The 56,005-nt window shown below is 73.5% G+C and carries 60 protein-coding genes (1 of these 60 cut by a window edge); 41 read left to right on the forward strand and 19 right to left on the reverse strand.

All coding sequences use genetic code 11. The features are described 5' to 3' along the window. From ABTW87_RS18480 to ABTW87_RS18555, 16 genes are all read left to right on the forward strand, one after another. Nucleotides 1-296 (forward strand): IS30 family transposase (locus ABTW87_RS18480; protein ID WP_350652047.1); only part of this gene is annotated, 296 nt, incomplete at its 5' end. A 172-nt stretch (nt 297-468) separates the two neighbouring features. Beyond that, complete coding sequence (locus tag ABTW87_RS18485; RefSeq protein ID WP_350652048.1) at nt 469-1,233, forward strand: ABC transporter ATP-binding protein; 765 nt, start codon at nt 469-471, stop codon at nt 1,231-1,233. Beyond that, nucleotides 1,218-2,906 carry an ABC transporter permease gene (locus tag ABTW87_RS18490; RefSeq protein ID WP_350652049.1) on the forward strand — a complete coding sequence of 563 codons (1,689 nt, stop codon included), beginning with the start codon at nt 1,218-1,220 and terminating at the stop codon, nt 2,904-2,906. The genes ABTW87_RS18485 and ABTW87_RS18490 overlap by 16 nt, the downstream gene beginning before the upstream one ends. Nucleotides 2,907-2,943: 37 nt before the next feature. Then, a complete protein-coding gene (locus ABTW87_RS18495; protein ID WP_350652050.1) occupies nt 2,944-3,435 on the forward strand; it encodes an SRPBCC family protein in 492 nt (163 codons plus the stop codon). 95 nt (nt 3,436-3,530) lie between these two features. Then, the gene (locus ABTW87_RS18500) at nt 3,531-4,112 is read left to right on the forward strand and encodes a flavin reductase family protein (protein ID WP_350652145.1); all 582 of its coding nucleotides are present in this window, start codon (nt 3,531-3,533) and stop codon (nt 4,110-4,112) included. Nucleotides 4,113-4,331: 219 nt separating this feature from the next. Continuing rightward, complete coding sequence (locus tag ABTW87_RS18505) at nt 4,332-4,700, forward strand: DUF485 domain-containing protein (protein ID WP_350652051.1); 369 nt, start codon at nt 4,332-4,334, stop codon at nt 4,698-4,700. Continuing rightward, entirely contained in the window at nt 4,678-6,351 is a 1,674-nt protein-coding gene (locus ABTW87_RS18510; protein WP_350652052.1) for a monocarboxylic acid transporter, read from the forward strand. The genes ABTW87_RS18505 and ABTW87_RS18510 overlap by 23 nt, the downstream gene beginning before the upstream one ends. A 138-nt stretch (nt 6,352-6,489) precedes the next feature. After that, nucleotides 6,490-7,464, forward strand: a complete 975-nt coding sequence (locus ABTW87_RS18515; RefSeq protein WP_350652053.1) for a UDP-glucuronic acid decarboxylase family protein — start codon at nt 6,490-6,492, stop codon at nt 7,462-7,464. Between the two features lie 76 nt (nt 7,465-7,540). Then, nucleotides 7,541-8,767 (forward strand): LCP family protein, encoded by a 1,227-nt coding sequence (locus ABTW87_RS18520; protein WP_350652054.1) that lies wholly within the window; start codon nt 7,541-7,543, stop codon nt 8,765-8,767. A 200-nt stretch (nt 8,768-8,967) separates the two neighbouring features. Beyond that, nucleotides 8,968-10,182 carry an LCP family protein gene (locus ABTW87_RS18525; RefSeq protein WP_350652055.1) on the forward strand — a complete coding sequence of 405 codons (1,215 nt, stop codon included), beginning with the start codon at nt 8,968-8,970 and terminating at the stop codon, nt 10,180-10,182. A gap of 192 nt (nt 10,183-10,374) precedes the next feature. Further along, entirely contained in the window at nt 10,375-11,313 is a 939-nt protein-coding gene (locus ABTW87_RS18530; RefSeq protein WP_350652056.1) for an LCP family protein, read from the forward strand. Nucleotides 11,314-11,389: 76 nt separating this feature from the next. Next, a complete protein-coding gene (locus ABTW87_RS18535; protein WP_350652057.1) occupies nt 11,390-11,725 on the forward strand; it encodes a rhodanese-like domain-containing protein in 336 nt (111 codons plus the stop codon). A 13-nt stretch (nt 11,726-11,738) separates the two neighbouring features. Next, nucleotides 11,739-12,530 carry a glycerophosphodiester phosphodiesterase gene (locus ABTW87_RS18540; protein ID WP_350652058.1) on the forward strand — a complete coding sequence of 264 codons (792 nt, stop codon included), beginning with the start codon at nt 11,739-11,741 and terminating at the stop codon, nt 12,528-12,530. 122 nt (nt 12,531-12,652) lie between these two features. After that, entirely contained in the window at nt 12,653-14,110 is a 1,458-nt protein-coding gene (locus ABTW87_RS18545; protein WP_350652059.1) for a sensor histidine kinase, read from the forward strand. Between the two features lie 63 nt (nt 14,111-14,173). Beyond that, complete coding sequence (locus tag ABTW87_RS18550) at nt 14,174-14,587, forward strand: ATP-binding protein (RefSeq protein WP_350652146.1); 414 nt, start codon at nt 14,174-14,176, stop codon at nt 14,585-14,587. 91 nt (nt 14,588-14,678) lie between these two features. Next, nucleotides 14,679-15,563, forward strand: a complete 885-nt coding sequence (locus ABTW87_RS18555) for a DUF5926 family protein (RefSeq protein ID WP_350652060.1) — start codon at nt 14,679-14,681, stop codon at nt 15,561-15,563. Nucleotides 15,564-15,604: 41 nt separating this feature from the next. Here the strand turns inward: ABTW87_RS18555 and ABTW87_RS18560 are convergent, their stop codons facing one another. Next, nucleotides 15,605-16,783, reverse strand: coding sequence for an arginine deiminase (locus ABTW87_RS18560; RefSeq protein ID WP_350652147.1), 1,179 nt, complete (start codon nt 16,781-16,783; stop codon nt 15,605-15,607). 208 nt (nt 16,784-16,991) lie between these two features. Between ABTW87_RS18560 and ABTW87_RS18565 the strand changes: the two genes are divergently transcribed. The 5 genes from ABTW87_RS18565 (at nt 16,992) to pheA (ending at nt 20,437) form a co-directional block, all read left to right on the forward strand. Continuing rightward, complete coding sequence (locus tag ABTW87_RS18565; protein ID WP_350652061.1) at nt 16,992-17,732, forward strand: hypothetical protein; 741 nt, start codon at nt 16,992-16,994, stop codon at nt 17,730-17,732. 176 nt (nt 17,733-17,908) lie between these two features. Next, entirely contained in the window at nt 17,909-18,367 is a 459-nt protein-coding gene (locus ABTW87_RS18570) for a hypothetical protein (protein WP_350652062.1), read from the forward strand. A 74-nt stretch (nt 18,368-18,441) separates the two neighbouring features. Beyond that, a complete protein-coding gene (locus tag ABTW87_RS18575; RefSeq protein WP_350652063.1) occupies nt 18,442-18,825 on the forward strand; it encodes an ACT domain-containing protein in 384 nt (127 codons plus the stop codon). A gap of 88 nt (nt 18,826-18,913) precedes the next feature. Continuing rightward, entirely contained in the window at nt 18,914-19,471 is a 558-nt protein-coding gene (locus ABTW87_RS18580; RefSeq protein WP_350652064.1) for a hypothetical protein, read from the forward strand. A 9-nt stretch (nt 19,472-19,480) separates the two neighbouring features. Continuing rightward, nucleotides 19,481-20,437: a prephenate dehydratase gene (gene pheA, locus ABTW87_RS18585; protein WP_350652065.1), complete on the forward strand. Its 957-nt coding sequence runs from the start codon at nt 19,481-19,483 to the stop codon at nt 20,435-20,437. 36 nt (nt 20,438-20,473) lie between these two features. On the opposite strand, the gene ABTW87_RS18590 is transcribed toward pheA, so the two are convergent. The 3 genes from ABTW87_RS18590 to ABTW87_RS18600 all read right to left on the reverse strand — a co-directional run bounded on the left by ABTW87_RS18590 (nt 20,474) and on the right by ABTW87_RS18600 (nt 22,161). Then, nucleotides 20,474-21,196 (reverse strand): AIM24 family protein, encoded by a 723-nt coding sequence (locus ABTW87_RS18590; RefSeq protein ID WP_350652066.1) that lies wholly within the window; start codon nt 21,194-21,196, stop codon nt 20,474-20,476. An 88-nt stretch (nt 21,197-21,284) separates the two neighbouring features. After that, entirely contained in the window at nt 21,285-21,629 is a 345-nt protein-coding gene (locus ABTW87_RS18595) for a metallopeptidase family protein (RefSeq protein WP_350652148.1), read from the reverse strand. 100 nt (nt 21,630-21,729) lie between these two features. Then, nucleotides 21,730-22,161, reverse strand: coding sequence for an OsmC family protein (locus ABTW87_RS18600; protein ID WP_350652067.1), 432 nt, complete (start codon nt 22,159-22,161; stop codon nt 21,730-21,732). 132 nt (nt 22,162-22,293) lie between these two features. On the opposite strand from ABTW87_RS18600, the gene ABTW87_RS18605 reads away from it, so the two are divergent. The 3 genes from ABTW87_RS18605 (at nt 22,294) to ABTW87_RS18615 (ending at nt 24,831) form a co-directional block, all read left to right on the forward strand. Beyond that, a complete protein-coding gene (locus ABTW87_RS18605) occupies nt 22,294-23,013 on the forward strand; it encodes a hypothetical protein (protein ID WP_350652068.1) in 720 nt (239 codons plus the stop codon). 184 nt (nt 23,014-23,197) lie between these two features. Beyond that, on the forward strand, nt 23,198-24,019 hold the full coding sequence (locus ABTW87_RS18610) for an HAD family hydrolase (protein ID WP_350652069.1): 822 nt from the start codon (nt 23,198-23,200) through the stop codon (nt 24,017-24,019). Then, on the forward strand, nt 24,019-24,831 hold the full coding sequence (locus ABTW87_RS18615; protein ID WP_350652070.1) for an HAD family hydrolase: 813 nt from the start codon (nt 24,019-24,021) through the stop codon (nt 24,829-24,831). The genes ABTW87_RS18610 and ABTW87_RS18615 overlap by 1 nt, the downstream gene beginning before the upstream one ends. Nucleotides 24,832-24,890: 59 nt before the next feature. Here ABTW87_RS18615 and ABTW87_RS18620 read toward each other — a convergent pair whose 3' ends face one another. Then, entirely contained in the window at nt 24,891-25,493 is a 603-nt protein-coding gene (locus ABTW87_RS18620; protein ID WP_350652071.1) for a bacterial proteasome activator family protein, read from the reverse strand. 100 nt (nt 25,494-25,593) lie between these two features. Here ABTW87_RS18620 and ABTW87_RS18625 point away from each other — a divergent pair, with 100 nt between their 5' ends. Together ABTW87_RS18625 and ABTW87_RS18630 are read left to right on the forward strand one after the other, a co-directional pair. Further along, complete coding sequence (locus ABTW87_RS18625; RefSeq protein ID WP_350652072.1) at nt 25,594-26,382, forward strand: alpha/beta hydrolase family protein; 789 nt, start codon at nt 25,594-25,596, stop codon at nt 26,380-26,382. Nucleotides 26,383-26,469: 87 nt separating this feature from the next. After that, nucleotides 26,470-27,675, forward strand: coding sequence for an ABC transporter substrate-binding protein (locus tag ABTW87_RS18630; protein WP_350652073.1), 1,206 nt, complete (start codon nt 26,470-26,472; stop codon nt 27,673-27,675). Between the two features lie 82 nt (nt 27,676-27,757). On the opposite strand, the gene ddaH is transcribed toward ABTW87_RS18630, so the two are convergent. Then, entirely contained in the window at nt 27,758-28,591 is an 834-nt protein-coding gene (ddaH, locus tag ABTW87_RS18635; RefSeq protein ID WP_350652074.1) for a dimethylargininase, read from the reverse strand. A gap of 59 nt (nt 28,592-28,650) precedes the next feature. Between ddaH and ABTW87_RS18640 the strand changes: the two genes are divergently transcribed. Then, nucleotides 28,651-29,109 carry an Lrp/AsnC family transcriptional regulator gene (locus ABTW87_RS18640; RefSeq protein ID WP_350652075.1) on the forward strand — a complete coding sequence of 153 codons (459 nt, stop codon included), beginning with the start codon at nt 28,651-28,653 and terminating at the stop codon, nt 29,107-29,109. Between the two features lie 107 nt (nt 29,110-29,216). Next, complete coding sequence (locus tag ABTW87_RS18645) at nt 29,217-31,112, forward strand: beta-propeller domain-containing protein (RefSeq protein ID WP_350652076.1); 1,896 nt, start codon at nt 29,217-29,219, stop codon at nt 31,110-31,112. A gap of 66 nt (nt 31,113-31,178) precedes the next feature. Here the strand turns inward: ABTW87_RS18645 and ABTW87_RS18650 are convergent, their stop codons facing one another. Continuing rightward, a complete protein-coding gene (locus tag ABTW87_RS18650) occupies nt 31,179-32,264 on the reverse strand; it encodes a T3SS (YopN, CesT) and YbjN peptide-binding chaperone 1 (protein ID WP_350652077.1) in 1,086 nt (361 codons plus the stop codon). A gap of 150 nt (nt 32,265-32,414) precedes the next feature. Here ABTW87_RS18650 and ABTW87_RS18655 point away from each other — a divergent pair, with 150 nt between their 5' ends. Beyond that, complete coding sequence (locus ABTW87_RS18655; RefSeq protein WP_350652078.1) at nt 32,415-32,762, forward strand: DoxX family protein; 348 nt, start codon at nt 32,415-32,417, stop codon at nt 32,760-32,762. A 32-nt stretch (nt 32,763-32,794) separates the two neighbouring features. Further along, on the forward strand, nt 32,795-33,670 hold the full coding sequence (gene sigJ / locus ABTW87_RS18660; RefSeq protein ID WP_350652079.1) for an RNA polymerase sigma factor SigJ: 876 nt from the start codon (nt 32,795-32,797) through the stop codon (nt 33,668-33,670). 57 nt (nt 33,671-33,727) lie between these two features. On the opposite strand, the gene ABTW87_RS18665 is transcribed toward sigJ, so the two are convergent. Both ABTW87_RS18665 and mobA read right to left on the reverse strand, forming a co-directional pair. Continuing rightward, entirely contained in the window at nt 33,728-33,985 is a 258-nt protein-coding gene (locus tag ABTW87_RS18665) for a DUF6457 domain-containing protein (RefSeq protein ID WP_350652149.1), read from the reverse strand. Nucleotides 33,986-33,990: 5 nt separating this feature from the next. After that, on the reverse strand, nt 33,991-34,653 hold the full coding sequence (gene mobA / locus ABTW87_RS18670) for a molybdenum cofactor guanylyltransferase (protein WP_502891610.1): 663 nt from the start codon (nt 34,651-34,653) through the stop codon (nt 33,991-33,993). Nucleotides 34,654-34,741: 88 nt separating this feature from the next. Between mobA and fdhD the strand changes: the two genes are divergently transcribed. Continuing rightward, nucleotides 34,742-35,590 carry a formate dehydrogenase accessory sulfurtransferase FdhD gene (gene fdhD, locus ABTW87_RS18675; protein ID WP_350652081.1) on the forward strand — a complete coding sequence of 283 codons (849 nt, stop codon included), beginning with the start codon at nt 34,742-34,744 and terminating at the stop codon, nt 35,588-35,590. 117 nt (nt 35,591-35,707) lie between these two features. On the opposite strand, the gene ABTW87_RS18680 is transcribed toward fdhD, so the two are convergent. The 3 genes from ABTW87_RS18680 to ABTW87_RS18690 form a co-directional block, all read right to left on the reverse strand. After that, nucleotides 35,708-37,015 carry an MFS transporter gene (locus tag ABTW87_RS18680; RefSeq protein ID WP_350652082.1) on the reverse strand — a complete coding sequence of 436 codons (1,308 nt, stop codon included), beginning with the start codon at nt 37,013-37,015 and terminating at the stop codon, nt 35,708-35,710. Next, nucleotides 37,003-37,575, reverse strand: coding sequence for a helix-turn-helix domain-containing protein (locus ABTW87_RS18685; protein ID WP_350652083.1), 573 nt, complete (start codon nt 37,573-37,575; stop codon nt 37,003-37,005). Before ABTW87_RS18685 ends, ABTW87_RS18680 begins: the two co-directional genes overlap by 13 nt. Before the next feature lie 64 nt (nt 37,576-37,639). Next, complete coding sequence (locus ABTW87_RS18690; protein WP_350652084.1) at nt 37,640-38,722, reverse strand: DUF4192 domain-containing protein; 1,083 nt, start codon at nt 38,720-38,722, stop codon at nt 37,640-37,642. 160 nt (nt 38,723-38,882) lie between these two features. Here ABTW87_RS18690 and ABTW87_RS18695 point away from each other — a divergent pair, with 160 nt between their 5' ends. From ABTW87_RS18695 to ABTW87_RS18715, 5 genes are all read left to right on the forward strand, one after another. Further along, nucleotides 38,883-39,797 (forward strand): fructosamine kinase family protein, encoded by a 915-nt coding sequence (locus ABTW87_RS18695; RefSeq protein ID WP_350652085.1) that lies wholly within the window; start codon nt 38,883-38,885, stop codon nt 39,795-39,797. Beyond that, on the forward strand, nt 39,794-40,807 hold the full coding sequence (moaA, locus tag ABTW87_RS18700) for a GTP 3',8-cyclase MoaA (protein WP_350652086.1): 1,014 nt from the start codon (nt 39,794-39,796) through the stop codon (nt 40,805-40,807). Before ABTW87_RS18695 ends, moaA begins: the two co-directional genes overlap by 4 nt. 2 nt (nt 40,808-40,809) lie before the next feature. Beyond that, nucleotides 40,810-41,058: a MoaD/ThiS family protein gene (locus tag ABTW87_RS18705; RefSeq protein WP_350652087.1), complete on the forward strand. Its 249-nt coding sequence runs from the start codon at nt 40,810-40,812 to the stop codon at nt 41,056-41,058. A 13-nt stretch (nt 41,059-41,071) separates the two neighbouring features. After that, complete coding sequence (locus ABTW87_RS18710; RefSeq protein WP_350652088.1) at nt 41,072-42,319, forward strand: metallophosphoesterase; 1,248 nt, start codon at nt 41,072-41,074, stop codon at nt 42,317-42,319. A gap of 61 nt (nt 42,320-42,380) precedes the next feature. Next, complete coding sequence (locus ABTW87_RS18715; RefSeq protein WP_350652089.1) at nt 42,381-45,566, forward strand: UvrD-helicase domain-containing protein; 3,186 nt, start codon at nt 42,381-42,383, stop codon at nt 45,564-45,566. A 3-nt stretch (nt 45,567-45,569) separates the two neighbouring features. On the opposite strand, the gene ABTW87_RS18720 is transcribed toward ABTW87_RS18715, so the two are convergent. Next, nucleotides 45,570-46,517, reverse strand: a complete 948-nt coding sequence (locus ABTW87_RS18720; protein ID WP_350652090.1) for an EamA family transporter — start codon at nt 46,515-46,517, stop codon at nt 45,570-45,572. Nucleotides 46,518-46,970: 453 nt separating this feature from the next. Here ABTW87_RS18720 and ABTW87_RS18725 point away from each other — a divergent pair, with 453 nt between their 5' ends. The 3 genes from ABTW87_RS18725 (at nt 46,971) to ABTW87_RS18735 (ending at nt 49,972) form a co-directional block, all read left to right on the forward strand. Next, a complete protein-coding gene (locus ABTW87_RS18725; protein ID WP_502891611.1) occupies nt 46,971-47,399 on the forward strand; it encodes an LppU/SCO3897 family protein in 429 nt (142 codons plus the stop codon). Between the two features lie 782 nt (nt 47,400-48,181). Next, nucleotides 48,182-48,589: an LppU/SCO3897 family protein gene (locus ABTW87_RS18730; protein ID WP_350652150.1), complete on the forward strand. Its 408-nt coding sequence runs from the start codon at nt 48,182-48,184 to the stop codon at nt 48,587-48,589. 141 nt (nt 48,590-48,730) lie between these two features. After that, nucleotides 48,731-49,972 carry a DUF8462 domain-containing protein gene (locus tag ABTW87_RS18735; RefSeq protein WP_350652091.1) on the forward strand — a complete coding sequence of 414 codons (1,242 nt, stop codon included), beginning with the start codon at nt 48,731-48,733 and terminating at the stop codon, nt 49,970-49,972. A gap of 10 nt (nt 49,973-49,982) precedes the next feature. On the opposite strand, the gene ABTW87_RS18740 is transcribed toward ABTW87_RS18735, so the two are convergent. After that, nucleotides 49,983-50,528: a GNAT family N-acetyltransferase gene (locus tag ABTW87_RS18740; protein ID WP_350652092.1), complete on the reverse strand. Its 546-nt coding sequence runs from the start codon at nt 50,526-50,528 to the stop codon at nt 49,983-49,985. Between the two features lie 133 nt (nt 50,529-50,661). Between ABTW87_RS18740 and ABTW87_RS18745 the strand changes: the two genes are divergently transcribed. Next, nucleotides 50,662-51,207, forward strand: a complete 546-nt coding sequence (locus ABTW87_RS18745; RefSeq protein ID WP_350652093.1) for a DoxX family protein — start codon at nt 50,662-50,664, stop codon at nt 51,205-51,207. 216 nt (nt 51,208-51,423) lie between these two features. After that, nucleotides 51,424-52,857: a glycosyltransferase 87 family protein gene (locus ABTW87_RS18750; protein ID WP_350652094.1), complete on the forward strand. Its 1,434-nt coding sequence runs from the start codon at nt 51,424-51,426 to the stop codon at nt 52,855-52,857. Nucleotides 52,858-52,902: 45 nt separating this feature from the next. On the opposite strand, the gene ABTW87_RS18755 is transcribed toward ABTW87_RS18750, so the two are convergent. The 5 genes from ABTW87_RS18755 to ABTW87_RS18775 form a co-directional block, all read right to left on the reverse strand. Beyond that, nucleotides 52,903-53,331 (reverse strand): molybdenum cofactor biosynthesis protein MoaE, encoded by a 429-nt coding sequence (locus ABTW87_RS18755; protein ID WP_350652095.1) that lies wholly within the window; start codon nt 53,329-53,331, stop codon nt 52,903-52,905. Then, nucleotides 53,328-54,575, reverse strand: coding sequence for a molybdopterin molybdotransferase MoeA (locus tag ABTW87_RS18760; protein ID WP_350652096.1), 1,248 nt, complete (start codon nt 54,573-54,575; stop codon nt 53,328-53,330). The genes ABTW87_RS18755 and ABTW87_RS18760 overlap by 4 nt, the downstream gene beginning before the upstream one ends. Before the next feature lie 37 nt (nt 54,576-54,612). Further along, complete coding sequence (locus tag ABTW87_RS18765) at nt 54,613-55,086, reverse strand: MogA/MoaB family molybdenum cofactor biosynthesis protein (RefSeq protein WP_350652097.1); 474 nt, start codon at nt 55,084-55,086, stop codon at nt 54,613-54,615. Then, nucleotides 55,083-55,574 (reverse strand): cyclic pyranopterin monophosphate synthase MoaC, encoded by a 492-nt coding sequence (gene moaC / locus ABTW87_RS18770; RefSeq protein ID WP_350652098.1) that lies wholly within the window; start codon nt 55,572-55,574, stop codon nt 55,083-55,085. The genes ABTW87_RS18765 and moaC overlap by 4 nt, the downstream gene beginning before the upstream one ends. 273 nt (nt 55,575-55,847) lie before the next feature. Further along, nucleotides 55,848-56,005, reverse strand: the final stretch of a protein-coding gene (locus tag ABTW87_RS18775; protein ID WP_350652099.1) for an AfsR/SARP family transcriptional regulator. 2,902 nt of this gene lie beyond the right edge of the window; 158 of the gene's 3,060 nt are visible here — the last part of the coding sequence; the start codon falls outside the window, past its right edge; the stop codon is at nt 55,848-55,850.

The following is a 56,005-nucleotide window of genomic DNA, read 5'->3' on the forward strand; positions in this document are numbered from 1 at the left end:
CCCACCTGGTGCGCTCGCTGACCTGGGACCAGGGAGCCGAGATGGCCGCCCACGGCTCCTTCACCATCGCCACCGACGTCCCCGTCTACTTCTGCGACCCGGCCAGCCCCTGGCAGCGCGGCTCCAACGAGAACACCAACGGCCTGCTACGGCAGTACTTCCCCAAAGGCACCAACCTCGCAATCCACACCCGCGAACACCTCAACACCGTCGCGGCCGAACTCAACGGCCGCCCACGCAAAACGCTCGGCTGGGAAACCCCAGCCGAGCGCCTGCATAAACTGCTCACCGCCTGATCAACACAAACCACGTGTTGCAACGACCCCTAGAAACCGCCCGGTAGTAGAAGGGCCCCTTCTTAACACCGCTGAGGGTGGCGCCCGCGAGGACAGGTAAGCCTCCGGTATGACCGCGGCTCATCCTCGCGCGGGAGCGGTCCGCTGGTCGCCGGCGGATACGGTCGTAACCATGACTGCTGAGCAACCCGCCCTCGCGCTGCGCGGTCTGGCCAAGCGCTTCGACAGCAAGATCGCCGTGGCCGGCGTCGACCTCGACGTGCCGGCCGGCTCCTTCTACGGCCTGCTCGGCCCGAACGGCGCCGGCAAGACGACCACGCTGTCGATGGCGGTGGGCCTGCTCCGGCCGGACGCCGGGGGCGCCTGGGTGCTCGGGCACGACGTGTGGGCCGACCCGGTCCGCGCGAAGCAGCTGCTCGGCGTCATGCCCGACGGCGTACGCCTCTTCGACCGGCTCAGCGGGGCGGAGCTGCTCGCGTACCACGGTCTGCTGCGCGGCATGGACCCGGCGGTGGTCGACCAGCGCGCGGCGGAACTGCTGGACGTGCTCGCGCTCGGCGACGCCGGGCGGACGCTGGTGGTGGACTACTCGGCCGGCATGAAGAAGAAGATCGGCCTGGCCTGCGCGCTGCTGCACGGGCCCCGGCTGCTCGTGCTGGACGAGCCGTTCGAGGCGGTCGACCCGGTGTCGGCGGCGCTGATCCGGGACATCCTGAAGCGGTACGTGGCCGGCGGCGGCACGGTCGTCTTCTCCAGCCACGTGATGGAGGTCGTGGAGCGGCTGTGCTCGCACGTCGCGATCCTCGCCGACGGCACCATCAAACGGGTCGGCACGCTCGACGAGGTACGCGGCGACCGCTCCCTGGAGCAGGTCTTCGTGGAGGTCGTCGGCGGGCGCACGGCGACCGGCGAGGAGCTGGCGTGGCTGTCGCAGTGACCGAGCCGGCGGCGCCGGCCCGGGTCGTGTCCGCCCGGCACTTCGTCCGGCTGAAGCTGCGGGTGATGGGCAACAACTTCCGCGGCCAGGGCTGGCGGATCGCCCTCTTCGTGGTGGGCGTGCTCGGCGGCCTCTGGTTCGCCGCCACCGGCTTCTTCCTCTTCGCGGCCCCCGGGCTCGCCGACGGCGACCGGTACGCGCTGCTGGTCGCGGCGTTCGGCGGCGGGCTGACGGTGCTGGGCTGGCTGCTCCTGCCGCTGGTCTTCTTCGGCGTCGACGAGACGCTCGACCCGGCCCGGTTCGCGCTGCTTCCGCTGTCCCGCCGGACGCTGGTCACCGGCCTGTTCGCCGCGGCGCTGGTGAGTGTTCCGGCGGTCGCCGTACTGCTGGCGCTCTCCGGCCTGGTCGTCACCGCGGGCGCGCTCGGCGGCTGGTCCGCCGCTCTGGTCCAGGCGGTCGGAGTGGTCGGCGGCCTGCTGCTCTGCGTCGCCGCCGCGCGGGCGGTCACCAGTGCCTTCGCGACCATGCTGCGCTCCCGCCGGGTCCGCGACCTGGCCGCCGTCCTGCTCGCGGTGGTCGCCGCGCTGATCGCCCCCCTGCAGATCGCCGCCACCGCCGCGCTGCGGAACGCGGACTGGAACCGGTTCACCTCGGTCGCGACGGTGGTCGGCTGGACGCCGTTCGGCGCGCCGTGGACCGTCGGCATCGACGTGGCGCAGGGCCGGGCGTGGGCCGCGCCGGCCAAGCTGCTGATCACCGCCCTCGCTGTGCTCGCGCTGCTGGCCTGGTGGTCCCGGTCGCTGGAGTCGGCGATGGTCGGCGCGGCGAGCAGCGGCAGGGCCCCGGCCCGGGCGGAGACGACCGGCACCGCCGTGACCGGATTCTTCCCCCGCGCGCTCGGCTGGCTGCCCCGGGACCGGTTCGGGGCGCTTGTGGTACGGGAGGCGCGGTACTGGTGGCGGGACGCCCGGCGGCGGGCGAACCTGATCACGCTGGCGGTGATCGGTCTGTTCGTGCCGGCCATGGTCAACCTGGGCGGCTCCGGCGTGCTCGAGGGCGAGGGCGGCTTCGGCGCACCGGACACGTCATCGCCGTTGCTGGTCAGCCTGTCCATGCTGTTCGTCGGCGTCCTCGCCGCGGTCACCCTGGCCAACCAGTTCGGCTTCGACGGCAGCGCGTACGCGGCCCACGTGGTCGCGGCCGTGCCGGGGAAGGTGGAGCTGCGGGCCCGGATGGCGGCCTTCTCGCTGTACGTGCTGCCGCTGGTCGTGGTCGTCTCCGTGGTGCTCGCGCTGATCCTGGGCCGGCCGGGCTGGATCGGGTTGACGGCGGGCAGCCTGCTCGCCACCTACGGCGCCGGGCTCGCCGTCAACACCTTCCTTTCCGTGCTCGGGGCGTACTCGCTGCCGGAGACGAGCAACCCGTTCGCGCTGAACAGCGGCGCCGGGGTGGCCCGCAGCTTCCTGGCCCTACTGTCGATGGTCGCCTCGGCCGCCCTGGCGGTCCCGATGGTGGTGGCCGCCGCGCTGCTCGGCGACGCATGGCTGTGGCTGGCGCTGCCGGTCGGCGCGGCGTACGGGCTGGGGGCGGCGCTGCTCGGCGCGTACCTGGCCGGTGACGTGCTGGACCGCCGGCAGCCGGAACTCCTGGCGACCGTCACGCCCCGGCGCTGAGGATGTACGGGTTGCCCGGCGGCGGCACAATGCGATGATGCCTGTCGTCGAGGCGGTGGCGACCGTGCCGGTCCCGCCGGAACTGGCCTTCGCGGTGTCGCAGACCACCGCCCCCGTGCGCTACCGGTGGGACCCGTTCGTCCGCGAGCAGCACTTCGTCGACGGCGCCACCCGGCCCGGCAAGGGGGTGCGGACCTTCACCCGCTCGCGACACGGCCTGGTCATGGTGAGCGAGTACGTCTCGTTCGCGCCGCCGACGAACGTCGGCATGAAGATGGTGCGTGGCCCGTGGTTCTTCGAGCTGTTCGCCGGCGGGTGGCGATTCGCCCCGGCGGCCGAACCGGGCCACACCGTCGCCACCTGGCGGTACAGCTTCCGATGCCGGCCGGCGTTCCTGCGCCCGATCGCCGACCGGGTCGGCGTCTGGCTGCTCGAGCGGGACATCCGCCGCCGGATCGCCGGGTACGCCGCCGGCTGCGCGGACGCCGAGGTGCTCGAAGCGGCCCGCCGCTCACTCACGACCGGCTGAACCGCCCCGCCTCGCGCTCGCAGCCGGCGGCCGGCCCATGATCGGATGATGCTCTGCTGGGGTAGACGCCGGGGTTCGGCCCAGCAGGACATCATCTGATCATCGTGGCACCTAACTGGCGCTGGGCGCGGGGTCGGGACGGCAGAATGTTCCACGTGAATCATGAGCCGGGTGCCGAGATCCACCACACCGACCCGTTCGCCGTCCCCGCCGGGCTGCGGTCCCCCGTACGCCGGTTGCGGGGTCGCCTGGCGGCGCCGGTGACGCTCTGGACGGCGCCCGGCCCGGCGGGCCTGACGGTCTCCTCGACGCTGGTCGCGGAGGGTGAGCCGGACCGGCTGCTCGGCCTGATCGACCCGGAGGCCGACCTGTGGGCGGCCGCCGAGACGGCCGGCCGCTTCGCGGTGGCGACACTCGGCCCCGCGCACCGGCAGCTCGCCGACCGGTTCGCGGGACTCTTCCCGGCCCCGGGCGGCCTCTTCGCCACCGGCGCGTGGACGGAGACGCCCTACGGCCCGGTCCCCTCGGACGCCGGCGGCTGGGCGGGGTGTCGGCTCGACACCGCGCGGGAGTACGGCTGGGGGCTGCTGGTCGAGGCCACGATCGAGACCGTCGACCTGGCCGAGGAGACGGACCCGCTGCTGCACTACCGGGGCCGGTACCGCGAGCTGACCTGAGCCGCCAGGACGGGCGAGGCCGCCCGCCGGACCGGAGTGGCGCGGCGGCCGGGGCCCTGGCCGTCGACCGGTCACCGGAGTGACCGGCGTCACTCGGCGCAGCCACAGTGCCGTTCGGCGCAGCCGACGACCGATGCCGATCTCACGCTTCCCGGGTCGGGAGTGCGCTCCTTACGGTGCGCGAAACTCCCCGATGCCTGTGAAGGTGGTGATCCACAGATGTCCACGGACACACCCGCGTCCGCCCCGGCCGAATCGGCGGCGGAACGCTATCTGGCCGTACAGCGGTCGGACGAGTTCGCCGGGTTACGGCGCGCGCTGCGCGGCTTCGTCTTCCCGATGACCGTCGCGTTCTTCCTGTGGTACGCGCTCTACGTGATCCTCTCCGCGTACGCGCGGGACTTCATGGGCACGAAGCTCGTCGGCAACATCAACGTCGCGCTGGTGTTCGGACTGCTCCAGTTCGTCTCCACCTTCCTCATCGCCTGGCTCTACTCCCGGTACGCCGACCGGAAGATCGACCCGATCGCCGACCGGATCCGCGCCGAGATCGGGGAGGTGACCCATGAGCATGGTCCTCGCGGCTGAGGCGGGCGACACCACCGCCCGGAACCTGACCATCACGCTGTTCCTGGTCTTCGTGGCGGTGACGCTCGCGATCACGGTGTGGGCCAGCCGGCAGACCAAGACCGCCACCGACTTCTACGCGGGCGGCCGGTCCTTCTCCGGCTTCCAGAACGGCATGGCGATCGGCGGCGACTACATGTCGGCGGCCTCGTTCCTGGGCATCGCCGGCATCATCGCCCTGTACGGCTACGACGGGTTCCTCTACTCGATCGGCTTCCTGGTCGCGTGGCTGGTGGCCCTGCTGCTGGTGGCGGAGCTGCTGCGGAACTCCGGCCGCTACACGATGGCGGACGTGCTGGCCTTCCGGATGCGGCAGCGCCCGGTCCGGACCGCCGCGGCGGCCTCCACGATCACGGTGTCGATCTTCTACCTGCTCGCCCAGATGGTCGGCGCCGGCGCCCTGGTCGCCCTGCTGCTCGGCATCCAGCCGGGCACCACCTTCCTCGGCATGGACGCCGACGCCGCGAAGGTCGCGACGATCATCATGGTCGGCGCCCTGATGATCATCTACGTGACGGTGGGTGGCATGAAGGGCACCACCTACGTGCAGATCGTGAAGGCGTTCCTGTTGATGGGCGGCGCCATCCTGATGACGGTGCTGGTGCTGGCGAAGTACAAGTTCAACCTCTCCGGGCTGCTCGGCGACGCGGCGGAGGCCTCCGGCAAGGGAGCGGCCTTCCTCGAACCCGGGCTCCGCTACGGCGTCGAGACAGAGGGCGACGCCCTGAAGACCTTCTACAGCAAGATGGACCTGCTCTCGCTCGGCATCGCGCTGGTGCTCGGCACGGCCGGTCTGCCGCACATCCTGATCCGCTTCTACACCGTGCCGACGGCGAAGGCCGCCCGGAAGAGCGTCCTCTGGGCGATCGGCATCATCGGCACCTTCTACCTGCTCACCCTCGCCCTCGGCTTCGGTGCCGCGGCGCTGGTGGGTGGCGAGGCGATCACCGCGCAGGACCGGGCGGGCAACACTGCGGCACCGCAGCTCGCCGAGGCGCTGGGCATCGACTTCTTCGGCGGCGACCTGGGCGGAGCGGCCATGTTGGCGATCATCGCGGCGGTCGCCTTCGCGACCATCCTGGCGGTGGTCGCCGGTCTGACCCTCGCCTCCTCGTCCAGCCTGGCGCACGACTTCTACGCCAACGTCATCAAGGACGGGAAGGCGTCGGAGCGGCAGGAGGTGGCGGTGGCGCGGATCTCCGCCCTGGTGATCGGCGCGATCTCGATCGTACTGTCGATCTTCGCCCAGAACCTGAACGTCGCCTTCCTGGTGGCGCTCGCCTTCGCGGTGGCCGCCTCCGGCAACCTGCCGGCGATCCTCTACAGCCTGTTCTGGAAGCGGTTCAACACCTCCGGCGCGGTCTGGGCGATCTACGGCGGCCTGTTCGCCGCGGTGTTCCTGGTGTTCTTCTCCCCGGTCGTCTCCGGGGCGCCGACCTCGATGTTCCCCGAGCAGGACTGGCAGTGGTTCCCGCTGTCCAACCCGGGCATCCTCTCCATCCCGTTCGGCTTCCTCTGCGGGTGGATCGGCACGTTGGTCTCGAAGGAGCGTGACGAGGACAAGTACGCCGAACTCGAGGTGCGGTCGCTCACCGGGGCGGGCGCGCACTGAGCACCCCGGGTGGGCCGTGCGGCGTGCGCCGGCCCGCCCGGCGGTTCTGTTAAGAGGGGCCCCCTGTACAACGCGAGGCGTTAACAGGGGGCCCTTCCTTTCGCGCCCGGCGGCGGGGGGCTCGGTAGGCTGACCGCCATGAACGTTGTGCAGCGCTTCGGGCCCGGTCACCGCATCCTCGTCACCGGCGGCGCGGGCTTCGTGCCGTCGCATCTGGTGGATGCCCTGATCGGCCGTGGCTGCACCGTCGTGGCGGTGGACAACTTCGTCACCGGCTCGAAGGAGAACGTCGCCCACCTGGCGGACACGCCGACCTTCACGCTCGTCGAGGCCGACGTCTCCGACGGGCTGCCGCCCCATCCTGCGCTCACCGAGCGGTTCGACGCCATCCTGCACATGGCGTCGCCGGCCAGCCCGACCGACTTCGAGAAGCTGCCGGTGGAGATCCTCCGGATCGGCTCGGTCGGCACCCTGCACCTGCTCGACCGCGCGGCCGCCGACGGGGCCCGGTTCCTGATGGCCTCCACGTCCGAGGCGTACGGGGACCCGAAGGAGCACCCGCAGCGCGAGACGTACTGGGGCAACGTCAACCCGGTCGGCGTCCGCAGCGTGTACGACGAGGCGAAGCGGTTCGCCGAGGCCGCCACGATGGGGTACCACCGCAGCCGGGGTGTGGACGTCGCCATCGTCCGCATCTTCAACACGTACGGTCCGCGGATGCGGCCGGACGACGGGCGGGCCATTCCGACCTTCATCTCGCAGGCCCTGCGCGGCGAGCCGATCACCGTGCACGGCACCGGCAACCAGACCCGCTCCATCTGCTACGTCGACGACCTGGTGCGGGGCATCCTGCTGCTGCTCGACTCGACCGAGACCGGCCCGATCAACTGCGGGACGGAGCACGAGATGAGCATGCGGCAGCTGGCCGAGACGATCGTGGAACTGTGCGGCAGCCGCTCCGAGGTGACCTACATCACCCGGTCCGCCGACGACCCGGAGATGCGCCGGCCGGATCTCACCCGCGCCCGGGAACTCCTCGGGTACGAACCCCGGGTGGCGCCCGAGGAAGGCCTGCGACGCACGATCGAGTACTTCCGCGAGCGCCTAGGGTAGCCGGTCCGCGACGAGCGGTGGCGACGCCCGCGTCGGTTCAGGGCGGTGGTGGCCGGACGTACGTACCCTGAGTTACATGTCAGCGACCACGCCCGCCGGTTACCCGCTCCCGCACCTGCACCGCAGCGCCGGGCGCGCCCCGGTGCCGGGCTCCGGCGCCGCCGGCCGCGCCCGGGCCGAGACCCGCTGGTACCCGTCACAGGCCGACGAACCGGTCCCGGGTGGCCCTGGCGGCCCCACCGGCCCGGGTGGCCCCGGCGGTTTCGGGGGCGGCGGCCACGGCCGGCCGGAGCGGCGCGGGCCGCGGCCACGCTGGGGCCGGATCGGCCTGGTGGCGGGTGTCGCCGTGCTGGTGCTGGCGCTGCTCGGCGCCACCGGTGCCTGGTTCTACGCCCGCGGCCTGAACGAGGACCTGGCGCGCACCGACCCGTTCTCCCAGATCACCGGCGGCCGGCCGGCCAAGTCGGTCGACGGCGCGCTGAACATCCTGCTTGTGGGTAGCGACTCGCGGGACCCGGACGCCCCGGTGAACGAGGCCGGCAAGTGGCGCGCGGACACGATCATCGTGATGCACATCCCGAGCAACCACCAGGAGGCCTACCTGGTGTCGATCCCGCGCGACCTGTACGTGCCGATCCCGGAGAGCGCCGGCGCGGACTGCGGCTCCGGTCAGCGGGCGAAGATCAATGCGGCCTTCGCCTTCGGCGGACTGCCCCTGGCGGTCCGCACCGTGGAGTGCTTCACCGACGTCCACCTCGACCACGTCATGGCGATCGACTTCGCCGGGTTCAAGGAGGTCACCGACGCGCTGGGTGGGGTCGACCTCACGGTGGAGAAGACGATCACCTCGATCCACAAGCCGTACCGGACCTTCACCAAGGGCGTCAACCACATGAACGGCGAGGAGGCGCTCGACTGGATCCGGCAGCGCAAGCAGTTCCCGCGCGGCGACTTCGACCGGATGCGGCACCAGCAGGAGTTCCTCCGCGCGTTGATGGACAAGGCGGCAAGCACCGGTACGCTCACCAACCCCGTCAAGCTGAACAACTTCCTGAAGGCGGTGACCGCCGCGGTCACCGTCGACGAGGGTTTCTCCCTGGTCGACATGGCGGTGCAGTTCCGCAGCCTGCGCGGGGAGAATCTGACCTTCGTGACCAGCCCGCACAACGGCAGCCAGACCATCAACGGCGAGTCCGTCGTGGTCTCCGACCGGGAGAACGCGCTCGCCATGTACAAGGCGATGTCCGCGGACACCATGACGGACTGGGTCAAGGCGAACCAGAAATCCGTCGACGGCAACTGATCACCTCGGCGCCGGCGGACGGCTGGCCTCCCGACAGACCTGGGCGGCCAGCCATCGACCGGTCGGACTCACCCATCCGTTCGGATGATTTTCGGACCGGACAGCCGGGATGACGGCATTTTGACCCCTGGATGAACTCGCCAGGACGGGAAAGCGTCCGTACAGTGATCCCGCCCCCCGATCATCCAGCTGGAGCATGCATGCCGGTTCATACCAGCGGCCGCCCACCGGCACTGGAGACACCCCGCACCTCGGCCCGGATCTCCGCCACAATCCCCGCGCAGCCCGGCGGTCGCCCGCCCGCCGCACCCCCGGCCCGCAAGCGCCCCCGGCGCAAGGAACCGCTCTGGGCGCGGCTCACGTTGATCTTCGGCGCGGTCCTGATGCTGACCAGCGGTGTCGCGCTGGTGGGCGGCAAGGTGATGATCGACCAGGCGACCGGCAACATCGACCAGCGCAACCTGCTCGGCGACGCCGGCAAGTCGGACGCGGAGGGCGGTGCCGACCTCAAGGGCCCGATCGACATGCTGTTGCTCGGGGTGGACGCGCGCGAGTCGTGGGCCCCGGACGACGTACGGGCGGACAGCATCATCGTGCTGCACATCCCGGCGACCCATGACCAGGCGTACCTGATCTCGATCCCCCGGGACACCGAGGCCCGCATCCCGGCGTTCAAGAAGAGCGGCTACCCGGGCGGAGTCGACAAGATCAACGCAGCGTTCCAGGCCGGCGCCCGCAACGGCGGCGGCTGGGAGGGTGGCGCCCAGCTCACCGCGGCGACCATCAAGCAGATGACCGGGGTCGGCTTCGACGGCGCGGCGATCATCAACTTCGGCGGCTTCAAGCGCATCATCGACACCCTCGGGACCGTCCGCATCTGCGTGAGCCAGGAGGTCAAGTCCCACCACATGTCGTTCGTCGACGGCGAGCCGATGTGGAACGCGGAGGCGAAGAAGACCGGCAAGCCGCGGACGCCGGTGGTGCACAAGAAGGGCTGCCGGGAGATGGAGGGCTGGGCGGCGCTTGACTACTCCCGCCAGCGCTACGGCCTCAAGAACGCCGACTACGACCGCCAGCAGAACCAGCAGCAGCTGATCAAGGCGATGGCGAAGAAGGCGACGCAGAACGGCACGCTGCGGAGCCCCACGAAGATCAACGAACTCATCAAGGCCGCGGGCGACGCGTTCGTCCTGGACACCGGCGGCGTGCCGGTCGCCGACTTCATCTTCACCATGCGCGGGGTCGGCGGCAGCGACCTCACGATGCTGCGCACGAACGGCGGCACCTTCAACGGCAACGGCAACAACCGCGAGGCGCTCAGCGAGCAGACGTTGGAGATGTTCCGCGCCGTCCAGGAGGACCGGCTTGCCGAGTTCGTGGTCGCCAACCCGGAGGTTCTCTCCACCCGGAAGTGAACCGGGGGGATCGGCCGAAACCGCCCCGGCCGGGGGCGCACCGACCGTAGCCTTACGTGAACAGGTTTCACGTACGGGTGGCGGGGAGGAACCACGTCCAGGTCGGGGGACGGACGGAAGCGGGCCGGCTCGGGCGTCCGGCCCGTACGGCCCCGCTGGAGCCGCGTCCTGCTCGGCCTCGGCCTCGCCCTGGTGCTGCTGGCCGGGCTCGCCGTGGCCGGTCTCCGGGTGCTCACCGATCGGTACGACCGGGCGGTGGTCAAGGAGCAGTTGCTCGACGCCAGTGCCCGCCAGGACCGCACCGACCTGGACGGGCCCCTCAACTACCTGCTGGTCGGCACCGACCGCTGGCGGAGCAGCGACGACGCCGACCGCCGGTCGGACACCATCCTCATCGTGCACGTACCCGCCGGCGGGCGGGAGGCCTTCCTCGTCTCCGTACCCCGGGACCTGCTGGTCGCCATCCCGGCGGCGGCCGGGTACGGCGGCGGACAGGACAAGATCAACGCGGCGTACGAGCACGGCGGCGGCGGGCTGTCCGGCACCCGGCTGCTCTCGGCCACCCTGGCCCGGCTGACCGGGCTCCGCTTCGACGGCGCCGCCCTGATCGACTTCTCCGGATTCCGCGAGATCATCGACCTCCTGGGCGGCGTACGCATGTGCGTCGACACCGAGGTCCGCTCGATCCACACCGGGCGCGTCTTCACACCCGGATGCCAGCAGATGGACGGCGGGACCGCCCTGGACTTCGTCCGGCAGCGCTACGACCTGCCGGGCGGCGACTACGACCGGCAGACGCACCAGCAGCAACTGCTGCGGGCGGTGCTGGAACGCACCTCCGAGACGTCGCTGCGGACCAACCCGGTGAAGCTGGACCAGCTGATCCGCGCGGTGGGTGGGTCGCTGACCGTGGACACCAACGGCGTACCCCTGGAGGACCTGGTGATGGCGCTGCGCAACCTGCCGACGGACGCCCTGCGCGGGGTGCAGGTGCCGTCCCGCCCGCAGACCATCGGCCAGGTCTCGTACGTGGTGCTGGACAACGGCGGCGCGGGGCTCTTCGAGGCCGTCCGGGGTCGGCGGGTCCCGGAGTGGGCGCGGGCCAACCCACGCTGGGTCACCCGGCTGTGAACACCCGCCCCACCTGGGCGGGTGTCGGAGTCCCGACGCGCGCCCCGGCGGGAGCGAGGCCCTAGGCTTGGTAATCGTGTTCGGACCCCGCGTACCCACCGTGACCGTTCCCGAGATCACCGACGACACGTACCTGCTCGACGTCCGCGAGGACGACGAGTGGGCCGCCGGCCACGCCCCCGGCGCCCACCACCTGCCGATGATGGAACTGCCGTCCCGGCTGGCCGAGGTGCCCACCGACCGCGACGTGGCGGTCATCTGCCGATCCGGCGGGCGCTCCGCCCAGGTCGTCGCGTACCTCATGCGCAACGGCTGGGAGCAGGTGCGCAACGTCGACGGCGGGATGGGCGAATGGGCCACCGCCGGCCGCCCGGTGGTCGGCGAGGACGGGCAGCCCGGCCGGGTCCTCTGACCGGGGCACGCGCATGGGCCGCCCCCTGGTCTTCGCGCACCGCGGCTCGTCGTACGACCTACCGGAGCACACCCTCGCCGCGTACCTGCGCGCGCTCGACGAGGGCGCCGACGGGCTGGAGTGCGACGTCCGGCTGACCCGCGACGGGCATCTCGTCTGCGTGCACGACCGCCGCCTCGACCGCACCAGCAACGGCCGCGGGCTGGTCAGCGCCCGGACCCTCGCCGAACTGGAGGCGCTCGACTTCGGGTCCTGGCACCCGGGATGCGCACCGGCCGACGGTGACGAGGTGCTGGACGAGTCGCACACCCGGCTGCTCACCCTGGAGCGGCTGCTGGACGCTGTCCGGACCGCCCGGCGACCGGTCCGCCTGCTCATCGAGACGAAACACCCGTCCCGGTACGGCCGGGACGTCGAACGACGGCTCGTCGCGCTGCTCGACCGGTACGGGCTGACCGAGCCACGGCCCGAACATCCGGTCCAGGTCACCGTGATGTCCTTCTCCCTGCTGGCGGTACGCCGCATCCGCGAACTGGCCCCGGCGCTGCCCACCGTCCTGCTGCTGGAGGTGCTGCCGCGCCGGCTGCGGGTGGGCCGCCTGCCCTTCGGGGCGCGGATCGCCGGTCCCGGCATCGCGCTGGTGCGGGCCCGCCCGGATCTGGTCCCCGCACTGCGCGCCGCCGGCAACCAGGTGTACGTCTGGACCGTCAACGACCCCGCCGACCTGGACCTGGTGCTGGCCGCCGGGGTGGACGGCATCATCACCGACCGGCCGGCACAGGCCCTCTCCCGCATCGAGGGGTAAGGAAGGGCCCCCTGTTAACGCCTACGGTGGTGGAAGGGTCCCTTGTTAACACCTCACCCTCACCCTCACCCGGCCGGAACGGGGATGTCCAGGAATCCGATCGACGGGGCACACTCGGGGGCATGCCGGAGCGCACGGATTTTCCCGCTCTCATCGCCGGCCACACCGTGGTCATCGAGATGATCAACTCTGGGGAGGCCGGACTGCCGGTGCTCAGCCAGCTGCTGCGGGTCGCGCAGACCGCGCTGGGCGCGTCCGGTATGGCGTTCGTCGAGTTCGCGCCCACCGGCGGCCGCGTGATCGCCGCCACCGGAGCCGCCGAATGGACGATCGGCCGCCCCCTGCCGGCCGACGACCCGGACACCGCCTGCCTGCTCTCCGGGCCGCGGGTACGCCAGGTCCACACGGACCGCCTCACCGGCAAGCTCAGCGACGAACTCGCCGACCGGGGACTGTGCCGGATGGTGGCGGCCCGGGCGGAGATCGGCGGCCTCACGGTCGGCAGCCTGCACGCCCTGTACCCGGCCGACGGCGACGGCCCGGGCCCGGAACAGCACGGCGTGGCCGGCTACATCGCCTCCTGCATCGCCCACATGTACGGCGACCAGAGCGGCCTTCCCGTACACGGCGACGGGCCGGTCGTGGCCGCGATGGCGGACGGGCTCGCCGTGGTCGACCGGGACGGCCACGTTCGCCTCTGGAACCCGGCCGCCGCCCAGGTCACCGGCCGTCCCACCGGCGACGCCCTCAACCAGCCGCTGCCGTTCCCGCTGCCCCCGCCCGGTCAGGTCCTCGACCACCGGCTGCCGGACGGCCGCTGGCTGCGGATCACGTCGGGGGAGCTGCCGGGCCCGGGGACGCTGCGGGTGGTCACCTTCCGCGACATCACCGACCAGCAGCGCCGCGACAACGACCGGGACCTGTTCGTCGCGGTGACAAGCCACGAGCTGCGCACGCCGGTCACCGTCATCAAGGGGTACGCGGACACCCTCACCGACCACTGGGAGTCACTGACCGACGCCGACCGGCGGATGGCCGCCCGCGTGATCGGCCAGCGAGCCAACGAACTGGCCCGCCTGGTCGACCGCCTGCTCTCCTCAGCGACCGAGGGGGGACCCGGCGAGGAGCCACCGGCCCCGTACGACCTGGGCGACGCCCTGCGGACGGCGGTGGCCGACCTCCCCGCCGAGCTGCGGCACCGCATCACGCTCGACCTGCCGGCCGACCTGCCGAAGGCGCTCGGCCACCGGGCCAGCCTGGCGACGGTGCTCACCGAGCTGTGCACGAACGCCGGCAAGTACTCACCCCCGGGCAGCCCGATCACGATCACCGGGGGCGGCGACGGGCAGACCGTCTCCTTACGGGTCGCGGACCAGGGCATCGGCATCCGGCCGGAGCACGTGGAGCGCGCGTTCGACCGGTTCTGGCAGGGCGAGTCCGGCGACCGCCGGCGCTTCCCGGGTGCCGGGCTCGGTCTCTATCTCGTCCGCCGGATCGTTGAACAGCAGAATGGATGGGTATCCCTCCGACCGAAGACCGGTGGCGGTACGGTCGCAGAGGTGCGGCTGCCCCGCGGGTGACCGGCGGTGGCGGGGTGTGGAGGGGCGACGGTGTCGACGGAAGGTCCCGAGCGGGCGTGGTGCGTGGTGGTGCCCCACCACGCGACGGGGGCACGGCAGGCGCGGCACCGGCTCGCGGACGAGCTGGCCGACATCGTGCCGCCGACCCTGCTGGCGGACCTGGTGGCGGTCCTCGCCGAGCTGGTGGGCAACGCCGTACGGCACGCCGATCCGCTTCCCGGCGGGGTGATCCGGGTGGCCTGGCGGCTCCGCACCACACCGGCCGGTTTCCGCGTCCAGCTCCGGGTGACCGACGGCGGCGCCCCGGCCGGTCCCCGGATCCGCACGGCCGACCCCGACGCGATGGACGGTCGTGGCCTGCACATCGTGTCCGGCCTGTCGCACCGGTGGGGTGTCGACCGGGACGGCCTCGGCCAGAGCGTCTGGGCCGACTTCGAGCCGGCCGGTACCGCCCGGCCCGATCTGGTGGTCGCCTGAGGCCACCGTCCGGGGTCGGGGCGGCGTTCCGCGGTGCTGAGATGCGGGTCCGCCCCACGCCGGCCCGCGCCGGCCTCTAGGCTGTCCGACCGTGAGCAAGCGTCGAAAGAGCCAGCGGGCCGCGGACACGACCGGGAAGCGCGAGAAGGTACGGGACGTCTTCGTGCCCCGGCCCTTCGAGGGGCTGACCGACGAGCCGGAGTGGATCGCCCTGCGCGAGCTGGTGCCGGCCGCCTCCGCGCCGCTGCGTCTCGCCCCTGACCTGGTGGCGGAGTTCGGCGAGCGGGAGGTCCTGCTGGCCACCGTCCTGCCGATGGCGGCTCCGGCGATGACCAAGCCGGACGGGCGGGTCTTCATCGGCCTGCAGCGGCACCAGCAGTCCGGCGACGTCTCGCGGGACCTCGCGGAGGCGCTGCTCTGCGCCCTGCGTACCGAGCCGGGCCGGCAGGTCGCCGTGCCGCCGCTGCCCGGTCCCGGTCCCCGGCTTCAGGATGTGCTGGTGGACGGGCCGCTGGAGATCACCTTGCACGAGGGTTTCGACTTCTGGCTCGACCCCGGCGCGGCGGACGATCCGACCGTGCAGGCGTCCCTGGAGCGGGCCAACGCGGCCATCTACCCGACGGTGCGGCTGTCCGCGGCGCGCGCCGCGTACTGGTGCCAGGTGCCGGAGAAGGCGCATGTGCGCTGGGTGCTCCCCGACGACGAGGACGCCGCCCTGGACGCGCTGGCGCGGCTCGGCGCGGCCGGCACGCTGACGCTGGGGGAGCAGACGAAGTTCGCCGGGATGTTCCGCGCGCACGGCCGCCTCGTGCCGGTCTGGGACCTTCCCGAGGACACCCCGGCTGCGGAGTGGGAGCAGCCGGTGGCGGAATTCGCCAAGCGCTACGCCGAGGCGCTGGCGGAGCCGGCTCCGCTGGACGCGGCCGCCCGCCGGGCCCGGCACGGCCTCCTCGGCCGCCAGCTCACCCTGCGCTAGGGGCACAGCGTTAAGAAGGGGCCCCTCCGCTACCGGAGACGTTAAGAAGGGGCCCCTCCTTTCAGTGGGTCGCGGACCAGGGGGCAGGACATGCACCGTGGGCCGCCGCGACCGGAGCCCAGCTCGGAGCCGGCGATCGGGATGATCTCGATGCCGGCCCGCTCGAGCTGCGCGTTGGTCTCCGTGTTGCGCTCGTAGCCGACGCAGAGCCGGGGGGCGAGGGCGAGCGTGTTGTTGCCGTCGTCCCACTGCTCCCGCTCGGCGGTCACCGGGTCCAGGCCGGTGTCGATCACCCGGAGCTGGTCCAGGTCCATCGCGTCGGCGGCGGCCCGCAGGAACGGCGCCGGCCCGTCCACCCGCGGGTCCTCGCCGTCGGCGCCGGCGATGACGGTGTACGCGGACAGCGTGCTGGCGATGTTCGGGTACATCAGCACCGCGTCGACGTCGACCATCGTGCAGACGGTGTCGAGGTGCATGGTGGCGCGCTCCTGGGCGATCGGCACGACCAGGATGGTGTGCGCCAGCCGCGAGGCGAAGACCTGGCGGGCGAGGCGCTCGGCGCCCGCCGGCGTGGTCCGCTCGCCCACCCCGACCGCCAGCACGCCGGGGGCGAGCAGCAGCACGTCACCGCCCTCCAGGTGCTCCAGCCAGGGGTGGTAGACGAACTCGGTGCCGGCGAACCGCGGGTGGTGACGGTAGATGGCCTCGGTGAGGGTGGTCTCCCGGCTCCGGGCCGGCATGGCCAGGCTGGTGACCGCGACACGGTCGCCGATCCAGACCGACGAGTCCCGGGTGAAGAGCAGGTTGGGCAGCGGGTCGATGACGAAATCGTGCCGGTCCATCAACGTGTAGACCAGGCCACCCGGACGGTCCCGACCGAGCCGCAGTTCCTCGTGGGCCAGCCCGGCGACGAGCACGTCGGCCAGTGCCGCCGGGTCGAGGTACGCGAGGTGGTCGGCGACCCGGGCGCGCAGCTGGTCGCCGAGCCGGGGCGAGCGCAGCACCTGCTCGGTGAGTTCGGCGCGGGCGTCGGCGACGGCGAGTGTCTCGGCGAGCAGCTCCACCAGATAGAGCACCTCGACGCCCCGGTCGCGCAGGGCGGCGGCGAACGCGTCGTGCTCCTCCTGGGCGCGGCCGACCCACGGGATGGCGTCGAAGAGCAGCGAATCGTTGTTCCGGGGGGTGAGCCGGGCCAGTTCGGGCCCCGGGCGGTGCAGCATGACCGTGCCGAGCCGACCGACCTCACTGTCCACGTAGTGCGTCACTCTGGCAGCGTAGGGCAGGGTTTCTCGGCATCCGGCAAAACGACTGTGGGTGAATATGGCATTCATCCACAGTCATTCCGGCGCTCCGACTTGCCGGCCCCCCGGACCGGCAACGTAGGGTAGTGGGGACATAACTTCGAGGGACCTTTTGCCGGAGGTCGCGATGACTGTCTTCCCCGCTCGTCGAGCCGTACCGTCCGCCCGGGCACTGCCGCCCGTGGCGGTGCCGCACCCCCGGGCGGAGGCCCCGGGGGTTCTCACACCGGCCCGTCCGTCCCCGTTGGAGTGGGCCCGCCGACTGCGGGCCGAGCGGGGGGCGCGGCGGCTGGAGGCGGCCGGCGCGCGGGCGCTGGGCCGCCTCGACCATCTCGGTCCGGCGTGGCACGTCATCGAGTGGCCCCGCACCGACGCCATCGACCTGCTGCGCGAGCACGGCGGGGACGACCGCGCCGGCTTCCTCGCCATCGGCCCGAGCGGGCTCTACGCGGTCACCATCGCCGACCACGGCCGGGCCCGGGTCCTGGTGGCCGGTGACGTCGTGCAGATCAACGGCAAGCGCCCGCCGTACGTGGCGGAGGCCCGGCGCGACGCCAAGCGGGCGAGCAAGGCCCTGAGCGACGCGGTGGGGCTGCCGGTTCCGGTGACGCCGGTGCTGACCTTCGTCGGGTCCGGCGTCATCAGCGTCTACGGCCTCCCGAAGGACTGCCTCATGGCCACCCACCGCGAGTTGGACCGGCTGCTCGTCGCCGCCGGCAACCGGATCAGCCCGGCCACCGCGGAGAAGCTCTCCCAGGTCGCGCAGCACCCGGCCACGTGGCTGAACGGGAGCTACCGGCCGGCGGCCGACTACCGTTGGTACGAGGAGGGCCGAACGGCCGCTGACAAGCCGGTCGGCCGGCGGTAACGTCAGCCGCGACGCCACGCGCCCCGGGTCCGGCCGGCACCCGCCGGTCGCGCCGTCGCCGACCGCCCGGTCCGGGCCTGGAACACCCACCGGCGGCCTGGTCGCCTCGGCGCGGTCAGCGCCCGGCCACGGGACGAGCTAGCGTGGACAGACCGTCGGTGTACATAGGAGGCTCGGTGGCCCACGTCGAACTCTCGCTCTCGGAAGTGTTCGCGCCGACGGCACGGACACCGACAGAGCAGGGGTCCGACAACGTCGGTCGGTGGTCCGCGACCGTCTCCCGGGCGGACGAGCCCTGCCTGTTGATCGACGCCGAGACCCGGGTGGTCGCCGTCTCCGCGTCCGGGTGCGAGCTGCTCTGCCTGGGCGCCCCGCAGGACGTGATCGGGCGGCCGCTGCTCGACGGCGGCCTGCGGCTGCTCGACTTCACCGCCAACCGGGGCGAGCTGGCCGAGCCGGAGATCGACAAGATCCCGCCGCTGCTCGCCCTCTCCTCCGGCCGTCTGGCCCGCGGGCTGCTCCGGATCGAGGGGGCCTCCCCCGAGGATCCCGACGCCACCGTCGACGCCATCTCCACCCCCGTTCTCCGCGGCGGGGCCGTCGCCGGCTCCCTCACCTTCTTCTCCGAGGTCTGACCTGCGGCGGCGTGTGGCGTTCGCCGCACGCACGAAGCTGGGGCGGTTGCCGGCCGAGGCCGTAAGGTGCCTTCATGCTGGATATCGCTCTGCTGCCGGGTGAGTACGCCGTTTGCCGCCTGGCGGCCGGCTCCGCCCTGCCGCCCGACCTGCCGGGCGGGCTGAGCGACGGCGACGTCGTGACGGTGAGCTGGACGGCCGACGGCCTGTCGGTGATCTGCCCCGCCACCCGGGCGCCCGAGCAGACCGAGACCGCCTGGCGTTGCCTGCGGGTGGCCGGTCCGCTCGACCTCGCGGTCTCCGGCACCCTGGCCGCGCTCGTCGACCCGCTTGCCGAGGCCCGGGTCACCGTGGTGGCCTTCTCCACCTATGACACCGACTACGTGCTGGTCCCCGCAGTACGCCTCGACGAGGCGGTCACGGCGCTCGACCGGGCCGGGCACCGGGTGATCACCTAGGTGGCTTCTCCCGGCCGCCGGATACTCCTACGATGGGCTCGGCCCGCTCCGGCCGAAACGACCCACGTCGATGCCCCGAGGATCGTCCGTGCCGCCCACCCCGCCCCGCCACGCCACCGACCGCCCGTCCTCCCGCCGCCACCGGCTGACCGCCGTCGCGGTGCTGCTGGCGGTGTCCGCGGGCTGCGGCGCCCCGCCCGAGCTGCGCAGTCCCACACCTACCCGGACCGCCCGGACCGCCCAACCCGCCCCTACCGGCACACCGACCGCGCCTCCGACGAACGCGCCGACCGGGCTGCCCGGCCTGTCGACACCGACGCCCACCGGCGGCCTCGTCGCCGTCGCGTGCACGGCCGGCCCGTCCGGCCAGCGGGTCACCGACCTGGTACGCGGGCGTGACGTTCTGCCCCGCGACGCCAGGGTACGGGTGCGGACCGGCCCGCTCTGCGCGGAGGACTGGCACTACACCGTCCTCGACGTCACCGGGTACGAGCCGCTGCAGGTGGTGACCCGGGGAACCGGGGCGGCGCCGCGCCTGGTCACCGCCGGGACCGACGTCTGCACCGTGGAGGTCCGGGTCACCGCCCCGGTCGGCGTCCGCACCCTGGCCTGCGACGCCGGCCCGCTCACCCCACCGGGTGCGTAGGCTGTCGCCATGCCGGGAACACCGCCGACCCGCTTCGTCTTCCTCGGGCCCGAGGGCACCTTCGCCGAGCAGGCGCTGCGCACCATCCCCGCCGCGGAGCGGGCCAGCCGCACGCCCGCCCGCAGCGTCGGGGAGGCGCTGGAGAGCGTACGGGCCGGGGAGGCGGACGCGGCGCTCGTGCCGCTGGAGAACTCCATCGGCGGCGCGGTCGGGGTGACGCTTGACGAACTGGCCGAGGGCGACCCGCTGGTGATCACGCGCGAAGTGATCCTGCCGGTCGAGTTCGTGCTCGGTGCCCGCCCCGGCGTCCGCCTCGACGCGGTCCGCAGCGTCGCCGCCCACCCGCAGGCGTCCACCCAGTGCCGAGGTTGGCTGCGTACGCACCTGCCGGACGCCGCCGTGATCGACGTGCTCTCCAACGGCGCCGCCGCGGCCGGCGCCGCGGCCGGCGAGTACGACGCGGCGATCTGCGCCCCGATCGGCGCAACCCGGCACCGGCTCGAGGTGCTGGCCGACAAGATCGCCGACCATCCGGACGCGGTGACCCGGTTCGCGCTGGTCTCCCGGCCGGGCCCGCCTCCGCCGCCGACCGGGGACGACGTGACCTCGCTGGCCGTCTACATCGCCCACGACCGGGTCGGCGCGCTGCTGTCGGTGCTGATGGAGCTGGCCGTGCGGGGGGTCAACCTGACCCGCATCGAGTCCCGCCCGACCGGTGAGGCACTCGGCCGGTACGTGTTCTTCCTCGACTGCACCGGCCACGTGGCCGACGTCCGCCTCGGCGAGGCGCTGCAGGGATTGCGCCGGGTGTGCGCGGACGTGCGGTTCCTCGGGTCGTACCCGCGGCACCGCTGGACCGCGACGACGGGTGACCGGCCGGTCCCCGCGCCGGCCGGGCTCTCCGACGCCGACTACTCGGACGCCGCCGCCTGGCTGGCGCGGCTGCGCCGCGGCGAGTTGAGCTGAGCGGGCGTTCCGCCGGCCGGCGGAACGCCCGGCAACTCAGCTGAGCAGGCCGCCGAGGAGGCCGCCCTGCTGCTCCTGGGTGCCGCTGCCCATGACCGGCGGCTCCTCGGAGGGCTGGACGACCACGAAGCCCTGGCCGGCGAAGCTCATCGTGAAGGCCTCGCCGGTGCGCCGGCCGAGCAGCGTGCCCAGGCCGAGCTGCTCCGCGCGGTGGTAGCCGGTCTGCAGGTTGGCGGACCAGCAGACCGCAGCCTGCGGGTCGACGTAGGTCGGCGCGTCCACGTTGAGTACGACCGGTGTGCCCTTGGTGGTGATGGCGATCCGGCCGTGGCCGCTGAAGACGCAGTTGAACAGCCCGGACGACGAGGCCATGCCGGCGCCGCCGACCATGCGGATGTCGTACTGGAGGCTGGCGTCGAAGGCGAGCACGCTCGAGCCGTTGATGGACAGGGCGTCACCCGGCTCCAGCTCGATGATGTGCACGTCCTTGGCGAAGTCGGCCAGGAAGACGTCGCCCTGGCCGGTGACCTTCATGAGCGGGACACCCTCGCCGGTCAGCTTCTGCTTGAGGAACTTGCCGAGCCCGCCGGAGCCGAGTGCCTGGAACTGCACGTGCCCCTGGTAGGCCACCATCGACCCGACCCGGGCCATCGCCTCGCCGTTGAGTTCGATCTTGAGCATCTTGGAGTTCTGCAGCCGCATACCGGGCTGGGCGGACTCCTTCTCCAGGTTCTCCGAGGAGAAGAGTTCGCTGCGCATGGACGTGCCTCCTACAGTTCGCGGTGCCTTGCCGCCGACGGTAGGTGAGGTCCGCAACGTGCGGCATCGGCTGACCGGGGCGGTGGGGTCAACCCCAGCCCAGCTCGTGCAGGCGGTCGTCGTCGATGCCGAAGTGGTGGGCGATCTCGTGCACCACCGTGACGGCGACCTCGTCCACCACGTCGTCCTCGGTGTCGCAGATGCGCAGGATCGGGTTGCGGTAGATCAGGATTCGGTCCGGCAGGACGCCCCCGTAGTCCCAGCCGCGGTCGGTCAGGGCGTGCCCCTCGTAGAGCCCGAGCAGGTCCTCGCCCGGCGGCGGATCGTCCTCGACCAGGATGACCACGTTGCTCATCAGGGCGAGCAGCTCCTCCGGGACCTCGTCGAGCGCGTCACCGACCAGCTCCTCGAACCGCTCCCGGCTCATCTCCACCGCCACGGCACCCATTCTGCCCACTCGCCGGCCGGCAGGGGCGCGCGCGACGAGTGGCCATCCAGCGCCGGATGGCCACTCGTTCCGGGCGGACGCCCGGTCAGGAGGCGAGGCGGGCCGACAGGGTGATCTCGGCACCCGGGGAGAGCAGGCGCGAGATCGGGCAGTTCTCCTTGGCCACCTCGGCCAGCTTGGTGAACTGCGCCTCGTCCATGCCGGGCACCTGACCGACCGTCTCCAGGTCGATCCGGGTGACCGTCATGCCCGCGTCGGTCTTGTCGAAGTGCACCTTGGCCGTGGTCTCCACCGAGATGCCGGACGCGCCGGCGTCGGCGAGCTGCTTGGAGAGGGCCATCGAGAAGCAGCCGGCGTGCGCGGCGCCGATCAGCTCCTCCGGATTCGTGCCCTCACCCTCCTCGAAGCGCGACTTGAAGGAGTAGTTCCCCTCCAGGCCGCCCTTGCCGGTGCGGACGGTGCCGGAACCCTCGGTGAGATTGCCCTGCCAACGTGCGGAAGCGGTACGGATAGGCATGCACCCGACGCTAGTCGAAAGCCGGCCCTGGGGCGACCGGCCGGTGCACCCCGGGCGCGCGGGTCCGGCCCGCCGGCCACCGCCTGTGTCATGATTCCGCTCAGGGCGCGCCGATCCGGAAGGGGTGCCACCATGTCCCAGGATCTTCCGATTCCCCGGCAGGAGGACCGGTCCGACGACGCCGCCGTCGTGGAGTGGGGCGGGGCCGATCCCCGGCCGCCCGGCCGGAGCCGGCGTTTCCTCGCCGAGCTCGCCCGCGACCGCCGCCTGCCCTTCGTCGTCGCCGGCCTCGGGGCCGCCGCCGGGCTGGCCTCGCTGATCGGCGAGTGGGTGGTGCTGACCCTGCCCACCGCCGGTCCGGACGGTGGACAGCTCCGCCTGCCCGAAGGGGTCTCGAGCGTGGGCGGCTTCGGCGCGGGGTACCTCGTCGGCCTGCTCGGGCTGGCCGTGGCCGTCGCCCTCGCGCTGCGCGGCACCGGCACCGTCCGGGGCAACGCCCGCATCGCCGGCCTGGCACTGGCGGCCGGCCTGCTCGCGATGCTCGTCGCCGCGACCACCACGATCGGCGACAGCGACATGCGCGCCCTCTACTACGGCGAGCAGGCCGGCTTCGACATCGAGTACGGGCGGGGCATCGTCACCGCATTCCTGGCCTGCGCACTCCTCGGGGCGGCACTCCTGCTCGCCCCGGCCGCCGCCGCAACCGCCCCGGCACCGGAGGTCGCCGAGCCGCTGCCGCCCACCGGGCGACGCCGTTCCCACCGGGACGACCCGGGCGACGACCTGCCGCCGCCGGCCGACCTCACCGTCGGCCCCGCCATCCCGTTCGCCCGCCCGGAACCGCCGGTCTGACCCCGCCCGCCCGCGCCGACGCCCACCGGCGCCGGGTCACCCGGCGGGTGCTCTCCGTTGGCACCGGATTCGCCTGAACGCCATGGTCGCGACCGGTTCCGCGAGGTACGGTTGCTGCCCGCCGTCACGCCGGGTCGCACGACCGGAACGGCTGGCCGCGACGGCGGCGGGCGAAGGAGGAACGATGACCCGCCCGGGCCTGCCCAAGCTGATCGCCACCGATCTGGACGGGACCCTCGTCCGCAGCGACGACACGGTCTCCGCGTACACCCACGAGGTGCTCGACCGGGTGCGGGCCGCCGGCATCCCGGTGGTCGGCGCGACCGGTCGCGGGCCCCGGCTCACCGAGCTGACCCGCAACGACATCCGCGCCGCCGACTTCCTGGTGATGGCCGGCGGTGGCCGGGTGGTCGACCAGAGTGACCCGGACGGGCCGCTGGTGCTGCGCGACGAGCGGCTGTCCGGCACCGTGCTGGCCGAACTCCTCGCCGAACTCGAGGCCGAGGTCGGTCCGCTGACCGTGATGGTCGAGGCGTCCGACGAGCATGACGCGCCGCTCTGGGGCGATCGCCACCCGAGCTGGCCCTACCAGGACCGGGTCGAGGCGCGCAGCCGAGCCGAGTGCCTCTCCTGCGATGTGATCAAAGCGTTCGCGCGTACCGCCGACCACCACGTCGACGAGCTGCTGGAGGTCGCTCGGCGGATCGTGCCGCCGCAGGTCGCCACGCTCACCCAGGCCGGCCTGGGCTTCGTCGAGATCTGCCCGCCGGGCGTCGACAAGGCGACCGGGCTCACCGTGGTCGCCGAACGGCTCGGCGTGGACCCGGCCGAGGTGCTTGTCTTCGGCGATCAGCCGAACGACCTGCCGATGTTCGCCTGGGCCGGTTGGGGCCGGGTGGCGGTGGCAAACGCCCACCCCGCGGTTCGCACGGTGGCCGACGAGATCACTCTGCGCAACGACGACGACGGGGTGGCGGTGTACCTCGATCGACTACTCTCCCGCTGATGGGAGAGCCACCCCGGCTGGTCGCCACCGACATCGACGGCACGCTGCTCCGCGACGACCGGACGCTGAGCCCGCGCACCGCCGGGGTCCTGGCCCGGATCGCCGCGCTGGGCACGCCGGTCGTGCTGGTCACCGGCCGACCCATCCGCTGGCTCAAGCTGGTGTACGACCAGCTCACCGAGCCGCTGCCGGCGATCTGCGCCAACGGCGCCGTCGTCTACGACCCCGTCACGGACGAGGTGCTGCGGGCCGACCCGCTCGCCCCCGAACTGCTCGCCGAGGTGGCCCGCCGGCTGCGTGCCGAGGTGCCCGGGGTGAGCTTCGCGGTGGAGATCGTCGACAGCCGGGAGATGCGGCACGAGCCGCACTACCCGCTGCGGTGGGACGCCGACCACGACGCGATCCGGGCGGTGGAGAGCCCGGAGGAGCTGCACTCCGCCCCGGCGGTGAAGCTGCTGGCCCGCGCCGGCGAGCAGGACCCGGACGCCTTCGTCGCACTTGTCGCCGGGGCGCTGGCCGGGCTTGCCGAGGCGACCCACTCGTCGTACTCCGGTCTGGTCGAGATCTCCGCGGCGGGGGTGACCAAGGCGGCCGGCCTGGCCTGGTACTGCTCCCGGCACGGTGTCGACCCCGCCGACGTGCTGGCCTTCGGCGACATGCCCAACGACGTGCCGATGCTGACCTGGGCGGGTCGGGGCGTCGCGGTCGCCAACGCGCACCACGCCGTCCTGAAGATCGCGGACGAGGTCACCGAGGCGAACACGGCCGACGGGGTGGCCGCGTACCTGGAGCGGGTCTTCGGGCTGGGCTGAGCGGCCGGCCGTGGCGGCCGGCCGTGGCGGCCGGCCGTGGCGGCCGGCCGCCCAGTTGGTCAGAGGTACTGGCCGGTGCTGTGTCCCTCGCCGCCGGAGGGCTGGCCCATGCCGGGCATGCCCGGCAGCACGCCGCCGGGGCCGCTCGGCAGCGCCTGGCGGCCTGAGCGCATCTGCTCCAGCTGCACGCGGGCGGCCATCTGCTGCGCGACGAGGGCCGCCTGGATCCCGTGGAAGAGCCCCTCCAGCCAGCCCACGAGCTGCGCGTGCGCGATACGCAGCTCGCCCTCGCTGGGCGCCTTCTCGTCGGTGAAGGGCAGCGAGATGCGCTCCAGTTCCTCCCGCAGCTCGGGAGCGAGCCCCTCCTTGAGCTCGACGATCGACCGCTCGTGGATCTCCCGCATGCGGTACCGGCTGGCGTCGTCCAGCGGTGCCGCCTTGACCTCCTCCAGCAGCTGCTTGATCATGCTGCCGATCCGCATCACCTTGGCCGGTTGCTCGACCAGGCGGGCCGGGTCCTCGCCCGGTCCCTCGTCGGTCTGCACCGTGCCGACCGGCCGGCCGTCGGGCCCGACCACCACCACGGTGCCGGTGCGGGCGGTGCCGTCCTGGTCCGGCTCGTCGTTCTGTCCAGCTGACTGCGCTTCGGTCATGGGATCCATCTTTACCCAGCCGCACCCCCCGATGCGCCCCGGGACCGGCGGCCGACGACGATCGGGTGGGGACGGCGCGGGACCGTCGCGGCGCGCTAACGTCGCGGGCATGCCCAGCGATCCGCGTGCCGTGCTCACCCGCCCCGCGCCGGCCCCGGACGCCACCGTCGCGTACGGCGACCACCCCGAGCAGGTCGCGGATCTGCGCCGGCCGGCCGGGACCGGTCCGGCCCGGCGGCTGGTGATCGTGGTGCACGGCGGGTTCTGGCGCGCGGAGTACGACCGCCGGCACACCGGCCCGCTGGCGAGCGCGCTGGCCGCGCTCGGTCACCCGGTCGCCCAACTGGAGTACCGCCGGACCGGGCAGCCCGACGGCGGCTGGCCCGGGACCCTGGCCGACGTCCTGGCCGGGGTGTCCGAGCTGCCCCGCCTAGCGGCCGAGGCGCTGCCGGGCGAGGTGCCGCCCGGCGCGCCGCTCCTCGTCGGTCACTCCGCCGGCGGGCAGCTGGCCCTGTACGCCGCTGCGGTCCGACCGGGCGCGGTCGGCGGCGTCCTCGCCCTGGCCCCGGTGACGGACCTCGCCGAGGCGCACCGGCTGGACCTGGACTCCGGAGCGGTGTCCGCGCTGCTCGGTGGCGGCCCGGCCGACGTACCGGACCGGTACGCGGCCTGTGATCCACGATCGTTGGTGCCGATCCCAGCACGGACCGTAGTCATCCATGGTGCGCTCGACCAGCAGGTGCCGGTGGCGATGAGCCGGGATTTCGTGGCCGCCGAACGAGCCGCCGGGGGTGATGTACGCCTCGTTGAGCTGCCAACTTGCGAGCACTTCGGTCTCATTGACCCGGAGTCGCCGGCCTGGCCGGAGGTATCCACTGCGTTGCGGTCTCTCGCTTGAAGATCATTAGGCATTGACGGAGCGTCGCGGAGCAGGTAGAACGCCGGAGGGGCGCAACCCGCCCGGCAAACATTCGGAAGGAACTCGGTGTCACAGATGAACCGCAGGCGGGCCCTACAACTGCTGGCCGCGCTCGGTACGGCCGGACTCGTGGCCGGATGTGGCGACGACAGTGAACCCGAGTCCGCGGCGCAGCTCAGCCCGATCAAGATCGGCCTGATCGCACCGCAGGTCGGCAACCTCAAGGAGATCGGCGCCGAGATCGTCAACGGCTTCCAGCTCTTCCTGGAGCTCAACCAGGGGCTGTTGGGCGGGCACCCGACCGAGCTGATCACCGCCGAGGAGGGCGACGACGAGAAGACCGGCCGTGCCGCCGTCGATGAACTGCTCAAGCAGGGCGTCCTGGCCCTCACCGGCGTGGTCAGCTCGGCCGTCATGTTCGGCATCAAGGACACGGTGGAGCAGGCCCGGGTGCCGCTGGTCGGGTCCAACGCCTCGCCCACCAACCTGCAGAGCGTCTTCTACATCTGGCGTACCTCGTACGTGCTCGACGAGGCCGGCCGGGCCCTCGGCCGGTACCTGCGGAGCCTGCCGGTGTCGGACGGGCCGCGACGGATCGCGATCATCATGCCGGAGTCCGCGGCCGCTCAGGACGTGCTGCGGGGCTTCCGGCAGGAGTTCGGCGAGTCCGACCCGCGGATCAAGGACCCGGTCACCTGGACCCAGAACTTCGCCGGGACCCCGGGCAAGACCGCCTTCCGCCGCGACATCCAGGCTGCCCTCCGGCGCCAGCCGGACGGTGTCTTCTGCTTCTACACCGGCGCGGCGGCGATCGAGTTCATCAAGCAGCTGCGGGAAGAGGGATACAGCGGCCCGATCTACGCCCCGGGCTTCCTCACCGAGGGCACCGTGCTGGAGAGCTTCAAGGACGAGAAGGACGTCGTCGGCATCCAGACCGCTCTCAACTACTCGCCCGACATCAACAACGCGGCCAACCGGCTCTTCGCCTCGGCGTACCGGAAGAAGCACGGCAGCTCTCCGACCACCTACGCCATGGCGTCGTACGACGCGGCGCAGGTGCTCAACCAGGCGATCCGGATCGCGGGCGAGTCGCCCTCCGCGCAGGACGTGAACCTCGCCCTCGGCAAGATCGGCCAGATCGACAGCCCGCGCGGGGTGTGGCAGTTCAACCAGCCGCGCACGCCGCAGCAGAAGTGGTACCTCCGCGAGGTCCAGCTCGACGGCCAGGTGCTGGCCAACGTACTCATCACCGAGTTGGCCACGCTCGGCTGAACCCACCAAGGCGCAGCGAGAGGGCCGGTCTCCCGTCCGGGAGACCGGCCCTCTCCGCGTGCTCGCCGAAGCGGCCGGCGCCCTAGTGGCGCAGCTCCGCGATGCAACACTTCACGCTGCCGCCGCCCTTCTTCAGCTCGGCCAGCTCGACCGGCACCGGCTGGTAGCCGGCCGCCTCCAGCTTGCCGGCGAGCCCGGTCGCCTCGCTGTTGAGGACGACGTTGAGCCCGTCGCTGACCAGGTTCAGGCCGAACGCGAGGGCGTCGGCGTCGTCGGCCACCACCGCGTCCGGAAAGAGCTGGGCCAGGACCTTCTGGCTGGCGGCCGAGAAGGCGCCCGGGTAGTAGACGACGTTGCCGTCGTCGATCGAGGCGAGCGCCACGTCGAGGTGGTAGAAGCGGGGGTCGACCAGCCGCAGCGAGACCACCGGCCGGCCCAGCGCCTCCTGCGCCTCGGCGTGGGCGGCGGGATCGGTCCGGAACCCGTACCCGGCGAGGATGAGACCGCCGTGCGCCGCCGGCAGGTACGCGAAGTCGCCCTCACCCTCGTTGGTGACCGTCGGGGCGATGAAGCGCCAGCCCTGCGTCTCGTAGAAGGCGCGGTGGACGGCCGCCTCGGCGGTCCGCTGCTCGTGCTTGAACTGAGCGCCGTAGACCGTGCCGTCGACGACGAACGCGCCGTTGGCCGCGTACACCATGTCGGGCAGGCCCGGCTCGGGACTGAGCAGGTGCACGTCGTGGCCGAGACCCACCAGGGTCTCGCGCAGCCGATCCCACTGCTTGACCGCCAGCTCCGCGTCGACCGCTGCGGTGACGTCCATCCACGGGTTGATCGCGTACTCGACCGCGAAGTGCTCGGGCGAGCACATGAGATATGTCCGCTTTCGCGGCACTCGCTGCTGCTTCACGGTGACCAAGGGTAGGTACCGTGGAACGGCGATAACAGCCACAACCATTGCTTCCCGGAGGCAGAACGTTGCAGATAGACGCGGTGGACCAGCGAATCATTGCGTTGCTCGTCGCTGATGCCCGAGCCTCGTACGCCGACATCGGTCAGCGGGTCTCACTCTCCGCTCCGGCGGTCAAGCGACGGGTCGACCGGCTCCGGGCGGCCGGCGTCATCCGGGGATTCACGGCCGTCGTGGACCCGGCCGCCGTCGGCTGGACCACCGAGGCCTTCGTGGAGCTGTTCTGCGCCGGCCGGACGACCCCCGCCCAGATCGGCGTGGCCGCCCGGCGGCACCCCGAGGTGGTCGGCGCGTACACCGTTTCCGGCGAGGCGGACGCCCTCGTCCACCTGCGGGCCGCCGACATCGCGCACCTGGAGGCGGCGCTGGAGCGGCTGCGGGCCGAGTCCTTCGTGACGTCCACCCGCAGCACCATCGTGCTCTCCCGGCTCGTGGAGTCCCCGGGCGTCGGCCCGTCGTCCGGCTGACCGCCCGGGGCGGATTGTTAACAAGGGGCCCCTCCTCTACCGCAGGCGTTAAGAAGGGGCCCTTCCTTCGGCGGAACCGGAGAGGGGGCGGTCGCGTCGGAGTGGGCATGACACCGGCTCGGTCGACCGCCGTCGCGGGCGCGCTGCTCGCCCTCACGCTGCTCGCGGGCAGTGCGGCGCTGCCCGCCACGCCGGGAGTGCCGGACGAGGCTCCCCCGCCGGCGCCGCCCGCTGCGCTCCGGCTGGTCTCCTTCGACTCCTGTGCCGACGCGCTGGCCGCGCTGCGCACCGCGGCCGCCGCACACGTCGGCCCGTGGGGGTTCGGCGACGGTCGATTCGGCATGCCGAATGTCAGGCGCGAGGCGATCGCCCAGTCAGCGACCGCGGCCCGGGCGGACACCTCGGCGCCGGGGCACTCGACCACCAACGTCCAGGAACGCGGCGTCGACGAGCCGGACGTGGTCAAGACGGACGGGCGCCGCATCGTCACGGTAACCGGCGGCGTACTCCGCGTCGTCGACCCCGCCAGCCGGCAGGTCACCGGTCGCCTCGACCTCACCGCCAGCCGGTCTGGGAAGGGCTGGTCGCAGCACGACCTCCTGCTGCACGGCGACCGCGCCCTGGTGCTCACCGAGGACGTGGAGCTCGGCCTGCGCCGGCCCGCCGTGACACGGCCCGGGTTCCTCCCGGACGGGCCTCCGCACGACCGCACCGGCAGCCGGCTGGTGCTTGTGGACCTCGCGGGCGCGCCCCGGGTGCTCGGCACGTACCGGATCGAGGGCCGCACGGTCGACGCCCGGCAGACCGGCGGCACCGCCCGGGTGGTGGTCCGGTCCGCGGCCCAGGTGCCGTTCCCCGAGCTGCCCGGCGCCGAGGACGCGGCGCGCACCGCCGCCAACCGGGCCGCCGTCGCCGCCGCCGGCATCGACGCGTGGCTGCCGGCGTACGAGTGGAGCGCCGGAACCGAACGGAGGACGGGGCAGGTCGGCTGTGACCGGCTGAGCCGGCCGACCACCACCACCGGCACCTCGGTGCTGACCGTGCTCAGCTTCGATCTGGCGGCCGACCGGCTCACCGACGGCGACCCGGTCAGCGTGGCCGCCGACGCGGACACCGTCTACGGCACCGGCACCAGCCTCTACCTGGCCGGCGAGCGTCACCTGGGCGGGCCGCCGCGGCCGGGCCGGTGGGTGCGCCCGACCGGTCCGTCGGTCACCGACATCTACCAGTTCGACACCGGCGCCGCCGGCCGTCCGCGGTACGTGGCCGCCGGTTCGGTGCCCGGCTGGCTCGTCAACCAGTACGCCCTGTCGGAGTGGGAGGGGCACCTCCGGGTGGCCACGACCACCGGCGGCGACGTGCGCACCGCGGAGTCGGGGGTGCACGTGTTGCGCCGGCAGGGCGCCGCCCTGGTCCGGGTCGGCGCGGTCACCGGACTGGGCCGGGGCGAGCGGATCTTCTCGGTGCGCTACCTCGGCGGCACCGCGTACGTGGTGACCTTCCGGCGGACCGACCCGCTCTACGCCCTCGACCTGACCGACCACACCGCCCCCCGGGTGACCGGCGAGCTGAAGATCACCGGCTACTCCGCGTACCTGCACCCGCTCGCCGACGGCCGGCTGCTCGGCGTCGGGCAGGAGGCGGACCGGAACGGACGGGTGCAGGGCGTGCAGGTGTCGCTCTTCGACGTCCGGGACCCGGCCCGGCCGGTCCGGGTGGACCGCTGGCACCGGCCGCACGCGTGGTCGGCGGCCGAGCACGACCCGCACGCCTTCCTGTACGACCCGGGCACGGGGCTGGTAGCCGTCCCGGTCGACGACGGCGTACGACTGCTGCGGGTGGCCGGGGACGCGATAACGGAGCAGGGCCGGGTGTCCCATCCCGGGGCGCACGTCATCCGGTCGCTGCTCGTCGGCGACACGCTGTGGACGGTGTCGGAGGCGGGCCTGCGGGCCAGCGACCCGGCGACCGCGCGGAGCCTCGCCTGGCTCCCCTCGACCTGATTCTCCCTCCCCCGGTGGGTGGGGCCCGGTCATTCGGGGTTCCGGGCTCCACCCGCCGTCAGGTCGTCAGAGGTACATCCCGGTCCGGTGCTCGCCCTCGTCCCGCCGGACCGGCTTGTCGCCCTCCCCGAAGAAGCGCTTGCCGCCGAACTCGCCGTGCAGCCGGTCGTCCAACTCGTCCGCGAGGCCCGTCATCACCTGCACGGCCAGCATCAGGTGGGTCGGCTGGAAGTTGCGGCCGAAGACCGGGATGGACGCCCAGACGGTGTCGTCGGCGCAGTAGAGGCGGCCGATCGGCATGCGGTTGGTCAGCTCGGACAGCTTCACGTACAGCCGCTCCGTCGGCTCGACCTCGGTCAGCACCGGGGAGAAGACGTCGACAAGCGGCGGGTTGTCGCGTACCCGCACGAAGACCATCGCGGAGCCGGCCCGGATGTTGATGTCCCCGTCCGAGTCGACCTGCAGCCGGTCCGAATCCGACTTCAGCATCGTGGAGACCACCGTGCGGACCCGGTCCGCCAGGTCCAGCACGTCCTGGGTGCCCGGTGTCGCGGCCTTGAGCGCCTCGTCCAGGTCGGCCTCGACGTCGCGGTCGACCCCGAACTCGCTGCGGGCCGTGCCGAGCGGTCCGCTCTCCAGCGGCTCGCCGTCGGCGTCGTGGATCAGGTAGACGAGGAAGGCGGGATGCGGGGCGCCGTAGACGTCGCGCAACGTACGCGAGAACACGGCGGCGAGTTTCGTCGCCTCGGCCACGTCGCCGTCCAGGCCGAACTGCTCGCCCGAGCCCTCGACCACACCGGGCGGCGACCAGCCGAGCGCCACCATGTCCGCGACGGCCGCCCGGTCCAGCCGGTAACCCGCCGGCAGCCCCGCGTTGCCGACGGCCCGCGCGGCGATCCTGCCGTCGGGTCCGACGTCGATGCTTATCGAGTAGACGGCGTCACCGGTGCCGGAGGCCGTCGGGTCGAGGGTCAGCTCCACGTGCGCCCCGACCGGCAGTGTCGCCAGCCGGTCGGCCAGCGCCCGGGCGAACTCCCGCCACGCGTGCGTCACCTTGGCCCGCAGGTCGGCGGTGGTCGGCTCGTCCAGCAGGATCGACTCGTGGTGCTCCGGCAGGCCGCCGGCCGGCCTCGGGGGGTGGTCCGCCGTCATGATCGCCTCCGTCCGTCAAGGTCACCCTACCGAGGGACCGGGGGACGCGAATCGGGCCCGACCGGGATCGGACAGCGCCCTTGTCACATCGGCCGCGCGCCGCGTGTCGGCAGGTTAGGAACCCTAACCTCACAGCCACGGGAGCGCACGATGTCCGTCACGCAGCTCGTCGTCACCCTCCTGGCCGCCGCCATGGTGGCCTTCTCCGGCGTCGCCGTCCTCCTCCGGGCCAGCTGGGTCGTCCAGCCGCTTGCCGAGTACGGCGTTCCGCGCTCGTGGTGGCCCTGGCTCGGCACCGCCAAGGCCGCCGGGGCGGCCGGCCTGCTGGTCGGTCTGGTCCTACCGGTGATCGGGACGGTGGCCGGGCTCGCCCTGGTGGCGTACTTCACCGGCGCCGTCATCACCGTGCTCCGGGCCCGCGCGTACTCGCACGTCCCCTTCCCACTGATCTACGCGGCGCCGGTGGTCGTCGCCCTCGGGATCGGCACGTTCAGCTGATCATGGAACACTCCGGACGAGGAGGAGGGCCGATGCCGCAGCCAGAGTGGCTCACCGCGCGCTTCGAGCAGGAGCGGGGCCGGCTGCGTGCGGTGGCCTACCGGATGCTGGGCTCGCTCAGCGAGGCCGAGGACGCGGTGCAGGAGGCCTGGCTGCGGATCAGCCGCGCCGACACCGACGAGGTCGAGAACCTGGACGCGTGGTTGACCACGGTGGTGGCGCGGGTCTGCCTCAACCTGCTGCGCTCCCGCCGGTCCCGGCCCGAGGACCCGGTCGACGTGCACGTGCCCGATCCGGTCGTCAGCAGCGAGGACGCGGCGCACCCGGAGCGGGCGGCCGTGCTCGCGGACTCGGTGGGGCTGGCGCTGCTTGTGGTGCTGGACACCCTCACGCCCGCCGAGCGGATCGCCTTCGTCCTGCACGACATGTTCGCCGTGCCCTTCGACGAGATCGGTCCGATGATCGATCGCTCACCGGCCGCCGCCCGGCAGCTGGCCAGCCGGGCACGGCGACGGGTACGCGGTCAGGCGCCGGTGCCGGATCCCGACCTCGGTCGCCAGCGCGCCGTCGTCGACGCCTTCTTCGCCGCCGCGCGCGACGGTGACTTCGACGGGCTGGTGGCCGTACTCCACCCGGAGGTGGTGCTGCGCTCCGACGGCGGCACGGCCCGGGCCCGCCACACGACCGTGTTCAGTGGCGCCCGGACGGTGGCCGCCCAGGCGATCACGTTCGGCCGGCTCTCCCCGTTCGCCCGGCCGGCGCTGGTGAACGGGGCGGCCGGCGCCGTCGTGGTGGCCGACGGGAACCCGCTGTCGGTGATGGGCTTCACCGTCACCGGCGGCCGGATCGTCGCCATCGACGTCGTCGCGGATCCGGACCGGCTCCGCCGGCTGGACCTGGACTGGTGACGGTGACGTCCGCCAGGTCGTCACGGCGGTGCCGCCGTGGGCGGCCCGTCGTGCCGGTCAGGCCGGGTTGTCGCCGGGGCCCTCGGCGCCCAGTTCGACCGGCCAGGTGGCGGCCAGGTCACGCAGCCGCGCCGCCGCACCGGCCGGGTCCGCGCCACCGCCGACCGCGACCCCCAGGAGGTACGCGGTGACCGGCGCGCCCGGCCGCAGCACCTGGTGGGCGACGTCCTTCGCCAGATCGAGCACGGTCGACACCGGCACCTGAGCGGGGTCGAGGCCGAGTTCCGCGCACGCCGCCGTCACCCAGTCGTCCATCATCGTCAACGCGCCCACTCCTCCGCTCGGCGTACGTCCTCGTCAGTGTCGCAGTCGAACCACGGCGGCGGGCCGTCCCCGCGCCATGGGACCTCCCGCACGGCGAGGCCGTGCTGCAGGGCCCGCAGCGCCGCCCCGGCGAGGTCCCGCTCGGCGGCGAGCCGGTCGAGCGCGGCGCGCAGCGCGCTCACCCGCCACACCCCGCACAGCGTCTGCCGCCGGCCCGCGTCGTCGACGAAGCACACTCCGTCGGCGGCCGGGCCCGGAGCGACCGCCTGCGGACCGGTGAGGTGACGTAGGAGGTGGCCGACCGCGGTGCGGCTGAGCAGGGGCAGGTCGCCGGCGAGCAGGGCGACCACGGCGACGTCCGCGGGCAGCAGGGCCAGTCCCGCGGCCGCGGCGGCCACCGGCCCCCCGCCGGGCGGCTCCTCCCGGGTCACCAGCACCCCGGCCGGGACGCCGGTCGCCGGGCCCACCAGGATCCGCGGCGCGGCGTCGGCGACCGCGGCCAGCACCCGGTCCCGCATCGGCCGGCCGCCGACCGGGCGGGCCGGCTTGTCCGCACCGCCCATCCGCCGGGCCGCACCGCCGGCCAGCACCACCGCCGCGTACGCGCTCACCGGCCCACGGTAGCCGTCCCGCCGCCGGGGGACGTCCGCGCTCTCGATCGACTCCGTGCCGCCGGCACCGAGTCGATCGACCCGACTTCGGCGAAGCCGAGTGGATCACCCCGGATGCGCGGGGCAGGATGGCGGGATGGGACGGGCCACTGACCGACGCGGCGTGCTGCGGATCGACCTCGACGCGGGCGGCGACCGCCCCACCTCGGTCCGCCGCGGGGACGCCCTCGCGGTGGAGGAGCCGCTGGAGATCCGGGTCGGCATGGCCGGCCCCGCCCGTCGGCGACCCCTTACCGTCACCATGCGTACTCCCGGCGACGACCTGGACCTGGCGCTCGGTTTCCTGCTCACCGAGGGGCTGATCCGCTCGGCCGACGATGTGCACACCGCGCAGCTCTGCGCCGGGGCGGAGACGCCCAACACGTACAACGTGGTGGACGTGGTGCTCGCACCCGGCGTGCCGGAGCCGGCCGCCGACCGGAACTTCCACACGACAAGCGCCTGCGGGGTGTGCGGCAAGGCGAGCATCGACGCCGTGCGTACCCGGTCGGTGTTCAACGTCACCGACGACCCGCTGCGGGTGCCGGCGGCGGTCCTGGCCGACCTGCCCGGGCGGCTTCGGGCCGCGCAGCCGGCGTTCGACCGCACCGGCGGCCTGCACGCGGCCGGGCTGTTCACCGCGGACGGCGACCTGGTGGTGCTGCGCGAGGACGTCGGCCGGCACAACGCCGTGGACAAGGTGGTCGGCTGGGCGGTCCGGGAACGGCGGCTGCCGCTGGCCGGGCATCTGCTGCTGGTGAGCGGCCGGGCCAGCTTCGAGCTGACGCAGAAGGCGTGGATGGCCGGCGTGCCGCTGCTCGCGGCGGTCTCCGCGCCCAGCACGCTCGCCGCCGACCTGGCCGCCGAGGCCGGACTCACCCTGGTCGGCTTCCTGCGCGGGCGCACGATGAACGTGTACGCCCACCCGCAGCGCGTGGTGGACTGAACCTGCCCGCAGCCGGCTGACGGGAGGAGGCGTACCCCCGGTGACGACGCGCTCCGGGCGGTCGCGGTGTAAGGAAGGGCCCCTTTTTAACGCCTGCGGTAGAGGAAGGGCCCCTTGTTAACGCGAGCGGCCCATGGTCCGCCACGGACCGCCGAGCAACGGCGTCAGGACCACAAGCAGGTACGCGGCGCCCGCCGCGACGAGCGTGGGCGTGGTGCCGACGTGCTCGCCGGCGACGCCGGCACTGAGCGCGCCGAGCGGGATGGCTGCCCACGCACCGGCGCCGATGACGCCGTACACCCGGGCCCGCATCCGGGGCGGCACCCGTTCGAGTTTGACCGCGCCGATCAGCGGGTTGATCGCCCCGGCGGCGAACCCGGCGACGGCGAAGACGGCGACCTGCGCCGCGAGCGGCAGTCCCGCGGCCAGACTCCAGAAGGGCGGCGCCCCGGCCACCGCGAACGCGACGACGAAGGTGGCGCGCCGGGGCAGCCGGTGGCCGACCGCGCTGAACGCCAGCGACCCGGCGAGCGCACCGCCGCCCATCGCGCCGACCAGCAGCCCGAATGCGGTGCCGCCGCCGAGTTCCCGGTCGGCGACGACCGGCAGCAGGACGTTGCTCTTCATCGCGTCGAGGAAGTTGGTGACCAGCACCAGCAGCACCAGTGCACGTAGGAGGGGTTCGGTGACCAGGAACCGCACCCCCGCCGCGAACTGCCGCCAGTAGCCGCCGTCGACGGCCTCGCGAGGATCGGCGGCGGCCTGCAGGCCAGCCGGCACGAGCACGGCGACGAGCAGCGCCGACACGGCGAACGTGACGGCGTCGATCGCCAACACGGGCAGCGCCCCGAGGGTGGCGACCAGGAGCCCGGCGACCGGTGCGCCCAGCAGCCGGGCCGCCCGTTCGGCCGCCTCGAACCAGCCGATCGCCCGCTCCACCGGCAGCCCGGCGGCGGTGGCGGCCTCGGGCAGCAGCGCCGTCCGCGCGGTCTGGCCGGGAGTGTCGAGCAGTCCGCTGAGGAAGACCAGCGCCAGCAGACCCCAGAACGGCAGGCCCACGGTTGCCGCAAGCAGCGGGACCGCCCCGATCGTCGCCCCGGAGACGAGGTCCGCCAGCACGGCCGCCCGCCGGTAGCCGATCCGGTCGACGACGACACCGCCCAGGGCGCCGCCGAGTATCACCGGGGCGGTGGCGACCGCACCGGCCAGGCCGGTGGCGGCCGGCGAGCCGGTCTCGGCGAGCACGTACAGCGGCAGGGCGATGAGCGTGAGCATGTTGCCGGTCAGCGAGACGACATGGCTGACCAGCAGGCCGACAAGTGGGACCCGGGTGCGCGCCGCGACCGGTGGGGTGCGGCCGGTCACCGGTCCGGCGGCGAGCCGGCTCGCCCCGGCCGCGCGGCCGGCGGTGTTCACTGCGGCCACCGGAAGGCGTGGTAGATCAGCGCGACCGGCCGCGAGCCGGCCCGGCCCGGGTCGCTGCGCGCCGCCCACCGGGCGGCCAGCGCCTCCAGGTCGGCACGCAGCTCCACCAGGTCGTCGCTGGTCAGGTGGAACAGACTGTCGCTGCTGGCGGTGCCACGCACCCACTCGGGCTCGAAACCCGCCTCCGCGTCGAGGTACGCCTGCAGCCGCTCCACATAGCGCTGGAGTACCGCGCGCCGCAGCAGGTCGGAGGCGGCCTTGCGCTCCGGGTCGTCGAGCACTTCGAGCGGCTCCCACGCGGTCCGCGCGTGCGAGGCCCGCCACCAGCGCTCGCGCCGGCTACGGGCACACTCCGGCGCCTCCCGCACGAAGCCGTGCTCGGCGAGCTTGCCCAGGTGGTAGCTGACCGAGCCGACCGCCTCGTCCACGAGCTCGCTGAGCATGCCGACGCTCTGTGGGCCGCGGGTCCGCAGCTCGCCGAGGAGCCGCAGCCGGGTGGGGTGGGCAAGCGCCCGCATCGCCCGTGGGTCGGTGAGGTGCAGGGTGTCGTCCTCCGGCATGCCGCCAGACTAGACGTACAAGAAGTGGCGTACAAGATGTCTTGTTAATGACGGTGGTTTCCGCTCAGCGGGTGCCCCGGCGGCCCTTCCCGCGGCGGCGCGCCAGGCCGGAAAGCCGCACCGCCGGCCAGCCGTCGAGGCGTGACGGCGGCACGCCACGTCGGAGCAGGTCGTCCAGGAGCAGAGCCAGCGAGTAGTCGGGGTGAACGGTGAGCACCCGCTCGAGTGCGACGGCGGCCAGCGCCCCGTGCCCCGCTCGCCAGGCGGCGAAGGCGAGCAGCGCGCCCGGCGCGGCGATGAACTCCGGCTCGGCGCGGCGCAGGACATCGGTCCAGAGAGCGATGTCGGCGTCCCGTCCGTCCGTGCGTTCCCAGGCGTGGTCCCGCACGGTCAGGTCGGTGAGCAGCAGGCTCAGCCAGGCCACCTCGTCGTCGTCGATCCGCTCACTCCGCCGGTACCGGCGCAGCGCGACCCGGATCGCGGCCCGACTCGCCGCCCGGAGTGCGCGCCCACCGAGCAGGTCCGCCGCGGGTGCGGCGTCGACCAGGTCGGCCCGCCTGCGCAGCGCCCGCTCGGTGGCCAGCCGCAGTCCGGTCCGCTCCGTGCCCTCCACCGGCGCCACCTGCGCTACCAGGGCGTCCCGATCGGGCAGGGCGACCTGACCGGCGAAGACCGCGGCGGCGGTGATCTCGCTGGCCCGGGCGTCGTACGGCCGGCCGTCAGGTGGGCAGCACTCCGGCTCGTCGCACAGGTACGACCAGTACCGGCCGTCGGTGACCCGCAGGGCGTCGAGCACGGGGATCCCGGCCTCGGCGAGGGCCGCGCACACCGCGTCGACCGCGGGGGTGACCCGGGACGCGGTTCCGTAACCGAGGACCGTGGCGCGATCGGCGAGCTGGCGCGCCACCACCGCCGCGACGTGCCGGGCCGGCTCGACCGGCCCGCCGGCCCCGGCAGCGGGGCGGCCCGCGTCGACGGGCCCGGCCAGGTCGGAGAGATCGGAGCGGGCGGCGAAGGTGACCCGCTTACCGCGCATGGCCACCACGACCACGCTGTCGGCGGGGTGGAACCCGAGCAGGTACGGCACGGCGGCGATCAGGTCGCCGGGAGACCGGACGGAGAGCCGCGGGATGTCGGTCGAGGTCATGCCGGCAGCCTGCGCCGCGCAGGCACGCCCTGTCCGCCCCTGTGGACGACACGCGGCTCATCCACAGGTACGCACCGTAACCGCGCAGCTCAGCGTCTTCCGGCACGGTCCAGCTTCCGGCACGGCCCATCTCGTCGCAGCCACGCGCTACCGTCCCGTCATGGATCTGGCGTACCTGCGGGACCACCCGGAGCACCTGCCGACCTTCCTGACCCATCAGCGGATCCGGGAGACGCCGGTCGCCGGGGGCGACATCTGCGCCGCCTCGCGCCTCACCCTCGACGACGGGCACTCGGTCTTCGCCAAGACCTGGCCCGAGCACGCCACCCGGCCACGACCGGAGCACTTCTTCGCCACCGAGGCGGCCGGGCTGCGCTGGCTGCGGGACGCGGGCACGGTCGCCGTGCCGGACGTGATCGTGGCGCTGCCCGACCTGCTGGCGCTGGAGTGGGTCGACCCGGGCGAGCCCGGCCCGGAGGCCGCCGAGCGGTTCGGTCGGGAGCTGGCCGCTCTGCACCGGGCCGGCGCGCCGGCCTTCGGCGCCGAGTGGCCCGGATTCATCGGTGCCCTGCCGGCGGACAACACGCCCGACGACGGCCCCTGGTCCCGCTGGTTCAGCCAGCGGCGGCTGCTTCCCTACCTGCGCTTGTCGGTCGACAACGGCGCGCTCGGCCCGCCGGAGCGCGACCTGGTTGAGCGGGTGGTCGACCGGATCACCGAGCTCGGCGGCGACGAGCAACCGGCCCGGCTCCACGGCGACCTGTGGCCGGGCAACCTGCTGTGGGGCGCCGACGACCGGGTCTGGCTGGTCGATCCCGCCGCGCACGGCGGTCACCGGGAGACCGACCTCGCACAGCTCGCGCTGTTCGGCGGCGCGCCGCACCTGGATCGGATCCGGGCCGCCTACCACGAGACGTGGCCGCTGGCCGACGGCTGGCGGGAGCGGGTCCCCCTGCATCAGCTGCACCTGCTGCTGGTGCACACCGCGCTGTTCGGGGCGGCCTACCGGGATGCGGTCGCTCACACCGCCCGTGTCACCCTGGCCGGGCCCGATCGCGCTACGGTCGACTCGTGAGCGCCGACCGACCGACCGACGGCGTCCTCGTCGACCGGTACGGCCGCGTCGCCCGGGACCTGCGGGTCTCCCTGACCGACAAGTGCAACCTGCGCTGCACGTACTGCATGCCGGCGGAGGGGTTGCCGTGGCTCGCCGGGCCGCAGCTGCTCGACGACGACGAGGTGATCCGCCTGGTCCGGGTCGCGGTGACGCGGCTCGGGGTGACCGAGGTGCGGTTCACCGGCGGCGAGCCGCTGATCCGGCCGGGCCTGGTCGGCATCGTCGCGGCGGTCGCGGCGATGACCCCCCGTCCACGCATCTCGCTGACCACCAACGGCATCGGCCTGGAGCGGCTGGCACCGACCCTGCGCGCCGCCGGTCTGGACCGGGTGAACGTCTCGCTGGACACCCTCGACCGGGAGCGGTTCAGCCGGCTGACCCGTCGGGACCGGCTGGACGCCGTGCTCGCCGGGCTGGCCGGCGCGGCGGAGGCCGGGCTCACGCCGGTCAAGGTCAACGCGGTGTTGATGCGCGGCGTCAACGAGGACGAGGCCCCGGCGCTGCTCCGCTTCGCCCTCGACCACGGTTACGAGCTGCGGTTCATCGAGCAGATGCCGCTTGACGCCCAGCACGGCTGGGACCGGGCGAGCATGGTCACCGCCGACGAGATCCTCGCCGCGCTGCGGTCCGCGTACGACCTGACCGCCGACCCGGCCGAGCGCGGCGCGGCGCCGGCCGAGACCTGGCTGGTCGACGGCGGCCCGGCCCGGGTCGGCGTGATCGCCACCGTGACCCGCCCGTTCTGCGGCGACTGCGACCGCACCCGGCTGACCGCCGACGGCCAGGTCCGCAACTGCCTGTTCGCCACCGAGGAGTCCGACCTGCGCGGCGCGCTGCGGGCCGGGGCGGACGACGACGAGCTGGCCCGGCGCTGGCGCACCGCGACGTGGGCCAAGCGGGCCGGTCACGGCATCGACGATCCGACGTTCCTGCAACCCACCCGGCCGATGTCCGCGATCGGAGGCTGATCGTGCCGACCGTCACCGTCCGCTACTTCGCCGGGGCGCGGGCCGCGGCCGGCCGCACCGAGGAGACCGCGTCGGCCGGCCGGTCGCTGGACGACCTGTTGACCGAGCTGGCGGACCGGCACGGCGAGCGGCTGGCCGGCGTGCTCCGCGCGGCGAGCTTCCTGGTCGACGGCGTGAACTGTCATGATCGTCGGGCACCCCTGCCGGCGGGGGCCACGATCGACGTTCTGCCCCCCTTCGCGGGCGGCTGAGGGAGGCTCCACGTTGTTGGCGGTTCTGGGGTTCGTCGCCACCCTGGCCCTGATCACCGGCCTGATTCACCTCTACCTCTGGAAGCGGCTCGTCCGTGACACCACCACGCCGGGCCGTTGGCGGCGGATCGGCACCCTCACGGCGCTGGCGCTCGCGCTGCTCGTCCCGGCCACCCTGGTCGGCACGCAGGCCGGGGCGTACTGGCTCGCCTGGCCGGGATACCTCTGGCTCGCGATCATGTTCTACCTGCTGGTGCTGCTGGTGGCGCTGGAGCTCCCGATGCTTGCGGCCAAGCTGGTGCTGCGCCGCCGGGTGTCCGCCGCCGATCCCACCGCCGCCGCGCCCGAACCGGTCCTGGTGGGGGCCGCCGGGCCGGCCGATCCGCCGGCCACCGCCGCGGTCGGGCAGCCGGACCACGACCCGTCGCGCCGGTTGCTGCTGGCGCGCGGCGCCGCCATCTTCGCCGGGCTCACCGCCACCGGCATCACCGGGTACGGCGTGCGTACCGCCCTCGGCCCGCCCCAGCTGGACCGGGTGCGGATCCCGATCGCCAAGCTCCCCCGCGGCATGGACGGCCTGCGGATCGCCACGGTCTCCGACATCCACCTCGGTCCCCTGCGCGGCCGGGCGCACACCGAGCGGATCGTCGCGGCCATCAACCGGTTGGACGCCGACGTGGTCGCGATCGTCGGTGACATGGTCGACGGCTCGGTGGCCGAGCTGGGCGACGCCGCGGCGCCACTGCGCGGCCTGCGTGCCCGGCACGGCAGCTACTTCGTCACCGGCAACCACGAGTACTACTCGGGGGTCGAGGAGTGGGTGCAGGAGGTCGACCGCCTCGGCCTGCGGGTCCTGCAGAACCAGCGGGTGGAGATCGCCGCCCGGGGCGGCGTGCTAGACCTCGCCGGGGTCAACGACGCCGGGGCCGCCGGCACCGGGGTGGCGGGCCCGCCGGACTACGCCGCCGCGCTGGGCGACCGGGATCCGAGCCGGCCCGTGGTGCTCCTCGCCCACCAGCCGGTGGCGGCCTTCGAGGCCGCGAAGTTCGGCGTGGACCTGCAACTGTCCGGCCACACGCACGGCGGCCAGATCGTGCCCTTCAACTACCTGGTGCGACTTGAGCAGCCGGTGGTCTCCGGCCTGGGCGAGGTCGACGGCACCAAGGTGTACGTGACCAACGGCGCCGGGTTCTGGGGTCCTCCGGTCCGGGTCGGTGCCGAGCCGCAGGTCACCCTCGTCGAGCTGCGTTCGACGGCATAGCGAAGCTCACCCCTGAGCGTGGCGGCGGGCGTCGCGACGAGCGGCCGTGGCAGGATGCGGCGTGCCTCCGATCAGTGCCGCACCCCCCGGTGGCCTTCCGCCCTTCGTCGCGGACCTGCACATCCACTCGAAGTATTCGCGCGCGTGCAGCCGTGACCTCACCCTGCCGAACCTGGGCTGGTGGGCCCGGCGCAAGGGCGTGTCCCTGCTCGGCACCGGCGACTTCACCCACCCGGCCTGGTACGACCACCTCCGGGAGACCCTGCGCCCGGCCGAGCCCGGCCTGTACCGGCTGAGCCCGGAAGCCGAGCGGGACATCGCGCGGCGACTGCCGCCGCGGCTCGCCGACGACGCCGGGACCGACCCGGTGCGCTTCATGCTCAGCGTCGAGATCTCGACGATCTACAAACGCGACGACCGTACGCGCAAGGTGCACCACCTGATCTACCTGCCGGACCTCGACGCGGTGGCCCGCTTCAACGCGGCCCTCGGGCGGATCGGCAACCTCGGCTCGGACGGGCGGCCGATCCTCGGTCTCGACTCCCGCGACCTGCTGGAGATCACCCTGGAGGCGAGCCCGGACGGGTACCTGGTGCCGGCGCACATCTGGACACCGTGGTTCTCCGCCCTCGGCTCCAAGTCCGGGTTCGACGCGATCGCCGACTGCTACGCCGACCTGGCCGACCACGTCTTCGCCGTGGAGACCGGCCTCTCCTCCGATCCGGAGATGAACTGGCGGGTCGGCAGCCTCGACCGCTACCGGCTCGTGTCGAACTCCGACGCACACTCCCCGCCGGCGCTGGCCCGCGAGGCGACGGTCTTCACCTCGGCACGGGACTACTTCGCGGTACGCGAGGCGCTGCGCACCGGCGACGGGTTGGCCGGGACGATCGAGTTCTTCCCGGAGGAGGGGAAGTACCACGCGGACGGCCATCGGCTGTGCGGCGTCAACTGGGCACCGGAGCGGACCCGGGCGGCCGGTGGGCGCTGCCCGGAGTGCGGCAAACCGCTGACCGTCGGCGTTCTCAGCCGGGTCGAGGAGCTGGCCGACCGGCCCGCGGGGCATCGCCCGGCGCACGCCCGCGAGGTCACCCACCTGGTGCCGCTGGCCGAGATCCTCGGCGAGATCAACAAGGTGGGCGCCCGGTCGAAGAAGGTCGAGGGCAGACTGAACGACCTGATCGCCGCGCTCGGCCCGGAGCTGGAGATCCTCACCCGTACGCCGCTTGACGACATCGGGCGGGTCGGTGGCGAACTGCTCGCCGAGGGCATCCGGCGGCTGCGCCGGGGCGAGGTACGCCGGGTGCCGGGCTACGACGGCGAGTACGGCGTCATCACCCTCTTCGATCCGTCCGAACTGGGCGGCAGCGGTACCTCGGCGGCACAGGAGACGCTGTTCGACGTACCCGTGCCGACGCAGCGCCGGCCCGCGGAGCCGGCGGCCAAGCCGAGGGCCCGCCGCGCGGCGGCGAAGCCGGAGCCGAAGCGGGCCGCACCGCCCCCGCCCCCGATCGCGCCGCCGCCGTCGCCGCACGAGCCGTTCGAGCCGATGCTGGCCGGGATGGAGGAGGTCGGCACCGGCCTGCTCGACCGGCTGGACGCGATGCAGCGGGTGGCCGCCTCCGCGCCCGGCGGGCCGCTGCTGATCGTGGCCGGGCCGGGCACCGGCAAGACCCGGACGCTGACCCACCGGATCGCGTACCTCTGCGCCGAGCTGAACGTCTTCCCGGAGCACTGCCTGGCCATCACCTTCACGCGGCGGGCCGCCGAAGAGCTGCGGCACCGCCTCGACGGGCTGCTCGGGCCGGTCGCCGAGGACGTCACCGTCGGCACGTTCCACTCGGTGGGGCTGCAGATCCTGCGGGAGAACGCCGAGGCCGCCGGCCTGCCGGCGGACTTCCGGATCGCCGACGACGCCGACCGGGCGGCCGCCCGGGTGGAGGCCGGCGACGACCGCGACACCTACCTCGCGCTGCTGCGCAAACAGGACCTGGTCGACCTGGACGAACTGCTCACCCTCCCGCTGGCGCTGCTCCGGGCGGACCGCAAGCTGGCCCAGTCCTGTCGGGACCGTTGGCGGTGGGTCTTCGTGGACGAGTACCAGGACGTCGACGAGGTGCAGTACGAGCTGCTGCGCCTGCTCAGCCCGCCGGACGGGAACCTGTGCGCGATCGGCGACCCGGATCAGGCGATCTACTCGTTCCGCGGCGCGGACGTGGGGTACTTCCTGCGCTTCTCGCAGGACTTCACCGACGCCCGGCTGGTACGGCTCAACCGCAACTACCGCTCGTCGGCGCCGATCCTGGCCGCCGCCGTGCAGGCGATCGCGCCGTCGTCGCTGGTCCGGGGCCGCCGGCTGGATCCGGCCCGGCTCGATCCGGAGGCCCCGCTGGTCGGCCGGTACGCCGCAGCCTCCGTCGCCGACGAGGCCGATTTCGTCGTCCGTACCGTCGACGAGCTGGTCGGTGGCCTGTCGCACCGCTCGCTGGACTCGGGCCGCATCGACGGGCGGTCGACGACCCTCTCGTTCTCCGACATCGCGGTGCTCTACCGCACCGACTCGCAGGCCGCGCCGATCGTCGACGCGCTGGCCCGGGCGAACATCCCGGTGCAGAAGCGCTCGCACAATCGGCTGCGGGACCGGCCCGGGGTGGCCGCGATCGCCCGCGAGCTGCGGCACGCCGGCGGCCTCGGCGGGGGCCTGCCGGCCCGGGTCCGCCTCGCCGGGCAGGTGGTCGCGGAGCGGTTCGCCACGCCGACCCTCGACGGGACGGGCACGGTTCGGCCGGAGGACGTACGGGTGGCGGTGGACCTGCTCACCCCGCTGGCCCGCCGCTGCGGCGACGACCTGGAGCTGTTCCTGTCGCAGCTCGCCACCGGCGCCGAGGTGGACGCGCTGGACCCGCGCGCCGAGGCGGTCACGCTGCTCACCCTGCACGCCGCCAAGGGGCTGGAGTTTCCGGTGGTCTTCCTGATCGGCGCCGAGGACGGGCTGCTGCCGCTGCGCTGGCCCGGCACGGAACCCGACGACGACGCGGTCGCCGAGGAGCGGCGGCTCTTCTTCGTCGGCCTGACCCGGGCCCAGGACCGCCTCTACGTCAGCCACAGCGCGCGGCGCAGCCGACACGGCACCGAGTACGACAGCCGCCCGTCCCCGTTCCTCGACACCATAGACCCCGGCCTGTTCGAACGCCTGGGCGAGGCCGAGCCCCGCCGCCCGAGGGATCGCCAGCTACGCCTGATCTGAGGATCAGCGGCGGGGGCGTTCGGTGGTCACGACCAGGGCCACGCCGGTGACGATCACGGCACCGCCCAGCACCACCTGGGCGGTGACCGGTTCGGCCACGAGCAGCGCGCCGAGCGTCACCGCCACCACCGGGTTGACGTACGCGTACGTGGCGACCAGGGAGATCGGCGCGTGGTGCAGCAGCCACACGTACGCCGTGAAGGCGACGAGCGAGCCGAACACCATCAGGTACGCCAGCGCCCACCACGACCGGGCGGTGACCGCCCCGAGGTCGAGGCCGCGCAGCTCACCGCGCCACACGGCGAACACGGCGAGCACCGCCGCACCGGCGAACATCTCGTACACGGTCGCGACGAACGGGTCGGCGGGCATCGGCAGCCGACCGGACAGGAACGAGCCGACCGACCAACTGGTCGCCGCCACCACGACGGTCAACGCGCCGACCAGCGGCACGGCACCCGCCCCGCCGGTGGGCAGCACCAGCAGGACCAGGCCGGCGAACCCCAGCGTCACCCCGCCGAACGTCAGGATTCCCGGCCGGTCGCCGGTGGCGGAGCGCAGCAGCACCACGAGCAGGGGCACGGTCGCCACCAGCAGCGCGGCGATCCCGGACGGCACGGCGACTCCGGGCGGGCCGGACTCGGCGAACACGACGAGACCGTTGCCGCCGGCCAGCAGGAGCACACCGATCAGCGCGGCGGAACGCACCTGACGACGGCTCACCCGAAGGGCGCCCGGCCCCCGGCGGACCCGGAGCACGGCCGCGAGGACCAGACCGGCGACGGCGAACCGGACGGCCGCCGAGGCCAGCGGCGGCATCGACTCGACGGCGATGCGGATGCCCAGGTAGGTGGAGCCCCAGAGGACGTACACCAGGAGCAGCGCCGTCCAGACGAGAGCCGGGGTGGCGGCGGCGGTGACGGGTGTCGCACTTGGCGTTGGTGAGCTCATCGCACCGTCACGCTACGGTGGCGTGGACGTCGGCGTCCGTCGAAGGTGGCCGGCCTCTCACCCGGCCGCAGGAGGGCACGCATGGCGAACTACGGACCACCGGACGGCACCGCCGGCGAGCCGTGGCGGAGCCGGCGACCCGGCGACGCGTACGGCCGGCCCGACCGCGGGTGGCCGGACCCGGCGGAGGGCCCGGATCCCGGCGGCCGTCCGGGGTACGGCGGCCGGCCGGGCTACGACGCCCCGCACGCCGCGGGCTACGACCCGTCCGGTCACAGCGGGTCCCAGGGGTACGGCGGTCCCCCGGGACACGGCGCCGCGCAGGGGTACGAGCCGGAGCCGTACCGCCCGGCGTACCAGCAGTGGAGCGCACCGGGCGGCCAACCGACCGGTCCGGCAGGCTACGGCGGCGCCCCGGTACCGCCCGACCGGCCGTCCCGGAAGCGGGGTCCGCTGATCGTGGTGCTCGCCGCGGTCGTCCTGCTGGTGCTTGGCGGTGGCGCGGCGGTCGTCTGGCTGCTCGGCCGGGCCGGGGAGGCACCGGCGGCGTCGCCGACCGCCACGGCCGCCGGGCCGACCGCCCCCGCCGACGAGGCCAGTCCGGTGCCGAGCGTCGCGGCTCCGGAGTCGTCGGCCGATCCGCGCTTCGTCGAGGTCGGTGAGTGCGTCCGCAACGACGGGCCGGCCGGCGGCAAGCCGAAGCTGGTGATCAGCGAGTGCGCCCCGAAGTCGTACGAAGTGCTGCACCGCGTGGACGGCCTGACCACCGGTGAAAAGGACGCCGCGGCGAAGTGCGCCGAGGTGGACGGCTACACCAACTGGTACTTCTTCGACAGCGAGCTGGACACCCTCGACTTCGTACTCTGCCTGAAGCAGCGCTGAGCCACCGCACCCCTGGGGAAGAGATGACAACCTACGGAGCAGCCGGCCCGCCGGAAGACCCGACGGGGCCCGGCTCGCCGGACGCCCCACCGCCCGGCGACGGCCCGGAGCCACCGACGGTCCCCGGCTGGGAGACGTCCCGGCCCGAGGACGACCCGACGGTGCGGCAGCCCACCCAGCCGGGAAGCGAACCGACCGTCCAGCAGGCCGCCCTGCCCGGCGGTGAGCCCACGGTCCAGCAGCCGGCTCAGCCCGACACCGAGCCCACCGTCCGGCAGCCGGCACAGCCCGACGCGGACCCGGCCCACTCGCCGTGGAGCCGGCCGCCACCGGGCGAGGAGCCCACCCTGCCGCAGTGGGGCGCACCGGCGGCCGGCACGGCACCGTCGGCACCGACGTGGGGCCAGCCCACCACGCCGCCGCCCGGCGCCGCACCCACTTGGGGCCAGCCCGCCACGCCACCGAACCCGGTCGCGGCCCAGCCGCCGGTCGGTGGTTTCCCGCCGTCCGCCGGTTTCCCGCCCCCGACCTCCGGCGCGGGCCAGCACCCGCCCACCTCCGGTGCCGGCTTCCCGCCGCCGGTGCCGACCTCCGGCGGCGGCCGGGTCCCGCCGGGCCCGTACCCCGCGTCGGGCGCCTACCCGCCGCCGGGCCCGTACCCGCCGGCCGGACCGACGGCGGGCGCGGTTCCGCCCGGCCCGCCACCGGCGGGTGGCCCCTGGGGCGTTCCCGGCGGGTACGGCGCACCGCCGGCGCCGGCCAAGAAGGGCGGCAGGATCGCGCTGATCATCGGGCTGGTGGTGCTACTCCTGCTCTGCCCCTGCCTGGGCCTGGCCGGCTGGGCGGGGTGGCAGGCCGCGAGCGAGGACGCTCCCTCGGTTTCGCTTCCGGAGACGACCTCGGCGCCGGCTCCGCCGACCCGGGACCCGCTGCCGACCGCCGAGCCCAGCCCGACCGAGGACGGGGACGACTTCCGGCGCGGCGACTGCGTGGTCAACGACGGCACGGACGACGACGCCGAACTGCGCAAGGTACCGTGCGGCCCGAACACGTACGAGGTGCTGCTCCGGATCCCGGCGTCGACGGACGGCGACCGGTGCGAGGTCCTGGCGCCGGAGGCGACGGCGAACTACGTGCACGACAACTCGGTGAACCTGCTCGACTACGTGCTCTGCCTGAAGGAGCGTTGATTGCCGAAACTAGGGCTGTCTAGCTTCCACGCTAGACAGCCCTAGTTTCCTGTCGAGACCACGACGGAATCGCCGACACGCCGGTAGCCCCATCTACGGATGTCTAGCCCCACCGCTAGACGGCCCGATACTCTCCGATGCGTGGATCCGGTCCGCAACCCCTACGCCCCGGGCGCCGGCCAGCGCCCGCCCGAGCTGGCCGGGCGGGGACGTGAGCTTGACGTCTTCGACATCGTGCTGGAACGCATCGCACGCGGCCGGCCCGAACGGAGCCTGATGCTCACCGGCCTTCGCGGAGTGGGCAAGACCGTCCTGCTCAACACGCTGCGGTCGCAGGCCATCAACCGGCTCTGGGGCAGCGGCAAGATCGAGGCCCGACCGGACCAGTCGCTGCGCCGACCGATCGCCGCCGCCCTGCACATGGCGGTACGCGAACTGGCCCCCCGGCACCGCGCCCCGGACCGGATCGACACCTTCCTCGGCGTCCTGAAGGCGTTCGCGCAGCGCTCCGCGCCGGCCGGGCGCGGCGGCGCGGCCCCGAAGCTGCGGGACCGGTGGCAACCCGGCATCGACGTGCCGGCCGCGAGCGGACGGGCCGACTCCGGTGACATCGAGATCGACCTCGTGGAGCTGCTCTCCGACGCCGCCGGGGTGGCCGCCGACGTGGGCACCGGTATCGCCGTCTTCATCGACGAGATGCAGGACCTCGGCGCCGAGGACGTGTCCGCCCTCTGCGCCGCCTGCCACGAGCTGTCCCAGCTCGGCGCACCGCTGATCGTGGTCGGCGCGGGTCTGCCGCACCTGCCGGCCGTGCTCAGCGCCGCCAAGTCGTACTCGGAACGGCTCTTCCGCTACCAGCGCATCGACCGGCTCGACCGGATCGCCGCCGACCAGGCGCTCTGCGCGCCGGCCGAGCGCGAGGAGGTCGAGTACGAGCAGAAGGCGCTCGACCTGCTCTACGAGAAGTCCGGCGGCTACCCCTACTTCGTCCAGGCGTACGGCAAGGCGACCTGGGACCACGCTCCCCGTTCCCCGATCACCGCCGCCGACGTGCGGGTAGCGGCGCCTGAGGCGGAGGCCGAGCTGGCGGTGGGCTTCTTCGGCTCCCGGTTCGAGCGGGCGACCCCGGCCGAGCGCGAGTACATGCGTGCCATGGCCACACTCTCGTTGGTCGACGGCGACGCGGAGAGCGGTGGCCGGGACGACATGGACGCCGCCGTGCCGACCGCCGAGATCGCCCGCGCCCTGGGCCGCAAGCCCGCCAGCCTCTCGCCGGCCCGCGACGCCCTGATCAAGAAAGGCCTCATCTACTCCGGGGAGCGCGGCACGGTCGCCTTCACGGTCCCGCACTTCGGCCGGTACCTGCGTACCCAACCGGCCTGAGGCGGGCGGGTCAGACCTTGGACCAGGGCGGCGGGAAGACGACCTCGCCCTCCGGGGGCGGGCCCTCGCCGCTGGTGGCCGGCGGCAGCACCAATGCCTGCCAGGGGTCACCGAGACCGGACCAGGGGCTGGTGAGGCCCATCCGGTCGGCACGGCCGAAGCCGAACCGCCGGTAGTACGCCGGGTCCCCGAGCACCACGACGAGCCGTTCGCCCAGCTCGGTGGCCGCGTCCAGGGCGGCCTGCACGACCGCTGTGCCCAACCCGATGCGCTGCCGGTGCGGTGCGACTCCCACCGGACCGAGGGCGAGTGCCGGCGCGTCTCCCCGGTCAGAGTGCACCCGCACGCGGGTGAGCAGCGCGTAAGCGACGACCTCGCCGCCGTACTCGGCCACCATGGCGAGCTCCGGCAGCCAGGCGTCGCTGCCGCGCAGCTCGTCGACGAGACCGACCTCCGGCGGTGTTGTCACGTCGGGGCGGGCGAAGGCGGCCGCCAGCACGCGACGGACCGCACCGCTGTCGGCCGGGTCCTCCGGCCGGAGGCGCAGTGTGGTCACGCGGGCGACGTTACCCCCCGGCCGGGGTCCATCCGCGACGGTCGCTCGAATCGGCGTGGCGGAAGTCCACGTCCACCGATCCGGATCGGCGGTTGCCGGGGTAGTCGCGGTCGGTACGGGGTATGACTGACCCATGACACCCGTACGCTCCCTCGCCCGCGCCATGCTGAGCGGCATCTTCGTGGTAAGTGGGGCCCGTAACTTCGCCAACCCGGGCCGGCTCGTCGTCGCCGCCAAGCCGGTGACCGATCGGGTGACGCCCCTGCTGGAGAGAACCGACCCCCGCATCCCCACCGACACCGAGACGCTGATCCGCGCCAACGCCGCGGTGCAGTTCGGCGCCGGCCTGATGCTCGCCACCGGACGGTTCACCCGTCCCGCGGCCCTGGTCCTGGCCGCGACCCTGGTGCCGACCACCATCGCCGGCCACCCCTTCTGGTCCAGCGAGGACCCGGCCCAACGGAACAACAACCAGATCCACTTCCTGAAGAACCTCGGCCTCTTCGGCGGGCTCCTGCTCGCCGCCGCCGACACCGAAGGAAAGCCGGGCCTGCGGTGGCGGGCCGGTCACCGAATCGGCCACTCGCGACGTTCTGTGCGCCGAGCTGTCCGTACCGCCCGCCGGGAGGCCCGGATCGCCGTACGATCGGCAGCGACGGCTCGACGCCTCCCCGGCTGACCTGCGTCGATCCTCCCCTCCGTCGGTTTCCATCCGGGTCAACGCCGCGAAAATCGGCGAACCACCCGCTAGGCGTTAACGCGGTGGAAATGTCAAAAACTGGTGTGGGATCGGACACGGTCGCATAACGCGGGAGGCATTGACGTGAGGGACCGTTCTAGGCTCCGTACCGGACCTGGACGGCTAGGACGACCTTGGTACGGGGGTGGCCACGCGATGCCGACGACCGTCGGTAGGCGGGTGGACCGCCTCGCTCCGGTGCGTCGCGCCGCGGGTGGGATCGATCGCAGGACAGTCGTACGGACCGGCACCGTGGCCGCCGTCGTCTACGCCGCATGGCTCGCCATCGGCGCGTTCGGGCGGCCGTACAACTTCTTCGACATGAAGATCTACCACGGCGCGGTCGTCTGGTGGGCGAGCGGCCACGAGCTGTACGAATTCATCTCCCCCGGCACCACCCTCGGGTTCACGTACCCGCCCTTCGCGGGGCTCGTCATGCTCCCGATGGCGCACCTCCCGGTCGGCCTGGCCGGGCTGGTGAACGCGGCGGCGAGCATCGCCGCGCTGGCCGTCGTCCTGGCCGGGCTGCTGCGCCCGATCGTGGACCGGCTCGGCTGGCCGCTCTGGTACACGGTCGCGATCGCGACGCCGCTCGCCGTCGCCCTCGAACCGGGTCGGGAGACGCTCGGCTACGGCCAGGTCAACCTGCTCCTCTTCGCGCTGATCATGGCCGACCTGATCGGCCTGCGCTGGCGGGCCCGCCGCGGCACCCACGTCGCCCCCTCGGACGGCCTGCTGCTGCGGTTCGTCTACAGCGGCGCGTGGGCGGGCGTCGGCATCGGTCTGGCGACCGCGGTGAAGCTGACCCCCGCCCTGTTCATCGCCTATCTGATGATCACCCGCCAGTGGCGGGCCGCGACCACCGCCGTCGGCACGGTGGTGGCCGTGACGATCGGCTCGTTCGCCGTCGTCGGCCCCGAGTCGCGGGCCTACTTCGGCGGCGTGCTCTGGCAGACCGAGCGGGTCGGCGCCGCGGACATGACGCCCAACCAGTCGCTGGCCGGCCTGCTCGCCCGCCTCTACGACTCGATCGAGACGCCCGGGCTGCTGTGGTTCGCGTTCGCGATCCTGCTGCTCGCACTCGGCCTGTCCCGGGCCGCCAACGCCCGGGCCGACGGCGACGAGCTGACCGCGTTCACACTTGTCGGGCTCACCACCAACGTGATCAGCCCGATCTCCTGGACGCACCACCTCGTCTGGGTGATCCCGGCGATCATCGTGCTGGCCGACGCCGCCGTACGCCGCCGCGAAGCCAGCCGCGGGCTCGTCTCCCGGGCCGGGCTGAGTGGCCTGCCGGGAGTCAACGGCCTGCGCCCCCCGATCTGGTACCCGGCGCTGACCGGGCTCCGGCACGGCGTCGCTGCCGTGGGCCTCTACCTGCTGTTCGTGGTCTCACCGATCTGGCCGTACGAGCACCAACTGCCCGAGGTGTCGCACTACCAGGACGGCCTCTTCGGTGCCCTGATGGAGAACTCGCTGGCCCTGGCGCTGATCGTGCTGGTCGCCGCGCTGCCGTGGCGGCCGGGGGCCGAGCCGGCCTTCTACGGTGAGCGGGCGGGCCGGGCGACCGCATCGGCCACCCGGCGCTGACCCGACCGTCACCGCGTACCCGCCAGATGGGGGCACCGGGTCACCTCAGGGGCAATTGACCCACTCCTCGGTGCCGTCGGCGAACACCTGCCGCTTCCAGATCGGCAGCCGCGCCTTCACCTCGTCCACCAGCCGGGCGCAGGCGGCGAACGCGGCGGCCCGGTGGGCGGTGCTGACCGCCGCCACAAGCGCCGCGTCGCCGATCTGCAGCGGCCCGATCCGGTGCGAGACGGCCACCGCGTACACCTCGGGGTCGGCGGCGATCTCCGCGGCCACCTCGCGCAGCACCTGCTCGGCGCTCGGGTGCCCCTCGTACTCCAGGCTGACCACCGCGCGGCCGTGGTCGTGGTCGCGGACCACCCCCTGGAACGACACCACCGCGCCGGCCCGCCGGTCCGCCACGGCGGCCTCGTGCGCGGCCAGGTCCAGCGGGCGCTCGGTCACCTCGCCGAACGCGACGGCCGGTGCGGTCACGACACACGCTCCCCGGGCAGCAACGGCAGCGGAACGACCGGCACCCGGTCACCCGGCCGGCCGGCCGTGCCGGGACGGATCACCGCGAAGCCGTCCGCGCCGGCCAGCCCGCGCAACATGGCCGACCCGGCGTGCCGCAGCGGGCGAGCGGTGCCGGCGACGGGATCCAGCCGGACCAGCGCGAGATGCGTGTGGTCGCCCCGGCCGGGGATCGGCTCGGCGAGCGTCGCCTGCGGCAGCACCGGCATCGGCCGGCCGGCGAGACCGGCCAGCAGCGGGGCAACCAGCGACACCAGGGCGACGATCGCCGACTGCGGGTTGCCCGGGAGGCCGGCGACGAACCGGACCCGGCCGTCCGCCCCGACGAGCCGGGCCAGCAGCATCGGGAAGCCCGGCCGGACGGCGACGGTGTTGACCACGTACTCCGCACCCAGCTCCGCCAGCGCCGGGTGCAGATGGTCGACCGGGCCGTGCATCGTGCCGCCGGTCGTGCACACCAGGTCGGCGTCGACGAGCGCCTCCCGTAGTGCCGCCACGTGCGCGGGCAGGGTGTCGGCCACCGGCCCCACCACGTCGGCGGGGTGCACCACGCACCCGTACCGGCGCAGCCAGGCCGGCACCACCGGGCCGAGCGCGTCGCGCACCCGCCCCGCGCCGGGTGGCCCGGCCGTCAGCAGCTCGTCACCGAAGACCCGCAGCGCCGCGCGCGGCTGCCGCCGGACCCGCAGGGAATCGTGACCGCAGGAGGCGGCCAGGCCGATCACCGCCGGGTCGACCGGGGTGCCGGCGGGGAGAAGCTCCTCCCCGGCGTGCGCCTCCTCGCCCGGCTCGCGCCACTCGGGTGCCGGACGTGGGGTGCCGGCCACCAGCCCGTCCGCGGTGCGGCTCGACTCCTCGACCCGCAGCACCGTGGTCGTGCCCTCCGGGACCATCGCGCCGGTGGCGATCTCGGCGGTCGTGCCGTCCTCGGTCAACGGTGCCGGGGTGCCACCGGCCAGGACCCGCCCCACCGGCCGCCACGGGCCCGGGCCACGCACGGCCCAACCGTCCACGCTCGAGGTGGGAAACGCCGGCAGGGGTGTGCGGGTGGTCAGCGGCTCGGCCAGGGTGTGCCCGTCGATCCCGGCGAGTGGCCCGTCGGCCACGGGCAGCGCGGCGGCCAGGCCGGCCTCGTACACCCGGGCGCGGGCCTCCTCCCACGCTGCCGGCGGGGGCGCGGCGGCCGGTGCGGTTTCCGTGCTCACCGGACGAGCGTATCGGGGCACTACGACGAACGCGGCCCTAGTGGTCGCCGCCCCGAATCTGGTCGACGGCGTGGGCCAGGATCGGCCCCAGCACGGCCAGCCCGTCCCGGGCGCCGCCGGTCGAGCCCGGCAGGTTGACCACAAGCGTCCGGCCGAGGACGCCCGCGACGCCCCGGGACAGCACCGCGGTGGGCACCCGGTCCCGGCTGTACGCGCGGATCGCCTCGGCGATGCCCGGGATCTCGTGGTCGAGCAGGGCCCGCGTCACCTCCGGGGTACGGTCCGACGGGTTGATACCGGTGCCGCCACTGGTCACCACGACGTCCACCCCCTCGGCGGCGGCGGCGCGCAGGGCCGCGCCGACCGGCTCACCGTCCGGCACCACGATCACCGGCTCGTCCACCGCGCAGCCCAACTCCCTCAGGCCGGCGGCGAGCAGTGGGCCGCTGGTGTCCTCGTACACCCCGGCGGCGGCCCGGTTCGACGCCACCACCACCCGCGCCCGGATCACGGCCGGTCCCCGGGCCGCACCCACTCGCCGGTCTTGCCGCCCTCCTTGCGCAGCACCCGCACGGCCTCCACCGAGGCCGCCGGATCCACCGCCTTCACCATGTCGACCAGGGCCAGACCCGCCACCGCGACGGCGGTGAGCGCCTCCATCTCGACCCCGGTGCGGTCGGCCGTGCGGGCCGTCGCGGTGATCTCCACGGTGTCGTCGGTCAACGCCAGGTCGACGGTGACGCCGTGCAGGGCGATCGGATGGCAGAGCGGGATCAGGTCGGGCGTGCGTTTCGCGCCCATGATCCCGGCGAGCCGGCCGACGGCGAGCGCGTCACCCTTCGGCAGCCCGTCGCTGCGCAGCAGGTCGACGACCTCGCGGGTGGTGCGGAGCCGCCCGGCGGCGACGGCCAGCCGGCCGGTGACCGGCTTGGCGGAGACGTCGACCATGCGGGCCGCGCCGGCCGCGTCGACGTGGGTGAGCTGCGCGGAATCCGTCACGAGCGCGAGCCTATCCGCCCGGGGTGACGGCCGTCGGCCGGCCGGTGTGGAGGAAGGGGCGGCGGCCGGCAGGTGCCGGGGTGCGAACGGCACCGCTGCGCCGGCGCACGCCGCCCCTCCTCGATGACCCGCCGCCGGGGTCGCTGGGGGTCCCCCGACGGCGGGCGTCCCGGCGCTCCAGGTTCTGCGATCAGTCAGAACCTCCCCCGTTTCGCCGACCGGCCGAGGCTAACGGCAGCCGCGATAAGAAATCGATAAGCCGGTATTCCCAGCTCAATGCCGCTGGTCGCCGGTCTCGGCGAGGCGGTGCTCGACCTCGAACCGCTCAGGCACGCCCATCCGACGGAAGATCGCCAACGCGCGCTCCCAGTACCGGCGGGCCTTGGCCACGTCCTTTTTCAGGGTGAGTTCGGCGAGACCCACCAACGCCC

Source organism: Micromonospora sp. NPDC126480 (assembly GCF_040302465.1).
GTDB lineage: Bacteria > Actinomycetota > Actinomycetes > Mycobacteriales > Micromonosporaceae > Micromonospora.

Bases quoted from the DNA above. Each gene is read 5' to 3' on its own strand.
- ABTW87_RS18485 (WP_350652048.1), top strand. From the start codon at position 469: ATGACTGCTGAGCAACCCGCCCTCGCGCTGCGCGGTCTGGCCAAGCGC.
- ABTW87_RS18620 (WP_350652071.1), bottom strand. From the start codon at position 25,493: ATGGATCCCATGACCGAAGCGCAGTCAGCTGGACAGAACGACGAGCCG.
- ABTW87_RS18745 (WP_350652093.1), top strand. From the start codon at position 50,662: ATGACACCCGTACGCTCCCTCGCCCGCGCCATGCTGAGCGGCATCTTC.
- pheA (WP_350652065.1), top strand. From the start codon at position 19,481: ATGCCGGGAACACCGCCGACCCGCTTCGTCTTCCTCGGGCCCGAGGGC.
- ABTW87_RS18525 (WP_350652055.1), top strand. From the start codon at position 8,968: ATGCCGGTTCATACCAGCGGCCGCCCACCGGCACTGGAGACACCCCGC.
- ABTW87_RS18540 (WP_350652058.1), top strand. From the start codon at position 11,739: ATGGGCCGCCCCCTGGTCTTCGCGCACCGCGGCTCGTCGTACGACCTA.
- ABTW87_RS18665 (WP_350652149.1), bottom strand. From the start codon at position 33,985: ATGGACGACTGGGTGACGGCGGCGTGCGCGGAACTCGGCCTCGACCCC.
- ABTW87_RS18685 (WP_350652083.1), bottom strand. From the start codon at position 37,575: ATGCCGGAGGACGACACCCTGCACCTCACCGACCCACGGGCGATGCGG.
- fdhD (WP_350652081.1), top strand. From the start codon at position 34,742: ATGGGACGGGCCACTGACCGACGCGGCGTGCTGCGGATCGACCTCGAC.
- ABTW87_RS18750 (WP_350652094.1), top strand. From the start codon at position 51,424: ATGCCGACGACCGTCGGTAGGCGGGTGGACCGCCTCGCTCCGGTGCGT.
- ABTW87_RS18520 (WP_350652054.1), top strand. From the start codon at position 7,541: ATGTCAGCGACCACGCCCGCCGGTTACCCGCTCCCGCACCTGCACCGC.
- ABTW87_RS18600 (WP_350652067.1), bottom strand. From the start codon at position 22,161: ATGCCTATCCGTACCGCTTCCGCACGTTGGCAGGGCAATCTCACCGAG.
- ABTW87_RS18605 (WP_350652068.1), top strand. From the start codon at position 22,294: ATGTCCCAGGATCTTCCGATTCCCCGGCAGGAGGACCGGTCCGACGAC.
- ABTW87_RS18690 (WP_350652084.1), bottom strand. From the start codon at position 38,722: ATGACCTCGACCGACATCCCGCGGCTCTCCGTCCGGTCTCCCGGCGAC.
- ABTW87_RS18695 (WP_350652085.1), top strand. From the start codon at position 38,883: ATGGATCTGGCGTACCTGCGGGACCACCCGGAGCACCTGCCGACCTTC.
- ABTW87_RS18505 (WP_350652051.1), top strand. From the start codon at position 4,332: ATGTCCACGGACACACCCGCGTCCGCCCCGGCCGAATCGGCGGCGGAA.
- ABTW87_RS18655 (WP_350652078.1), top strand. From the start codon at position 32,415: ATGTCCGTCACGCAGCTCGTCGTCACCCTCCTGGCCGCCGCCATGGTG.
- ABTW87_RS18650 (WP_350652077.1), bottom strand. From the start codon at position 32,264: ATGACGGCGGACCACCCCCCGAGGCCGGCCGGCGGCCTGCCGGAGCAC.
- ABTW87_RS18645 (WP_350652076.1), top strand. From the start codon at position 29,217: ATGACACCGGCTCGGTCGACCGCCGTCGCGGGCGCGCTGCTCGCCCTC.
- ABTW87_RS18495 (WP_350652050.1), top strand. From the start codon at position 2,944: ATGCCTGTCGTCGAGGCGGTGGCGACCGTGCCGGTCCCGCCGGAACTG.
- ABTW87_RS18610 (WP_350652069.1), top strand. From the start codon at position 23,198: ATGACCCGCCCGGGCCTGCCCAAGCTGATCGCCACCGATCTGGACGGG.
- ABTW87_RS18575 (WP_350652063.1), top strand. From the start codon at position 18,442: ATGCTGGATATCGCTCTGCTGCCGGGTGAGTACGCCGTTTGCCGCCTG.
- sigJ (WP_350652079.1), top strand. From the start codon at position 32,795: ATGCCGCAGCCAGAGTGGCTCACCGCGCGCTTCGAGCAGGAGCGGGGC.
- ABTW87_RS18560 (WP_350652147.1), bottom strand. From the start codon at position 16,783: ATGCTGCACCGCCCGGGGCCCGAACTGGCCCGGCTCACCCCCCGGAAC.
- ABTW87_RS18590 (WP_350652066.1), bottom strand. From the start codon at position 21,196: ATGCGCAGCGAACTCTTCTCCTCGGAGAACCTGGAGAAGGAGTCCGCC.
- ABTW87_RS18515 (WP_350652053.1), top strand. From the start codon at position 6,490: ATGAACGTTGTGCAGCGCTTCGGGCCCGGTCACCGCATCCTCGTCACC.
- ABTW87_RS18545 (WP_350652059.1), top strand. From the start codon at position 12,653: ATGCCGGAGCGCACGGATTTTCCCGCTCTCATCGCCGGCCACACCGTG.
- ABTW87_RS18510 (WP_350652052.1), top strand. From the start codon at position 4,678: ATGAGCATGGTCCTCGCGGCTGAGGCGGGCGACACCACCGCCCGGAAC.
- ABTW87_RS18565 (WP_350652061.1), top strand. From the start codon at position 16,992: ATGACTGTCTTCCCCGCTCGTCGAGCCGTACCGTCCGCCCGGGCACTG.
- ABTW87_RS18625 (WP_350652072.1), top strand. From the start codon at position 25,594: ATGCCCAGCGATCCGCGTGCCGTGCTCACCCGCCCCGCGCCGGCCCCG.
- ABTW87_RS18720 (WP_350652090.1), bottom strand. From the start codon at position 46,517: ATGAGCTCACCAACGCCAAGTGCGACACCCGTCACCGCCGCCGCCACC.
- ABTW87_RS18615 (WP_350652070.1), top strand. From the start codon at position 24,019: ATGGGAGAGCCACCCCGGCTGGTCGCCACCGACATCGACGGCACGCTG.